The following is a 57,671-nucleotide window of genomic DNA, read 5'->3' as shown; positions in this document are numbered from 1 at the left end:
AACGGCGGTCACGGCGCGAGCGTCGGAAACGGCAATCAGTGCCGCAGTTGAGCCGAGGAGGAGGCTCCTAATGTTCATTGTTGATCTCCGTTCAAAGAGTAAAAGGAATGGACGTCAGTGATGAACTCTTGCTAAGGAAACAGTCGATAACGATGCGCATCGAGTTGAATTTGAGCAGTTTTGATGCGCTCGTCACGCCAGATATTCATCAGAAATTGAGAATATTATTGGGTGTTATTGTTACAAACATGCGATTGTTATTACAAAAATAATAATCGCCGAAACGACTCCATCCAACATTTCTGTACAAATCATCCCCGTCATCTCCGCTAGTTGTGGGCGGGCCGTCACAAAGGCTTCTACTGCAAATGACGTGCCATCCTGACGACGCAGCTGCGGCTTGAAGCTCAAGTGTGCCGGCGGACCTTGGTTCGCTCTTCCTTCCTTTTTGCCTTGCGGATCAACCCAAGCACGAACGGCAAACGTTTCGGCTACGGTTCGTCTGTTCGCTTCGCGACAGTTTCGTTCAATGGCGACAGCTTTGTTTGCTGTGAGCCCCGACGTTGAGACATCATGCGGCGGCACCGCTCGGTACGACGCCGTCATTTTGGCGAGCGCGATGATCGGTAATCACGCGCTGACGCGCAGCCTTGCCTCCACCACGGAGTCAGTAGGCGCGCCGGCCTTGGCATTGCGGCCGACCTGACGGTCGCGTCGAGCAGCCTCTCGTCCTGATAGACGGCGCGCCACAGCTAGTGCTCTTTGCCAGCAATTCACACAACGAGCTCATCGAGATGCCAGAGATCACTATGGGGCTGCGCTAGCTGGCGAGCAAAGTCCGGTCCCAACGCCGTGTTATCTCGTTGGATGCGGCAGCCGCGCTCAGCAGAATCTAGTCGACCAGGCCCAGGCTGAAGGGAAGGGATGGTGGAACCAAACGGTGCGCGTGAGGGTCGCGGCGGGAACAGCCATGGCCAGTCGCTGACCGTCCAGCCAAGACTGAACGGCCGCTATTGCTGAGAAATACAAGTTTCGAGCCCAAAGCGGAACGGACTGACATAGCGCAAAGACACAGGCGAGCGCAGCGGTAAGGTTGGCGGTTATCAGCATGGGACGGTAACTGTTGCAGACCACAAAATATCGCGAGGCCGGCCTGCCTTGGTACACTATCTATCCGACTGTGTCGGAGTTCTCTGGGGCGGTCAGCGCCGAGGCTTATGAGGAATGGCTCAGGAACCTGCCGGCTGACCATCCGGTGTCGCTCTATTTCCACGTTCCGTTCTGCCGATCAGCTTGCTGGTATTGTGGCTTCCCCACCACCATCACCCGCCATGATGCGCCGATCCTCAACTATCTGGCGGCCCTGCGTGACGAGATCCGTTTGGTCTCGGAGCGAGCGCCGCAGACGCTGCCCGTGAGCGACATGCATTTCGGCGGCGGAACGCCGTCTCTCATAGGACCAGCCGAGTTCCTGGCTCTGATGGAGTTCCTGCGACGCCGCTTCGCTCTCACGAAAACAGCTACGGTTGCCGTCGAGATTGATCCGCGCACGTTCACGGCCGAGATGGCCGAGGCCTTAGGAGCAGCCGGCGTGAACCGTGTGAGTCTCGGCGTGCAGAGCTTCGATCCCATTGTTCAAAAAGCAATCAACCGGGTTCAGAGTGAGGCGCAGACGTCGGCTGCCGTGGAAATGCTGCGCCGGCATGGAGTAAGCCGCATCAACTTCGACCTCATCTTCGGTCTCCCGCATCAAACGGTGCAGTCCTGCGTTGAGACCGCGAGGGCGGCGGTCGCAATGCGCCCCGATCGGCTTGCGGTGTTCGGCTATGCGCACATCCCGTCGCTTATAAAGAATCAGCGCCTCATCGAGGAGGCAGTTCTTCCGGGCAGCGCTGCCCGCGCCGAACAGTATGCGGCCGTGGCCGCGACGCTGATTGCCGCCGGCTACCGCGAGATCGGACTCGACCATTTCGCCTTGCCGGACGACGAGCTCGCGCTGGCACAGAAAACGGGTCGCCTGCGGCGTAACTCGCTGGGCTACTCGGCCACCACCTGCAGAACCCTGATCGGTTTCGGCGCGTCGGCTATCGGCCGCGTCGGCGAGGGGTACGTCCAAAACGAAGTTACACGGGATTCCTACATCCAGCACATCGCAGCTGGCCGTCTGGCGACGTCAAAGGGCTATCGCCTCACCGACGACGACCGCGTGCGAGCCGCAATTATCGAGCGACTAATGTGCGATCTCGAGGCCGATGTGCAGGCAATCTGTGCCGCCCACGGATCTGATCCGATCCGTCTTCTCGATTCAGCTGAACGCTTGGCGATGCTGGCCGAGGACGGGATAGTGGACTTCGAAAACGGTTTTGTCCGCGTACGGCGGGAGCATCGCTTTGTAATTCGCGCTGTCGCTGCCGCGTTCGATGCTTTTCTCGATCGGGATGGCCGTAGGCATAGCCACAGGTGAGGGCAAGCATCCAACCGGAAGCTAAACTCGACGCCCTCGGCCGAGGCCTGTCATGAAGCGCGCGTCAAGGATGCGAAAAGCAGAGCTGATCCGCCTATTTCATCTCCTCTTCAATGACATCGACCTCGTGGCTGCCACCGAGGCGTTTCCATATTGATCGTGGTAGGTGCGGGGCATCTGGGTGTTTCGCCGTCAGCGCATGAATATCCCCGCCATGTGATGGGTCAGGAAATCGCGGTGGCTGCAATCAGCCCGTCCATCGATGACAGACCGCGGCCACGCCGCTTCGCGAGGCCCGTCAGGTCGCCCAGGCCAGGACAACCAGTTTTCCACGGGCAGGACTCTCGGCTCGAAGCGCTGCGGCAGGTCCCGGGCGAGCCATCCGGCCAGTGCGTCACGTTTCCGACCTTTGTCCATGAGGGCAGCGCCGCGCCGGATCTCGGCGATCGACACAACGCTGATAAATGAGCGGTCTTCATCGAGCCCGTGATCCATTCCAGCACGCGCGCGTCAGGGCTCGGCCTCGTCACCTCGGAGAGGCCATTAGTGTCGAGCAAGAGCCTCACAATGGCAGACCATGCGGTTCATCGCGTAGCCGCTCGATGTCCAGTTCGGCGTTGCGCAGCGGCGATGCGCAGCGAGTGCCCAGAAAACAGCAGCCAGCTGCCCTTCCGGGGAATCGGAGCGGACGCCACGCAAAAAGCGCCAAATCCTTCCGCCGGCGGTCTGTGTGTTTGCGCGCTGGCGGCTTTGGTGTACTCCTGTGCCGTTTCGACGAGGCTTCCAGCCGGACCGGCAGGGGAGGAGGCTTTGGCGGCGCGGCCGGCACACGGCCCACCTCGAGGACGAGATCGACGATGTCGGGCAGATCCTCGGTCGCCTCACAAATCGGTGAGGTCGTCGGGACACCGTCTTCCACTTTTGTTGATCAGCCGCCTTCCTGGCCATGTTCCGAGACAATAAGGCGCCCGTGCGCCGCCGCCTCGATTAACCCAAGACGCGCAAGGATCTTTTGCCGGAGACAACGAGGTCACCATCCTGCGGTGCCGCGTTGCGTCACGGTCGGCATGAGATGTGCTAAGTGGACCGTCGTCAAACGTCAAACAGAGGCGTTGGTGACTGGACTGAACGACCAGAACGGGCTGCTTGCGCCCTTTCGGACTTCACAAAGTTCGAAAATGGCGTCGTTTCAGGGCATAATCGCCGCTTGTCAAAATGTTTGCGACAAGTCCGGTGAAAGCCTACCGAGTATCTTGTGCTTGGGGGGCGGTTAGTTCCGATAACCTAAGCGGCATACACATGCTAATCTATTTGATTTACGGGCCGACCTGCAGCGGCAAAACAGACGCGGCAATCCAAATTGCACGAGAGACCGGATGGCCGGTCATTGCGCTGGATCGTGTACAATGCTGTCCTCAAATCGCCACCGGCAGCGGGCGTCCCTCGGATTCCGAACTGCAATCTACCCAGCGGATCTACTTGGATTCGCGCCCGCTAACCGCGGGCATAATCGACGCCGAGACCGCCCATCGTAAGCTGATAATGCAAGTGGATGAGCGTAGTTCCCAGCCGGGGCTCATCCTCGAAGGCGGTTCGATCTCCCTTCTCAATTTAATGGCGCGAGTCAGCATTGGGATGGCGCTTTTCGGTGGCATGTAAGGCGGTTGCGGCTCGGCAACTCGGACGCCTTTCTGGAGAGAGCCAAGCGTCGGGTCACAGACATGTTTGTCACAAGAGAAGGACAACCTTCATTGCTGCAGGAACTTGCGGATCAGTGGAAGGAAGATGCAGTCCGTCCCACTTTGGAAGACGTTGACGGATATCGTTGCGCCATTCGTTTTGCGAGAGAGCACAGCTTGGCAATCAGCGAAATGCCGTGCCTTCGCAAAGAGCTCCAACAAGATCTTGTAGAGGCGATTGCGAGAGAATATCTCGAATATGCGCGTTGGCAAGAACGCGACTTTCCAGAATGGGAAACTGAGTGAGCAAGCCTCCCCGGACCTCGCCTGCGGTGCGGGCACGGTAGCTCCTGAGAATTGCGCTAAGTGGTTTGCTGAAGCAAGCTAGTGCCAGGCGACATTAGGTCCGTGTGGCAGCGGAAGGATTGCTTTCGCCACGGTGACTGCGGAGGAGGCGACATGGCTGCACTGCTCATTTCAGGCATGGGACGGAATGTACCGATGACAAAGTGCTGCGCGCTTCGTAGCGACCGCTACCGTGGCTGACTCGCGAACTACTATCCGCCAGCCCAGTCTGTGGCGTCGTCTCGGCTTTCATCGCCACCGCCTTCGCCCAGGAAACGCCCGAGGCCGCAAGCGTCGCCGTGGCAGTGCGGCACCCGGCAAGATGGGTGGTCATCGGCCTGATCGACGGGGAGCACCGTGCTTTCGTCCTGGGCGAGGTTGAGCGAGATGCCAACATGACGCTTCATCAATTGACGGCGGCACTGGCTGAACGTGGTCTCCTGCGAGCGTCGGTCGCTTCCTGCACCGCGAGGGCAAGAGCTTCAAAAAAACCGTTCTGCCGGCCGAGCAGCTCAAGCCAAAGCTGATGCGCGGGCGTGCGCAATGGATGCACTATCAGACCCGCATTGACCCTACGCGCCCGGTCTCCCTGGATGAAACATGGGTCAAGACCAACATGGCGCCGTTGCGCGGCTGGGGTGTGCGCGGCAAGCGGCTGATGGCCCACGCACCATATGGCCATTGGAAGACGATGACCTTCATCACCGCGCTGCGGCATGATCGGGTGGAGGCGCCTTGGGTCATTGACGGACCCATCAATACGCAGGCCTTTCGCGTCTATGTCGAAACCGAACTCAACAAAACACTGAAGCCGGGCGACATCGTCATTCTCGACAATCCCGGTTCTCACAAGGGCCAAGCCGTCCGCGACATCCTCAGGGCTGCTGGCGCAAGGCGGGTCAAGCCCGCGAGAGCGGCAATTTTGTTCCGGCTATCACCCTCTCGTCGAGAACGGCGTGACGGAAGCGATAAAGTTGCGCCGGCCGGCCGCCGGTTTCCGAGGTTGTCTCACCGGTCTCCTCGACCAGCTCCTGCTGCTCGATCAGCCGGCGAAAGTTCGGCTTACGCACGAGCCTGCCGGCAAGCGCCTCCACGGTGCGCTGCAGCTGCAAAAGCGTGAAGACCGGCGGCATCAGTTCGAATACGACCGGCCGGTATTTGATCTTGGAGCGCAGCCGCGCAATGCCGGTCGCCAGGATGCGACGATGATCGGCGATCATCGATCTGCCCGACACCGAGGTGGGCGCAGCGGAATGTCCGGCGCGTATTGCTTCCTCCACCAGGGCGGCTTCGTAGAGCAGCTCATAACGTTGAAGCGCGAGTTCCTCGTTCCAAGGGCGGTCGTCAAAGCCGAAGGCGATCGCCGCCCGCCGTCGTCGGTCGAGGCGTGTCGTACCGTCGTCAGTGCCATCCGCCCATTCCATCAGGCGCGGCCGCAATTCGTCCAACACGACCGCCGGTGTGCCGGAGCGGTGATCCTCCCACGGGAAATAGTCGTACCAGCTTCCCCAGTGTCGCCCGGCCGGGTCGCCAGCTTCGTCTTGGTGGGTGAGCGCCAGATAGCTGATAGAGACCACGCGGTCGTCAGCGCCAACCCTGTCGCGATCGGCGAAGGTGTAGAGCTGTTCGATATAGCCGAGCGGCTGGCCGGTCTGTTGTTCCACCCATCCCCTGAGGCCCGACTGCAGCGAACGGTGAGCAAGCTCGAACGGGCCGGAGGGCAGGGCGTTTGCCTGCGGGATGGTCAGAACGCAGGGGGCGCTGCTGTCCATGGCGACCACAACGGCGATCAAGTCCGCATTGACGTCGTTGGCCTTGCCTCCAGCTCCGCCTTTCCTAATCCCTTTTGCGCGATCGTCCATGGTCCCCGACGTCGTTGAGCAGAGCCCTGCCGCGTAGGCGGCTGAACCGATTGAATTCCGTTTTTGTCTGATAATTGTCGGCGCGTCAACACCACCCGTCGTGGCGATTTTAGCTCTTCGCAGCTGCACAAAAAGTGCCAACGCGACATCCGTGCTTGGGGAAGGAGGCCCATTGAGTGCGCCGATTCAAAGCTCGTCGATCGACATTGCGACGTTGTTCTCGTCGGCGACAGCGCGGCATGGTTCTCCACGGTTTGGCGTCGACGCTGGGCGTGACGCTGGAGATGATGATCATGCACGGTCAGGCCTGCCCCGTGGCCTGGAGCCGGCGCAAATGGTCGTCGACCCGCCGTTCGGTTCCTTTTGAAGAAACCCGGAGCAGGCTTTCCGCAATGCCTGATAAAGCCCTTCCAGTGCGCCCGCGCCAGCATCATCGCACTCTCGCTCCAACACAACCTATGCGAGTCAGTAAATCGACTCGCCGGCACTATTGTTTCAGGGGAAATGAATCTAGTTTCAAAGGGTTCGGCCGATAGGCCGGGCACAGCTGCGGTCTTCACGGCCTTTTTGACATAAACGCGTCGCCCGATTGAGATTATCTTGACGGTAGCGCAGTGCGCCATCCATGCCACTCGAGATGATCATGGGCAAATATCGAGACCATCGCGAGCCACGCCGGCATCGCTATGACGATGACCCCGTTTCCTTTTCGGAACGGACTTCCGAGCCAAGCTATTTTCAGCGCCCGCCGACCGTGACGGCAGATCCTGTCGATGCGGAGGTATTGTGGTTCACAGTCAGCAAGGGTTTTGGCTTCGTCAAACTGTCGGACGGCACGGAGGCCTATCTGCACGTGCGAGTGTTAGAGGCGGCCGGAAGCCGGGATGTTGCCGCGGGAACGCCTCTCAAGATCACGGTCGAAAAAAGTCCAAAAGGTCATCAAGTCGCGCAGGTGCTGGAGATCGGCGATCACCGCGCGAAAACTCCGTCACATACGCGCGTCGCTGGAGGGACCTTCGTTGAAACCGGTGCGCAGCTGGAGAGCGGGGGCACGGTCAAGTGGTACAAACCCGAAAAGGGCTTCGGCTTCATTGCTCCTGACAACGGTGAGAAGGACGTCTTCGTTCATGCCAGCGCCCTGACGCGCTCAGGGCTCAGCGTGCTGGTGGCGGGACAGAAGGTGTTTGTCGAATGCGGGCAAGGCAAGAAAGGCTGGGAAGTCCGGAGCATTCGCCTTGCCTAGACGGCGATGCATTGCTCGCCTCGAAGGAGATGCCGGAGAGCGTCGGGCGGTCGCCCGAGCCCGCGTAGCAGAAACCGACATTGTCGAAGCGCAGCACGCCGTCGGTGACGACGAGATCCCTGGCGCCCGCCGCGTCCTCGATGTCAAGTTCGGCGTCGAGCAACTCGAACAGCCGCGTGCCGCAGGTCGAGGCGCGCGCGAACGAGTTGACCATCAATCCGAGCTAGCGCACCGGCATCTGTAGAATGGTCATGAAGGGGAGCAACAGGGCCAGCGTGCCGACGCTGATTTGACCTGCGATCACTTTCTGGCCACCGAACCAGAGCACCAGGCCCATGGCGGTCAGGAACGAGAAATTCATGGCGCTGGTGTTGCCGACACGGATGTCAACGCGCTCATTGGCGAGATCAAGGCGCGTCCTGCTTGGGGCGGTCGAACTTTTCCAGCTCGTGCGGCTGCGCGGCGAAGGCACGCACGACACGGATGCCGCCGAGATTCTCATCCATCACCCGGATCTTTAACGATCGCTGATGCCCAGATATGGGAAGGTCAGGCTTCAATGACGGGGAAGGTGAAGGATTGACTGGTCGGGTTTCCGGGCCGAGCTTGTCGGCCGCTCAATCGAAAGCGTCATTTGAGGCGCTTTCTCTCCCGCGTGTAACTGGAAGACACGCTCGTCCAGTTCCTTGTCTACTTCCGTGAGACGATGATTGAGGCGAAGGTAGTCGGTCCAGGTCGGCGTTCGGAACGTTTCTGTCCACTGCATAGGCTTCTGAAGGTTGCGCTGGAGCGTCCAGTTCCGAGCACCGACGCGGCTGTGTACATGACGCCGCTGCCGCATGAGGTCGAGGAAGGCCTCGACATTTCTCTCGGCTATCAGATATTCGATCTTGACCACGATCGGGCCGCTTCTCGGCTTCAGATTGAGAGCGACAGCCGGGGCATCGAATTCCTCCAGAGGATCGGGCTCTGAGTCGCGGCGCTCGCGAAGAGGAAACAGAACGCCGGCTGCAGCGACGAACATCAGGGAGGCAGCGGAACCCTCCAGCGCCAGGGCCAGCGAATGGTTTTCGGCCACCGTGCCCCACACCCAGCTGCCGAGCGCGATGCCACCATCTATCAAAGCATAGTAGATCGAGATGGTGCGCCCCACGACCCAGCGCGGGCTTGCCAGCTGCACGCTCACACCGACCCCTGACCAGGCGGTGACCCAGCCCGCGCCGCCCAAAGCGAGTGCAATTGCCGCCACCCCGATCGAAGTTGTCAGTGCCAGGGAAAGTGAGCACGCCGCGCAGGCGACGCAGGAGAGCCTCATCAGCCGCTCCTGCGACAAGCTCCGTCTGAACAGGCTGTTGGAGAGGCCAGCGAAGACGGCTCCGGTCCCGAAGCCGGCCATGAGCGCACCATAGGCGAGCGGGCCTCCTCCCAGCTGGTCGCGGACAACCACCGGCAGCAGCGCGAGTATGGCGATGCTCGCCAAGCCAAAGAGGGTTCCGCGCGCGATCGCGGCCTTGATTTCCGATGACATCGCCGTGAAGCGCAGCCCGTCATAGATCGCCGTCCTCATCGACTCGCGTGGAAGAGGGGAAGAACGAACCTTCCACTTGCAGCGCCAAATAGTGGCCAAGGGTACGAAATAGGTGAGCGTGGTCACCGCGAATGCCGCCATAAGGCCAAACGAGGCAACTACAATGCCGCCGAGCGCCGGGCCCACAGTCCGGACGGTATTGAATCCAACAGAAAGCAGGGTGACGGCAGCGGGAACATCTCGTCGATCCACAATATCGCCAACCGACGCTTGCCAGGCCGGATCATTGAGAGCACCGCCGCTTGCGATCAAGAAGCTGAAGCCGAGGATCATCCACGGACTGACAAAGCCCAGCGCCACCGATGCGGTCAGCATCGCGGAGGCAGTCACCATAAGGCACCGACCGGCGAACATGACCCGGCGCCGGCTGAAATTGTCAGCGAGAGCCCCGGCGAAGACAGACAAGACGAAGGCGGGCAGGTTCGATGAAGCCTGAACCAACGCAACCATCAGATCGGAAGTCGAGATCGTTGCCATCAGCCAGCTGATGGCGACAGTCTGCATCAACCAGCCGAGGCTTGAAACCTGCGTGGCGAGCCAGATCGAGCGAAAGGTGGGCTGCAGAAGTGGCCCAAAGGTCGTTGGTGCAGCCAAATCTTCGTTTGATCCAGCCACCCTACTCATTTTGCGATCCTTTGCTTTCCGTTATTGTCGCTTCCCATGTAATCTAGGCTGAACCGTGGCGGCTGGAAGAATAGATGGACCCATTTGTCTCCGACGATGTGGCCACAGTTCCTCCTGACCAGTGGTCTGGCGGCCGGGACGCAGACATGGGCCGGCTCACTCGCCTTCGACGACATGTTGGTGAGCCGGAATTCACATGTCATTTGAGGCATCATGCTCGTTCGACGCGCTGCCGAGCGATTTTTCGCGAAACGTTACCCTGTTCTTTTGTTGGAAACTCACTCATCAGCGGCGTTCGATGCTGAGTGTGGCTTCCGAAAAGTGAGGACGCTTGCAGATCTTTGACAGGATCAATTCCCTGCTTGACGCAGACGATTGCCACGCCGCGATCGAAGACGCCCGCGCCCTGCTACTTCAATTCGAACAAAAGTCTGATGCGCTCACACATGCGATTGACGAGTTTCTGCTCGACCTGATGACATTGGCTTTCATTGTCGAATGTTACGGACGCGGCTTTGAACTCCTGGCGCGAACGCTTGCCCGTAGAAGGCTGGTGAAGATCAGACTTTTGTCGGGAGGGATTGGCCGGGCAGAAATGGTTCCAAAGTCTGATGGCTGAACCGGCGATCGCGCCGCGTTGCAATTGACGACGTGGCGACCGCCAAAAAAAAGGGCCATCGGAAAACCGAGGCCCTTTAGGTGTAAAGTCAAAACCTTCAGAGGGGAACAGCTGATACGATGGAATGGGAGGAAACCATCGCGTGCATCAGCTGTAAGCTTAATGGCTAAAAGTTGTGCAATGCGCAAACACACTTTGTGCAATGCAGCTATGCAGTAACGCAAAGCCTCAAGTTGCAAGATCGAGTTTGGAAATGTTTGCTGCTCGTACGGTGATGGGCGAGATCCTTAAGCGTATGTACGGCGGCATGATGGACGCTTGCAAGCATCCAGACAAGATTATCGCGAAGCTAAAATAAGAGGTTCGATCCAATCGGCGATGCTCAATAGCCGCGCCATTCTGGTTCAGCCGGGCGTTACATCGCCTCGCCAAGTTGAGGATGTATTGGTCGCGAGCAGCCGCGCGCCAATTTGGAACCCACGACCATATGCAACGATTGGGCACTGTCCGAAGAAGGCCGAGAACGGTTGAAAGTGCGCTAGATGGAGATATTCTGAATTGGAACGGGGGCCTGGTTCATCGCCAAAGCGAGACATGGATGAAAAGCAGATCGCGCCCAACGCCTGATCCAACCATTGCAACGGAAGTCCCCTGGTCGGAAAGCCTAACCGCATATGATGACAAGCATTTCGAGCTCTATTTGAAGCTCATGGACGCTTGCGCCGACAGTGCCAGCGAAGAGGAGATGGCGCTGGATGTACTGGGTATCGATCCGGTCAAAGAGCCCATCCGCGCCCGTAAGGCCCTTCGCAGTCATCTCAAACGGGTGCTCTGGTTTATGCATGAGGGCCATAAGGAACTGCTTCCAAGCCGGCCGCCTCAATAACTGCGGCGCCGAACAAGGTTGCACGGAACTTACCGAGACGCTTGAAGCGGGATATGAACATTGGGTCACGACTGAGCGTCCCACACAGGAAAACAACGTTGTTCCGCCCACGCCGAGACACATCCTGCTAAGGGCGATCTTCGCTCTCTAAAGCCACCACAGCTTGATCGATTGATTGCGCTAAGTGGGGATCGCCGTAGCGAAGTGTCCACTTTGGCGCGTGAACATCTAGATAAGCGCCTTGAAGCAGATCCAATGGCCGCCGGGCGCATATTTGAGGCGATAGTCGATGGTCGACTGGGTCTATCCGCTCTAGACCTACTGCTGAAACGGCCAAAATTACTAACGCCTGATCGACTTGCGCGACTTCTGACGTGGTACGACAGCCCAGTGGCGGGAAAGCGAGAAAGGGTAATCTCACTGATGAAGGAGCCCTTCCTGGGCAGAAACGACATCATTACTTGGGCACATCGTTTACGGGAGGACGAGGACTTCCATATTCGCGAGGCCGGTCATCGCCTGTTGCGTGAGCATAGAGTTTCCTAAGCCCCGGAGCGGAGCATCCAGACGGGCATCGGTCTGGTGCCAGTCAGGCGGGTGAAGATCCGGGATCGCGGCGCGAATGGCGAGGTTTGATCGGGTGCGGTTCGCCTCATCGATCCTGCCGAAATCGGCGCGTCGGGCGCGAAGTCTGGATGCGCTGCTTCCCGTTCTCTACCTGCGCGGTGTTTCGACGGGCGATTTTCAGGAAGCGCTGAGCGCGCTTGTGGGCAAGGACGCGCCGAACCTTTCACCCTCGGTGATCACGCGGCTGAGTGGAACGCCGATTACGAGCGTTGGCAAAAGCGCGATCTTTCGGCGCGCCGCTATATCTATGTGTGGGCGGACGGGGTCTACCTGCAGGCGCGGATGGAAGACCAAGCCGAATGCATGCTGGTCCTGATCGGCGCCACGCCCGAGGGCAAAAAGGAACTCGTCGGCTTCCAGACCGGCATTCGCGAGAGTGCGCAAAGCTGGCGCGAGCTGCTGGTCCACGTGAGGCGGCGTGGCCTGAAGATCGCGCCCGATATTGCCGTCGGCGATGGCGCGCTTGGCTCTGGAAGGCGCTCGACGAGGTCTTTCCCGGCACTAGGCACCAACGCTGCTGGGTGCACAAGACCGCCAACGTCCTGAACAAGGTGCCGCTCTCGGTGCAGGCCGACATGAAGACGGATTTGCGCGAGATTTACGGCGCGCCGGCACGCTCAGCAGCCGAAATGGCGATCGAAGTGTTCGCCGAGAAATACGGCGCGAAGTACAACAAGGCGGTCGACTGCCTGAAGAAGGATCGCGAGACGTTGCTGGCGTTCTACGATTCCCCCGTCGAACACTGGGATCAACTGCAAACGTCGGACCCGATCGAGAGCGTCTTTGCACCGTTCGCCGCCGAACGGTACACACGAACGGCTCCCTATCGTCGAAGACCGCCAGGCTGATGGTCTTCAAGCTCGTCATGGCCGCCGCCAAATACTGGCATCGATTGAAGGGACAAAATCAGTTGCCGAAACTGCTCGCAGTTGCGAGGTTCCAGGACGGGATCGAGGTCATCAAATGAAGCCGCAAAGCGCCGCTTGATCAACCCCGTCACCCAAAATCCGTCATAGCTCATTTTCCGGCGCCGTGCTTGTAGACGTTGACCACCAACCGGCGCGAATCGAGCGTCTTGAAGTAGTCCGTGCTTCGGACTTTCCAGCCGAAACTTTCCAGGAGGTCTGCAATCTCGGCGAAATCCGCTGACCAGACCTTCGCAGCTGCCGTATCCCCTCGATGCCAGTTTCGTAATTCGCGGACCAGCCAGTCCCGCAGCTGTTTGTCCCACTCGTGGAACATCCCTGCGGTGACACTCAACCGGGTTTGGTCGCGTATGCCGCTCAGGAGCTGTTGAACTCAATGCCGGCGTCGCGAGCAGCCTCGTAGAAATCCCCGGAATCGTCTCAAACCGGCCTTTGCTTTGCTCCAGCACTGCGGGGCCAGATCCGGCGGCCCCCGCCGCGCTGAAATGCCTCGCTCCTGCGGCCTCACACTCGCCAGGAGGCACAAGTGCGGTCTTATGTAGCAAACGCACCAAGCGCCTTTAGCGTGGGCCCTTTGCCTTCTCGACCGGGAGCACTGGAAGCTTAGCTTGTTGCACTTCGGTTTTGAGAAGCTGTCCTATGCCTCCAACACATTCGTTCGTGTAGCCAGCAGCCCATTTAACAACTCTCTTCCCGCTGAGTGCGCACATAACCGGGACTAAGCCGCTTAGGAGCGTCAGGTAAAACGAAATCCAGATCCAGTCTGTAGAAAATAAACAGTTCATCCACAGCCATTGGTTGACCGTGGTGGCCGTCCCAGCGGCGAGGACGAAAGCACAGAAACATCCTAGGGCGGATACCGCCTTTACGTCTCTGTGAAACTCGAAAACGCTCGAATAGAACTTACCCCAAAAGCCATCTGGCATTTTTTGCCGTTTCTTTGGCTCCGGAATGTCCTCATCGTTGTCGTATAGGCTACCAAGCCGCGCTACGCGCTGGAACCACAAGTTGTCGCATATGTTTGCAGCAATCTGCCCGTCCTCGCCTCGGAAGCTCTCAATTTTCTGCTTGGCGTGATCGCGTATTTTGCTTCGGTAGCGGAATCTAACAAGGGCCAGATATGCAACGTTTACCGCCAACGCAGTGCCGGCAACCGGCTCTAGCATTGGTGCGAGTGAAGTTGCTGCGGCGCACTCTGCCAACAAAGCTACGCCCCACAGTGCAAGCAGCTACTAGGCGACGGACCTAATGGCTTCTGACTGGCTAGAGGCGCCAATGGGTGTGGATGGGGCCCACAAACTTTCAAAAATATTTGCAATGTTTTTCGCCCCAGCCTTATCTCCGAAGACGGCAACGGCGACACACTCGCTCTTATCCGCCTCGAATCGATAGCTGTCCGAATCCATTACTAGAAAATGGAATTTATACAAGTCTTGATAAGCAGCGGGAACTTCGCGCACCTCAACATTCTTATAGGCAATGAACTTTTCAAAAAACGGATGGTCTTGAATGCTTGATTCAGAGCCGTCCTCGACCAGAACCCTCAGCTTGTGGTCGGGCTCAGCCAAAAATAGAGAGGCCTGCTCTATAACTTCGCTCTGCCCGTAAACGCGCGGATTAAGCTTGCCAGAAAGAATAGACACAGATTCATTTGCGTGTTCAAACATAGCTTCAACTATGGCTGACGCATGGTCCTGCGATCCATTGTAAATTGGCTTGCCGTCCCTAAGGGCGGCCGCTAGTCTAAGGCGTGCTCGGTAAGCATTCATTGTGATAACCACCCCCAACGAGGCTGAAGGTCTTTTGTTCCGCCGCGCGCTCCGCGAGAATAATTCAAACTGAGTCTTTGTCAACAGACGAGTTGTTAACTTTTCGTCAATAAATACAGAAGGTTAGACGGTCCCTGTGCGAAACGCCGCGAACGCTGTGGGAAACTTTAAAAGACCGCTTGACAGATTCTCAGGGAAATCACCAGTCGAAATGGATGGTGTCGGCTCCTATGACCGTTAGGCACTGCAACAGGAATGCGGCGGTGAAACCGCCACGGCTGATCTTGTTATTCAGGTTGCGTTCCGTTTCATGAATGCCGACCGCCGCCAGCTTTTCGGCAAGCTGTGCATAGGTGACGCCCTTCCGCTTCAACTCTGACTTCAAAAGGTTCTTGGCTTTCGTCTCGTATTCGACGGTCTGCGGGTCGTCCTTACGTGCCATAGCCTCGCCTCAAAAAATATCATCACATTCGATGATGTAAGCCCATGTATTTGGCGATACAAGCCCGCATATACGGTGACCAATATCACCAGATATGATGACAATGGCCCAACAGTTCCTCCTTTCCGCCGAAAGCCGCACCCTCTCCCTGAAGGAGATTTACAAGGGTGGCGAGGAAAAGGCTTACGACACGTTCAAGCGCCTTCGTTGGGCTTCGACGCAAGGCGAGCCTGTTTGCCCGAAATGCGGGTGCTTGGATCATTACGACATTCCGACCCGTCGCAAGTTCAAGTGCGCCGCTTGCGGTGCGCAGTTCTCGGTTACGAGCGGCACAATCTTCGCCTCGCGCAAGCTGTCGTTTGTCGATCTGCTCGCCGCGATCTGCCTGTTCGTCAACGGTGCCAAAGGCATGTCGGCGGTCCAGTTCTCTCGCGATCTGGACGTTCAATACAAGACAGCCTTCGTGCTGGCTCACAAGCTGCGCGAAGTCCTGTGGGCTGAAACCAAGAACGAAACCCTTGAAGGCGAGGTCGAGATTGATGGCGCTTATTCGGCGGCGTGGTGCGCCCTGAGAACCGCGTAGAGGACCGCAAGGACCGCCGCATGAAGGAGAACCAGTCAGACCTCCGCCGCGTTGTGATCGCCCTGCGCGAGCGCGCTGGCCGCACCTTGACGTTTGTCCGTCATCGCGAAGCCGAAGGCGTCGAAATCGCCCGCGCTCGTATGCTGGCCGGTTCCAAGCTGTTCGCGGACGAAGCCAATCATTGGGACGCGCTGGAAGCTGATTACGCTTCGACCCGCATCAATCACTCGGAAAGCTACAGCGACGGCCACGGCAAGCATACGAACATGGTGGAGAGCTATTTCAGCCGCCTTCGTCGGATGGTCGCCGGTCAGCACCACCACGTTTCGCACCGCTACCTCTACCAGTACGCCAATCATGCCGCATGGCTTGAAGATCACCGTCGCCGGTCAAATGGTGGCAATGCCTTCGCTCTGCTTGGTGGTGCGCTCAATCATTCCGTGAGTCGCGTTTGGGCTGGCTACTGGCAACGCTAGACTGGCGTCGAATCAGGTTGCACTTTGTGCAATGCACAATCTAGACGAGTCGGCCAGAATCAGGCTATACGGCGCAAAATATGCGAAGATCGCAAAACGGGCGCGGTGGGAGGAAACCAGCCAAGCCTTTGAATCTAGATAGCTTTTTTGCACCCACACTATTATGTGGCAGGGTGCATTTGCCGCTGCCTTGACTCCGGCAGGCCGCGAGACTCTTATCCATCTCGTGAGGGGAAGAATCCTTTCGCCCAATACGACAAAGCCGGGGCTTCCGACCCCGGCTCCGTATCGGTAACCGCAGTGCTTTGGACGGCTTGCGGCTAGTCGTATGTACACGCGGGACCCTACTCGCAATCGACTCGCTGTCAAGTCGTCCAAGCGTCCTAAAAGGAGTTTAGGATAATGACGACCGACAATAAACCACCATACCAGCTCACATATGATGATGCAGTCGACGTTTGGCTACGTCATTGGGCTGGGCAATATCAGCATCACATTGCCGCCGTCTATGGCGTCAATCCGGGCCGCGTGAATGACGTTCTCAAAGGGCGGAAACACGCAGGTGCCGAACAGGTCGCCGCTTCGAAAAGGAGGGCTGCCTAATGGCTAGTAGTTCCGTGAAACTTCTTTGCGGCTCTTGCAAGGTCGACCTTGAAGGACCCGCGAATGCGAAGGACCATGACGTGATTGCGTGTCCCCGGTGCGGGCGCAGTGACACACTCAAAAACGTCGTGAGGGAAGTCACGAAGCATGCCGAGGAAGCGATGGCGCGCGGTCTTCAGAAAAGCCTGAGCGGCGCGTTCCGAGGGAGCAAGAACGTCAAGTTCTCTGGCAACCCCGTCCCACATCGCACCTATCGCTTCATCAGCGATATGAAACTTTGACATAGTTTCTACTCCTGCGGTCGGCTGTCATGGCCGACCGCTTCGGCCCGCCGCCGTCGCCAGCCCTTCGCCGTCTTGATGTTATTCATGAGCGGCTTCACAAGCGCGGTATCCCATCCCTTCGCCTGAGCGATACGCGTTGCGGTTTCCCGGTTCGACGCGCTGCCTTCCGCTTCATGCCTGAGAATCAGCCGGTAAAGCTCGCCCTTGCGGAAGCGGCTTGGCGTGCGCCGTAGCGGCACGATAAGCGACGGATCGCCCTTGTAGCCAAGGATGAGCAGCACCGCGTCAATGTGCTGTAGTTGGTGAGCCAGGTCCGCACCCTTGAACCGGATCGCGCCGGATATCTCGGATCGCTTGGCTACCAGCGTATTGATAGCGTGTTGGTATCGGGTGGAACGGACGGTGGGCGCTACTCTCGGCATCCCCGGATTTTATGGGAACCGACCCTTTAAGTCGTGCGGGAAGTTGGTGCGTTTGCTACATAAGACCGCACAAGTGCATCCCCATGCCTGACTGGCAGTGCGCTTCGCCGCAGGAAGAGTCCCGTGACTTTCCCGGCCTGGCAGGGCAGCTTGTCTCGGCGCCGCTGAATTCCGATCTGCAAAGCGGCCTCATCCCGTCACGCCCTGTGAAAAAAGGGCAGGAGGGCTACGGCTTCCATTTCAGCGTCAGCCGCTGAACGCTTGAGCCGGCTCTACGGCTATTCGGCTGGGGTTTTCCGAAGCTTTTCTAACACAAAGAGCTTGCCCTGGCGCACGGCGTACTCGATTGATTGCGCCTTCGCCAGATGCGCTGCAATCGCGCTGGCCAGCATGCAGCCCGTCCCGCGCATCGATGCGGCAAGACGCGGCGTGTCAAAGCGGACTGGTTCGTGATCGGGGCGCAACAGAATATCGGTTGATTGCGGTCCCGATGCATGGCCGCCCTTGATCAGCAGAGCCCGCGCGCCGGCTGCCAGCAATTCTTGGCCTTGCCACACTACGCCGTCCTCATCCACTGCCCGCTCCGAGCCAACAAGGAGTGCCAGCTCGAAGAGATTGGGGGTGACCAGACGGCAAAATGGCATCAGATCGCATTTCAGGGCGGCGATGGCGCCGGCTTCCAGGAGCGCCCGGCCTGACGTCGACGCCAGCACCGGGTCGAGCACTGCCGGCACCTGCGGATTTTCGCGCAGCACTCCGGCAACCGCAATGACGATCTCCACCGTGGCGAGCATCCCGAGCTTGATGGCCGCCACTTTGTTGGCCTGCAACCCCGCACGCATCTGACCGGCCACCAGACCGGGTTGCATAGAGTGGATTTCCATGACCGCATGGTGCGTCTGCACCGTTAGCGCGGTGACAGCAAGGCAGGTGCGCACGCCCATGGAGGAGAGCGTCTCGATATCGCGTGCAATTCCAGCCCCACCGCTGGAGTCTGATCCGCCGACCACGAGCACATGCGGTTCTCGCCTCAGCGCCATGGCTTTGTCTTTTCGATCCATTCTCGCGTGCGCGCTTCGGGATCGGCATTCAACGTGATGTCGGTGACCACCGCCGCGGTGTCCGCACCGGCCTCGAAGACACCGTCGAGCCGGTCGGGGTTGAGGCCGCCGATGGCGACCAATGGGATCGGCGCCACCCGATGCTTCCACTCGCTGATCCGCTCGAGCCCTTGCGGCGCCCATTTCATCTGCTTCAGGATGGTGGGATAGATGGGGCCGAGCGCGATATAGTCGGGCTCGGCAGCGATGGCCGTTTCCAGTTCGAGATCATCGTGCGTGGAAAGCCCGAGCTTCAATCCGGCGTACTTAATCGCCAGCAGGTCGGCCGCAGCCAAATCCTCCTGGCCGAGATGGACGAAGTCGCAGCCTTCCTCGATTGCCGTGCGCCAATAGTCGTTGACGATCAGTTGGCAACCATGGACCGCGCAGACGCCGTTCGCGCGGCGGATTTCCGTCCGCAGCGTGGCCTCGTCCCTATCCTTGATGCGCAACTGAACCAGCTTAACGCCAAGCGGCACCAGCCGTACGATCCAGGCGGCGCTGTCGAGGATCAGGTAGAAGGGATCGAGCTTCATGAAAATACTGCCCTGCCGATGGTCGGTGTCGATGGTATGGCGACGTCGCGCGGTTCGAGCATTCCGGAGCTGAAAGCTTCACGACCGGCCTCGACCGCCTTGCCGAACGCGCGCGCCATGCCGACCGGATCGGCCGCCCTGGCGACCGCCGTGTTCAGGAGCACGGCGTCAAAGCCGAGTTCCATGACAGTCGCCGCGTGCGACGGCCGTCCGAGCCCCGCATCCACAATCAGCGGAACGCCCGGGAAATGCCCGCGCATTGAGCGCAGGGCCGGAATGTTGACCGGCCCGAGGGCGGAACCGATCGGTGCACACCAGGGCATCAAGACCTTGCAGCCCGCCGCAAGGAGCCGCTGGGCGACGACGAGGTCGTCGGTGGTGTAGGGGAATACATCAAAGCCGTCCTCGCACAGGATGCGGGCGGCTTCGACCAGGCCGAAAACATCCGGCTGCAGCGTGTCATGGTTGCCGATCACTTCGAGCTTGATCCAGTTGGTACCGAAAACTTCGCGCGCCATCTTCGCAGTCGTGACAGCTTCCTTGACGGAGTGGCAGCCAGCAGTGTTGGGCAGGATTCTGACGCCGAGCGATCGGATCAACGACCAGAATTTTTCGCCGGCCCTGCCGCCTGCCATCTCACGGCGCAACGAGACGGTCACCACCGCCGTGCCCGATGCCCTGACCGCATCGGCAAGGATGGCCGGCGAAGGATACTGAGCCGTGCCGAGAAGCAGTCGGGAGGGAAGCGTCGTTCCAAGAAGGTCGAACATGCTAGCCTCCCTGCATGGGCGAGAGGATTTCAATCCGGTCGCCGTCGTTCAACTGGAATTCCGACCGGCTGGCTTTGTGCACGAGGTCGTTGTTGACGGCGGTCGCGAGCCAATCGCCCTCATAGTCAAGCGCGGCAAGCAGCCCGGCCAGCGTGGTGGCGGCAACCTCATGCGCTTCGCCGTTGACCATCAGTTTCATGAGCAAGCTCCTTGGTTCTGTCTTGACTGAAAACCAGGTCGGCAGCCTGGCGCGCCATGGCGGGAGCCAGGAGAAAACCGTGACGATAGAGCCCGTTGATCGCGATGATTTCACCGTTCGTTTCGACGCGCGGCAAATTGTCGGGAAAGGCTGGGCGGACGCCGACACCGGTTTCAACGATCTCGGCCTCGCCAAAGGCCGGGTGGAGGGCATAGGCGGTACCCAGAAGCTCCATCATGGAGCGCGCCGTGATTGGTCCGGCGGACTGGCTTTCAATCATCGTCGCACCAACCATGAAACGGTGATCGGTGCGGGGCACGGCATAAAGCGGAAAGCGCGGATGCAGCAGCCTGACTGGGCGCGACAGCGAGACATCAGGCGTATTCAGGATTAGCATCTCGCCGCGAACACCGCGCAGCCTGTCATCGGCCGCTGCCATTCCCGTGCATTCGATCTGGCGATCGAAACCGGAAACAGCCGAAGCGTCGGCGCCGAAGTGGAACTCGACGCCCATCGCCGCCAGCCTATCATGAAGTGCCGCCATCGCCTGACGCGGGTCGAGATGGGCTTCGTCGGGGAAGAGCAGTCCGCGGCGGAAGCGGCCGGCGAGGTCGGGCTCGAGCAACACGATTTCATCTTCATCGACACGCCGATGACCCGAGGTGCGGCTGGCGAACCGGTCGAGCTCGCCCGCATCGCGCGGCGCGGCCACGACCAGGGTTCCGGCCCGTGTCACGTGACCCGGCAGTACCGCATCCCACCAGTCGGCGGCATCGCGTCCGAGATCCAGCACTGGCTGCTCCGCGCTTTCACGCTCGCACCACGGCGCCAACATGCCACCGGCGAACCACGACGCATTGCCGCTAAGGGCAGGCCTTGTCTCGGCAACGGTAACCACCGCGCCGCGTGCGGCGAACTCGAAGGCGACGGTGAGGCCGGCAACGCCGGCCCCTTTGACCAAGACCTTCATGATGGCTCACGTGGCTGAGGTATGAGCGGCGCGCCGGTCACGTCCGCCGGCACGTAGAGATCGCCGCCCTCGCGGTATTTCGCCGCCATCGCCGCCATGCCCTCTTTCTGTGCCTCGGCGCGGATGTCGTGGGAAATTCGCATCGAGCAGAATTTCGGTCCGCACATCGAGCAGAAATGCGCCAGCTTGTGCGCCTCCTTGGGCAAGGTCTGGTCGTGGAAGGACCGTGCGGTTTCGGGGTCGAGCGACAGGTTGAACTGGTCCTCCCAGCGGAACTCGAAGCGCGCGCGGGAAAGGGCGTCATCCCTGACTTTCGCCGCCGGGTGGCCCTTCGCCAGGTCGGCCGCGTGCGCTGCGATCTTGTAGGTGATCACGCCGGTCTTGACGTCATCGCGGTCGGGAAGGCCGAGATGCTCCTTGGGCGTGACGTAGCAGAGCATGGCCGTTCCGAACCAGCCGATCATCGCCGCGCCGATGCCGGAAGTGATGTGGTCGTAGCCCGGCGCGATGTCGGTCGTCAGCGGTCCAAGCGTATAGAACGGCGCCTCGCCACAGACGGCGAGCTGCTTGTCCATGTTCGCCTTGATCTTGTGCATCGGCACGTGGCCGGGCCCCTCGATCATCACCTGGCAATCTTTCGCCCAGGCGATCTGCGTCAGCTCGCCGAGCGTTTCCAGCTCGGCGAATTGCGCCGCGTCGTTGGCATCGGCGATCGAGCCGGGACGAAGGCCGTCGCCGAGCGAGAAGGAGACGTCATAAGCGCGGCAGATGTCGCAGATCTCCGCAAAGTGCTCGTAGAGGAAGCTTTCCCGGTGATGGTGCAGGCACCATTTTGCCATGATCGAGCCACCGCGCGAGACGATACCCGTGACCCGGTCAACGGTCAGCGGGATGTAATGCAGCCGCACGCCGGCGTGGATGGTGAAATAGTCAACGCCTTGCTCGGCCTGCTCGATCAACGTGTCGCGGTAGACCTCCCAGGTCAGGTCCTCGGCGATGCCACCAACCTTTTCGAGCGCCTGGTAGAGCGGCACCGTGCCGATCGGCACCGGCGAGTTGCGCACGATCCATTCGCGGATGTTGTGGATGTTGCGGCCGGTCGACAGATCCATCACCGTGTCGGCGCCCCAGCGGATCGCCCACACCATCTTTTCGACCTCTTCAGCCATCGACGATGTGACGGCGGAGTTACCGATATTGGCGTTGATCTTGACCAGGAAATTGCGGCCGATGATCATCGGTTCGCTCTCGGGATGATTGATGTTGGCGGGAATGATCGCGCGTCCGCGCGCCACCTCGTCCCGCACGAACTCCGGCGTTACGAAATCGGGGATGGCCGCGCCGAAGGCCTCGCCGTCGCGCTGCAGCTTGCCGCGCGACATCTGACGGCCGAGGTTCTCGCGGATGGCGACGAACTCCATCTCGGGGGTGATGATGCCGGCGCGCGCATAGGCAAGCTGTGTCACCGCCTTGCCGGTCTGGGCCCGGAGTGGCCGGTTGCGGACTGGAAATTCCGGTGTTAGGCGCTCGCCTGCCGCAAACCCATTGTCTTCTGGCCGGACGTGGCGGCCGTCATAGGCTTCGACATCGCCGCGCGCGGTGACCCATTCATGGCGAAGCCGTGCAAGGCCGTTTTCGATGCTGGTTTCGACAGTCGGGTCGGTATAGGGGCCGGACGGATCGTAAGCGGTCACCGGCGGCTCGCCTGCCGTCGGATGGACGGAGATTTCGCGCATCGGCACCCTGAGCTGCGGGTGGATGGTACCGGATTTGTGGATTTTGCGTGAGGCAGGCAGCGGTCCCGTCGAGACGGCGGGGGTGAGGGCATTCATCTTGAGGCTCCTTTGCTCGTTGCATTGGAGACCCAGTTCTGTGCCGGAAGGATGAAAAGACGCTTCTGTCGACCTGCCGAAACAGGACCTCGGGCGTGAACTCCCGCAGAGCGCTTGCACCGTCCCTACGCCAGTATGAACTGGATCAGGTTCAACGGGTCACTGCGCCGCGAAAGCCAGCAGTATCTCAGCCCCTTGCCGGGACTCCCCTGGTGAATGCCTCAAGTTGAACGGGCCGGCGTTGTCTTGTCAAGCGCATGTTCGTCCTGCGGCGGCGGTGGGCGGCAATCAAATTGGGCCCAAATTGGGCCGACGGCCTCGCCATGGGTCGCGGAGAAGTTCCGCGGGAGATAGGGCAGGTGTGGCCAAAGCTGCATTTGCCTCGTCAAACTTGATGTGACATTGACGTAGACGGAACTGCTGCGTTTCAAGGATCTTAAGCCGTCAACGCCTGATCGGAACAGAACTGGTGGGCCGCCCGAACGCCCCACAAACATCGTGCTCTCGATCACCTCTTATTGTCGCCGGAAAAGGGGTGATCGACCAATCGATCAAGTCGACCGCTCGCTGAAGGGCGCCCTCGGTTTCAGCACGGCTGGGCGAAGTGGCAATGACATGTCCAATCCAGTCTCGGAAATCCCCCTTCCTGACGATCGGTGTCTTGGGTTCAACATTCAATTTGACCTCGGCCACACCTGATATAGCAGCTGCCTGAGTGTCGCCACCAATCCAGTCGAGGGTGCCATCTTGATCAGGAAGCAGGAATCGCGCGGCCGCAGTATGCGAATGCTTTTTGCGCAGATCCCATTCCTCGCCAATGACAAGCTTGATGTGCTCGGTTACGAGGTCGACACCGTAAGCTAACTGGACCAGCTGAGGGTCGGGCGCGCCACTAAGACGCGGATTGATTTCAATGACAACTGGACCGCGTTTCGTGCACCGGAGTTCAATGTTAGTTGGCCCCCAGCCAAGGCCGAGAGCCCGCAAACAGCTCAGCGAAACATCGGCGATGCGCTCACGCTCCTGATCAGTCAGCAGGGCCGGATAGGTCACCTCACGAATGACGAAATGGGGGAGGGGACCAAAGTCATTGGCGCAAATCGCAACGACCTCATTCCCCATAACATTAATGCTATAGAACGGGCCCTGTGCGAATTCTTCGACGAGTATTTTCGGTGTAGACCGCCATATGTGCTTTCCGCCCAATAGATAAGTCGTATGTTCGGCTACGTCTTCGAGGCTGCGGCACAATCGGACACCGATGCTGCCGCTGCCTACTGCCGGCTTAAGAATCACGGGCAGGCCGATCTCTGCAGCCGAGCTTTCTACCTCCGCCGCATTCGTTGCCAACCGATAGGCCGGTATTGGAACGCCGGCCTGCGCGAGGAGTTGGCGTTGCTTGAATTTGTCGCAGCTTCGTTCAATCGATTCAGGGTTCGGTCCCGGTAGATCGAAATGCCGGCAAAGCTTGCCAACTGTCGCATAGATCGATTCATGGTCCCCGGCAAAGCCAGTAATGCCAGCAATGTCGTGGGTAGCACGCAGCCGCGAACATTCGCGGACCAACGCTTCGAGATTGCCAGTGTCGACACGGATTGCCTCAACGTTTTCCGCCGAAAGATAGTCGTACCGAGGTGGATCAGCCGTCAGAGTAATTGGATGAAGACCAAGACACTGAGCCGCTTGGACGTATAGCTGACCAGTACCCCTATGGCCTTCGACCAATATGAGCGCTCTTCTTCTTACCATTGCTGTTAATCCCGATGTTGCGTGCTGGCGGCGGTCCGAGGGTACCGGCGTCACTTTTATGGCCGTGCCGGACCTCAGACTCGCGGTGCCGTACCATTGTCAACGACTGACGGTTGTAAAAATCTTGTAAATTGATTTGAAGGATCTGTTGCAGCGTTGTTGATTAGGGCGGCGTCGGAGGCTTGCTCCGTTCAAACCAGGTTAGCTGGGGTTGGTGTGTGATCCCGTGGGCCTGGGCGTGACCTACCCCTCGGGTAGGGCACGCCAAGCCACATCAAACTCGCAGCACAAGAACATGCGCTCTGGTCATACCGGCTCATGGTGAGCCCTGAATCTGGAACCGGCCCGAAGTGTAAGCAGCGAGTCGTCAAACGGCCCCATTCAATCATGGAGTCACATCATTTAAGATCGCGAAAGCTGTCATTGCGGGTTACGGAACTGCTTTCCGATGACATTCGAAGATGCGATCGGGCGTCAGAACCGGATCGCGGACCGCCGCTTCCACCTCGGCGAGCCCGGCTGATATAATCAGGTCTGAGGCTGCGCGCCCTGTCGTTCCCAGCATTTACATTAGGCAGCCTTGCCAAGATTGTCCCGCTGCAGAACCTGCCTGAGCGCATCGACGAACGTCCGAATATCTGTCGTACTATGGGCAGGCGTAACCGTCACCCTGAACCGCTCGGTTCCCACCGGAACACTCGGCGCCAGAATTGGCTGAACGTATATTCCATGCTGATCTAGAAGCTGGCGGGACGCTTCCTTGCAACGGAATGGATCACCAATAAGCACAGGAATGATGTGGCTTCGGGTCGGCATGACGGGGATGCCCGCCTCTTTCAGCAATCCGACTAAAAGTTTCGTTTTCCGGTGCAGATCAATTCGTTCTGAATCTGAATCGCGAAGATGGCGCAGCGCTTCCAGCGCACCAGCCGCTAGGGCTGGCGCAAGCGCCGTGGTGAAAATGAAACCTATCGAGAAGCTTCGTATGCTGTCAACAATGGAGGCAGGTCCGGTCACATAACCCCCCATCGAGCCGAACGCCTTACGTAGCGTTCCTTCGATGATGGTTGGACGATCCATGATGCCAAGTTCCGCGGCAATGCCGGCGCCTTTCGGACCGTACATTCCCGATGCATGAACTTCATCCAGAAACGTCATTGCGCCAAATTCGTCCGCCATGTCACAGATATCTTTGATCGGTGAAATGTCACCGTCCATTGAATATACCGATTCAAAAACAATGATCTTGGGTCTTGCAGGATTTACACTGCGCAGAAGCTCCCGCAAATGCGCAACGTCGTTATGCCGGAAGACGCGCTTTTCGGCCCGGCTGTTGCGGCATCCACTAATAATTGAAGCGTGGTTGTGCTCGTCAGAAAAAATAATTGTGTCCGGCATCAAAGATGCCAATGTACTCAATGATGAATCGTTTGAGCTGAAGCCGGAAACAAAAATCAATCCTGCTTCCTTATTGTGGAAACCTGCAAGCTCCCGCTCGAGCAACACGTGATAATGGTTGGTGCCACCAATGTTGCGGGATCCTCCCGATCCTGCGCCGTTGGCATCGATGGCGCGCTTCATTGCCGATAGCACTTTGGGGTGCTGCCCCATACCGAGATAATCATTAGTGCACCAAATGGTTATCTCTTTTCGGCCGTCGGGCCTATTGAGCCAGGCCTTTGGGAAGTTGCCAGACTGACGCTCCAGATCGGCAAATTCACGATACCCGCCACGGCCTTTGAGTTGCTCGATTCTTCCGGCGAAATACTGCACATAATCCAAATCAATCTCCTGTTGGGAAGCCGTTCTTCGGCGCGCTCAGTGCTGCTTCACAGCGCACCTGCGCCGGCCCATCGCGTCGCATCCCTCGACAAGCACCAGCAAGATTGGATTTCGACTACGCGCTTGATCTTGCGGGGGTTTCGGGCGCTCCAGCTAATTCGGGTAACGCGCCCCAAAGTGCAAGTGAAGAGAATGTTAAATCCATTTGTTACTGAAATGTCTGAAATTGCATAGTGTCGCAAGGGATTTCATAATTCTGGCCAGTCGTCGTTCGATTCCTGTCGCGGCCTTGTCGGAGCTGCGCTCGGCGGGCTTTCGGGCCCAAGAGCCGCAATGCGCGAGGGCCGCGTCTTGTCGCGCAACAGCCCTTGAAGCCCTTCGGCGGCGAAACGCTCTGCCAACGCCATACGCAGCTTTTGGACTTGCTGGCCTGCCGGATCATCTCGACGGTGCCGACGTCATCGTCGGTCCAGCCGGTTCGGAGTCGCCTCAGAATCGGAATTTTCTGCCCATCAGACTGGAAATTGACATGTAAGCTTCCCGGCTCCTTCAGATGTCATCATCTCTCGCACACCATCTCATGCCACGCAGATGAGATCGCGCCTTCTTCTTTGGTCACATTCCATTATCAGGATCGGAAAAGAAGGGGTTCCTTGTTTTTTATATGGCTGAAACAATAATTTCACAAATAATTATGAAAACGGACATGTTTGCTGCAGACAATTAACGTACACGTACTTGTCTGCTGCTGAATAACAAAATATAGACAGCGATTATAACTTATAAACGTAGTGAAACGCGTCAATCGGACATTTCCGTACATCTGCAGCAGAGGCGAGGGGAGTCCCATGGGCCCTATGAAGATGCAGCCTGAGGAGATGGGCAGCCTGTCCGCGCGGATTTACAGCAAGGTGCGGGATGGCTTGATCATCGGCAATTTCGCGCCGGGCGACCGTCTCCTTATGCAGGATCTTGCCGGGCAGCTCGGAACCAGCATTACGCCGGTGCGCGAAGCCTGTCTGCGGCTCGTCAGCGAGCAGGCGCTCGAGTTGCGCTCCGGCAGGTTCGCCGCGGTGCCAGACCTCAGCCGCGCCCGCTACATTCAGATCAAGCTGATCCGCGTGGCACTTGAAGGGCTTGCGGCAGAACACGCTGCCGACCATTTTGCCCCCCCCGATCTCGAACAGCTTGAGACCTTCCGCGCCTCATTTGTAGAGAGCAATAAGGCCGGTAATATCAAGGAAGCGCGATCCTCCAATCGCGCTTTCCACTTCGGCGTCTACCGCCTGTCGCGTATGCCGATGCTGATCGGACAGATCGAAAGCATGTGGGCCTCGATGGGTCCAATCCTTAACGTTTACGATCGGGAAATTCCGCGCGGGTACACCGGCGCGGAAGAACATGACCATCTCATCGAGGCCTTGAGGGCTGGCGACAGGAAGAGGGCCCGCGAGGCGATCGAGAACGACATCCAGCGAGGCTCACATGGTTTTCTGCGCTATTTCGACGAGCGCGGCTCCGGCTGAGCTGAATTGCCCTAAGCACCATCGATTTGCGCGACGCGCGGTGTGCGCAGGCCGGCTGTTTCCCCGCCGTCTACAGTCACCACCGTGCCGTTGACATAGCTCGATTGACTCGAAAGTAACCAAGCGACGACATCAGCGATCTCTTCAGGGGCACCGAAGCGGTTGGCAGGGATCCGCAGTTCGAGCTGCTTCTTGCGCAGTGCATCGCTTATGATGTTGCCCATCATGCGTGTTTCGATCTGGCCGGGGCAGACAGCGTTGAAGCGGATCTCCTCGCCGAACTCCAGCGCGAGTGCCTGCGTCAGCCCGATGACCGCGGCCTTCGAGGCGCAGTAGGCAGCGAGCCCTTCTTCGCCCGTCTTTCCGGCGATGCTGGCCATGTTGACAACTGAACCCCTCCCATGCCGCAAGCCGTCCAGCGCATGACGGATGAAGAAAAAGACGCTGCGTGCATTAACCGCAAGGACCTCATCCCAATCGTCCTGGGTGGCGGTGGCGAAGGCAATGCGCTTCGACATGCCGGCATTGTTCACGAGCCCCGCGAGCCGGCCGTTGCCAAGTTCAAGCGCACGGTCGACGACACGGCGGCAATCGTCTTCACGGATGATGTCACCGGCAACGAACGTGACACCGTGATTGGCGCGTTCGAGCGCCGCGCCCGCTTCTGCATCTCGGCCGGTCGCCACCACTCTGGAACCGGCAGACGCAAGTTTCTCCACGCAGGCCCGCCCAATCCCGTGCGTGGCGCCTGTTACGATGATCATTCCAATTCACTCCATTACGCATTTGGCAACCGCACAGTTTGTGGGGCTCGCTTTTGGGCCAATCCCCGCCCCATCAAATCATGACGAACAACGTTGTCGTCTCCTAGGATCAGTGGATCAAGTTGTGACGCAGGTTAAAGCCGGTGGACTGGCCCAAGCGCCGGGCCGTCGGTCCAACGGCTAGATTGGCGACACTGCGCATGTGGCCATGTCTTTCCTCGCGTGATGGGGTGTTCCCTAGAAGCGGAGCGATATGCGGGTGTGACGACCGATAAGGCGGACCGGCTATTCCGATGGGGACATCCATACTGTCGCATGACCGACTCGTCATCCCCGCAAGGCCAGTAATGCCAGAAGTGCTGCACAACGCCAAGAACGCACACCCCCAATCAGTGTTTCGACTGTTCGCGGCACACGGGATCGGCCTCTCAGCTGACAAAACCATGTCGCAATGGCTGGACGTGCATCGCGATTTGCGAGCCTGGTGACGCGGGACCTTGCGCCGGCACGCTATCAAGGGAACCGGCCGCGACGGCTTGCCGGCGGAGGCTGTGCTGCCCTGCCCCTGCTCAAGCAGCACCACCCACTAAGCATCGGGAACCCGCGTTCCATTTAGAAGCCTCCACGTTGCGGGCCTTTGCCCGGCTGCCGGGAGAATGAAGTCGCAAGACAACACCCGCAATCCGGGCGCCGACCTCTAGGAAGAACTCAGGCTGGCAAGCGCCAGACGAGAGAAGTTGGAAAGCGGCACGGTCGTGCGCGGGGAACCGTCATTTCAACAATCATCCGACCGCAGCGTGTTATGGCACGCTGCCGTGCGGTTCAGCGCGGCTGTTGCAGCACGCGAATGCACTGGGCACATCTCCTCCCTAAAGACCCTATGACGATTTGGTCGATAGCGAAGTGCGGCTGCTGACCAATGGCTCTGTATTCGAAGGCCACGCTGATCGCTTTGACTTATTCGCCGGCGCTTGATGTCAGGCAACTCGATCGACAAGCCGCATACCGGTCGGTCGCGAGGAAGCCCACATCGCCGAGGCCAGTTGCATGGCTGCTGTCTCCGACCTCGTCTTTCGTCAAATGGATTGTGATCCCGGTCGAGGCAGCGAAACCGCGATTGAAGACACCTTCCCGGCTGAGCACCGGCTAATGAAAACCCTATTGACTTATAACTTATAAGTAGTACGGTAGCACTGTGAAAATGAACAACGGCGCGGATGGCCCTGAAGGCGAACTCGCCTAGACGGTACTACGATCCGCCAGCAAGCCTCTGCTCCCAAGGCAGACCGCGGAGCCGGCGAAATCGCCGGCTCCGGACCCGGGAACACACGAAAATGGGGAATCACATGACCAAGAATCACGCTTTCCGATCCATCCTCGCGGCGGCTTTCGTCACCGGCGTGGCCGTCCTGCCCAACGCCGCGCAGGCCAAGGATTGGTGGCCCTTCAAGATCAACGCGGCCAGAGGCGGCGATCTGAAAAAAGTCGAGGCACTCGACTATGTGCCGCTGGAAAAGGCCGAGAAGCCCTGGAACCTGTGCGTCTTGTTTCCGCACCTCAAGGACAGCTACTGGGTCTCGGTGGACTACGGTATCGTTGAGGAAGCAAAGCGCCTGGGTGTCAAAGTGACGGTCCTGCAGGCTGGCGGCTATGACGCGCTGCCCAAGCAGCTGTCGCAATACGACGATTGCGTCGCATCCGGTGCCCAGGGTATCCTCGTCGCCGCCATCTCGGAAGCCGGTCTGGCGGCCAAGCTGAAGGAGGGCGACGCCACAGGCCTTGTCCAGATCGCCGTCGCCAATCCCATTCTGGAAACTCCGATCACCGCGCGCATCACTCCCGATACCTACCAGAAGGGTTTTCAGGAGGGTGAGTACCTCAAGAAGTACCTCGGCGACAAAAAGACGACCGCGATCGGCCTGCCAGGTCCGCAGGGATCGGGTTGGGCGGAGAGCTATATGGCGGGCTTTCGCGACAGCATCAAAACCGGCAACATCAAGCTCGCGGCCGAGCTCTATGGTGAGCCCGGCGTTCCGCAAAGCCTGCGCCTCGTCGAGGACGCCCTGCAGACCTATCCCGATCTCAATGTCATCTGGGGCGGGGCTGCTGCGGCGGAAGCGGCCGTCAGCGCCGTCGCCGACGCTGGCCGCGACGATGTCGTGATCATGTCGTCTTACGAGAACCAGATGATGCTGAAGCTGGTCAAGGAAGGCAAGGTGCTTGGCTTTGCCGCCGAGTATCCGGTGATGATGGGCCGCATCAGCGTCGACCTCGCGGTGCGCGCCTTGGAAAAGAAGGACTATGAGAAGGTTCTGCTGGTCGCGCCGGGTATCGTGACCAAGGACAACGTCGACAAAATCGACCCGACGCAGATTTTCGCGCCCGATGGGTGGAAGCCTGAATTTTCGGTACAATAGTCGCATCTTCGATGGGCGGTAGACCTCGGCCTTGGCCTGCCGCCCTTTTAGCTTCGAGTTCGGTGGTGTCAGCGATGCTTGAACTTACGGGTATGACGAAGCGTTTCGGGGGTGTGGTGGCGCTTGACGGCGTTGATTTCACACTGCTGAGCGGTGAGGTCCACGCCCTTCTCGGCGAAAACGGCGCCGGCAAGTCGACGCTCATCAATCTGATAGCGGGAACCTATGGCTGGACCGAAGGCTCGTGCCGTATCGACGGCCAAACCGTTTCCGCGCTGACCCCGCAGAAATCCCGCGATGCGGGCGTCGCGGCTGTGTTCCAGGAATTCAGTCTCGTCCCCGACCTCACGGTCGAGGAGAACCTGTTTCTTGGACGCGAGATCAAAGGAAGGCTTTTCCTGAATCGGCGCGCGATGCGTGCCCGCGCGGAAGAACGCTTCCGCGACATTGGCTTCCACGTCGAGCTGGACAGCAAGATCGAAACGCTGACCCGGGCGCAAAAGCAGATGGTCGAGATTGCCAAAGGCATGCTTTCGGATGCCAAGATACTCATCCTCGACGAACCGACCGCGTCGCTTACCGACGGTGAAGCGGAAAAATTGTTCGCCGCCATCGCGGGCCTCAAGGCACGGGGTGTCGGGATCATCTATGTGTCGCACCGTATGGCCGAGATCCGTCGGCTCGCGGACCGTGTCACGGTCTTGCGAGGAGGGCGCAAGATCGACACCGTGGCCATCGCCGCGGCATCGGACGCGACGCTGATCGAGATGATGGTCGGCCAGCCGGTCGAACGACTTTATCCGTCAATCAGCCAGCGCCCCGCCGAAATAGTGCTGGCGACCAGGGGGATCAGTGTCTCCGGCACCCTATCCGATGCCTCCATCGTGGTCAGAGCTGGCGAAATCGTCGGCCTGGCGGGCCTGGTTGGCTGCGGTCGTAGCGAACTTTGCCGAGCCGTATTCGGCCTGGAGCGTGTGACGTCCGGTGAGATCGAACTCCATGGCGAGGTGGTCAGAGCGCCAGTGCCGCACAGCATGTTGCGTGCTGGACTTTGTTACTACCCGGCCGATCGCGGCGCCGAGGGACTGGCGCTTGGCCGGCCAGGCCGCGAGAATGTGACCATGGCGGCGCTCGACGACCCGAGACTGTCCCAGGCCGGACTGCTCAAGTCGTGGCGCGAGCGCCGGGCGATAGCCGCGCCGTTGAAGACCCTGGGTCTGCGACCGATGGCGCCCGAACGCGCGGCGTCGTCCTTTTCGGGAGGAAACCAGCAGAAACTCGTGCTGGCGCGCGGTCTGATGCGCCCGGTCTCGGTCCATATCTTCGATGAACCGACGGTTGGCATCGACGTCGGCGCCAAAAGCGAGGTCTACCGGCTTATGAAGACCCTGGTCGAGAACGGCGCGGCCATTCTGCTGTCATCGTCCGAACTGCCAGAACTCGTTCACCTGGCGAACCGCGTCTACGTCATGCGCGAAGCGCGCATTGTCGCCGAACTCAAAGACGACGGCATCACCGAGGCCGCGGTGCTGCGTCACTATTTCGACGCCGAAACCGGCGCCACGGAGGCGGCATGAGCCCTGACACGCTGCGGCGCCGTTTTCTGGAAACCGGCGGGATCGTCATCCTGCTTCTGGTCGCGGTCGCGGCCGTGGCCGCGATCGTCGAACCGCGTTTTCTGAACCGCCTGAACATCCTCAACGTCCTGCGCAATTTTTCCTTCTTGGCGATTCCGGCGATCGGCCAGATGATCGTCATGACCACCGGTGGCTTTGATCTGTCGGTCGGCGCCACCATGGCCTTGGCGTCCGTGGTCACGGCCGCGGCGATGGCCGCGATGCCCGACGCAAATGGGGTCCAACTGCTGGTCCCAGTGGCGCTGGCCTTGACCAGCGGCGCTTGTGTTGGCCTGGTAAACGGCACGCTGGTGGCGCGGCTTTCCCTCTCACCCTTCATGGTGACATTGGCATCGTTGTCGATCGTCGCAGGAATTACGCTCTATTACACGCAGGGCATCCCGATCTATGGCGTTTCCGACGCTTTCGTCGATGCCATCGGGCGAGGCCAGGTGCTTGGCCTGCCGCCGGTCTTGCTGCTGGCGATCGCGGTGATCGCCATCGCCATCATTCTGCAGCGTCGGACCGCGCTCGGGCGCCACTTCTACGCCGTCGGCGGCAACGTCGGCGCCGCCCGGCTGTCGGGCGTGCGGACTCACCGCGTGTTGATTACCGCCTATGTGGTCTCCGGTCTCCTGGCCGCGCTCACCGGCGTCCTGATCACCGCTCGCATCGGTTCTGGCCAGTCGACGATCGGCGGCACGCTGGGACTGGAGACGATCGCAGCGGCGGTGATCGGCGGCGTTTCATTGCGCGGCGGCTCAGGCCGCGCCGAGAACGTCGCCATGGCGGCGCTGTGCCTCTCAATCATCGCCAATGCGATGAACCTCACGCAGATCGACAGCAAATTCCAGACGCTGGTTCTCGGTTCGGTGCTCATCGGCGCACTGGCTTTCGACCGAATTGTTCAGGGGAGGCGGGCCAATGTCTGATCGTCCAGACATGGCGGCTCCGGTTGTTCTTGACCGCGCTCGCCCGGACATCCGCCAGTTCGCGGCGCAGGCCAAGCTGCCGGGGCTTGTATTCCTGGCCCTGCTGGTTCTCGGTCTGCTCGACCCGCGTATTGTTTCAAGCGGCAATCTCTGGAACATCGCGATCCAGACCAGTTATCTCGCACTGTTTGCCATGGCGCAGACCATGGTGCTGCTGACGCGCGGCTTCGACCTTTCGCTTGGTTTTACTGTCTCGCTCGTCAGCGTCATATCGGCGATGGTGATGACCGGAAGCGGCGATATGCCGATCCTGTGGGGAATCGTCGCCGGCCTTGGCGTCGGGCTGCTTATCGGCGGGCTGAATGGCTTCCTCATCGCCGGTGTCGGCATCAATCCACTCGTGACGACGCTTGGCATGGCCAACATTGTCATGGCACTGGCGTCAACCGTCAGCGGCGGCTTTCCCGTGCCGGGCATTCCCGAGGCCTTCACGGACGCCTTGGCGGAGGGACGGCTGATCGGCATTCCGGTGCCCATCCTGTTCGCCGCGCTGTGTTTCGCACTGCTGTTCCTGGTCCTGCGCTTCACCGTGTTCGGCCGCGGCCTGTATCTCATCGGCGCCAATCCTCGCGCGGCGAAGGCGGCGGGCGTTCGAACCGGACGTGTCGTTGCGATCGACTACGTGGTCTGCTCGCTGCTGGCCGCGATTGGCGCCATGCTGCTCACCGCGCGCACCGGATCGGGCGAGCCCAATCTCGGCGGCAACCTGACCCTGGAATCGATAGCGGCGGCGGTGGTTGGTGGCGTGCGGCTGACCGGCGGCGAGGGAGGCGTCACCGCGGCTCTGCTGGGTGCCCTGTTCATCACGGTCATTTCCAACGCCATGAACCTCATGCAGGTCGACGGGTATCTCCAGCAGGTTTTGTTGGGCCTCATCATTCTGGCCAGCCTGATACTGGGCCGCGATCACAAGAAACGCTAACAGCTTCGGACCTATAAATGGCTTATCAAGTCTGCATCGATATCGGCGGAACGTTCACCGATTGCCTGGTTTCCGAGCCCGGTGGGAAAATCTCGATCTTCAAATCGCCGACGACGCCCGGCGAATTCGAGAAGGGGTTCATCAACGTGCTGCACGTGGCGGCGGCCGGATACGGGCTCGATCCCGCGACGTTCATGACCAAGATCGACTTGATCGTACACGGCTCGACCGTCTCGACCAACGCGCTGGTCGAGCGCAAGACCGTCAAGGTCGGGTTGATCCTCAACGAAGGACATCAGGACATCCTCGTCTTGCGCGAGGGCCCGCGCAAGGGCGCCTTCCAGTGGCGGCTCGACTATCCGGAGCCTTACGTCTCGCGCCACCTGACGAAGACGGCGCGGGGCCGCGTCGATGCGCGCGGGCGGGAGCTCACGCCTCTGTCGAGATCCGATGTCGAGGCGGCGATAGCCGACTTCCGGCGCTATGGGGTCGAAGCGATAGCGGTCGGTCTGCTTTGGTCGGTCGTCAATCCCATCCATGAAACGACGGTGCGCGATATCATCGCGCAGGCATGGCCGGAGATCCCGGTGACGCTTAGCCATGAAGTCAATCCGATGTCGCGCGAGTACAAGCGCATCATCGCGGCCGCTATCGACGCGTCGATCAATCCGATCGTGCGAACCTATATCGAGGACTTGCGGCAAGCACTTTCGCAGGCTGGTTTCCAGGGCGAGCTGCTGCTGGCCAACTGCGTCGGTGGAATGATGCCTCCCGCCGAGATGCTGCGGCGGCCAATCTACAGCGTCATGTCGGGGCCGACGCTGGCGCCGATGGCGGCGCTGGCGCTGAGCGACGAAGCCAACGTCATCGTCGGTGACATGGGCGGCACCACCTTCGACGTCTCGGCTTTGCGTGACCACCAGATCATCGTCACCCCGGACAGCATGATCCACGACGACTCGCTCGGCATCGCGAAGGTGGATGTGAGATCGGTCGGCGCCGGCGGCGGGTCGATTGCCTGGGTCGATGATGGCGGCCTGCTGCGGGTCGGTCCACAGAGCGCTGGCGCGCGGCCCGGGCCGGCATGCTACGGAGCGGGCGGAACCGCGCCGACGGTCACCGATGCCAATGTCGTGCTCGGCATCATTGACCCGGATTATTTTCTTGGCGGGCGGATCAAGATCAGCCGCGAACTGGCCGAGAAAGCGGTCGCGAGCATCGCGACGCGGCTCGGCATCCCGCTGCTCGACGCGGCTTACGCCATCCAGACCACCAGCAACCACAACATGGTCGGGGCCATCGAGGAAATCACCATTCGCGAGGGCATAAACCCACGCGACAGTTTCTTTGTCTGCGGCGGCGGCGCGACCGCCATCCACATCGCCGAGATGGCCGACATATTGGGCTTGAAACGCTACATGATCCCGCGCTTCATGGCTGGGTTGAGCGCGTTCGGCGGGTTGATCTCTGATATCACGCGCGAGGAAAGCGCGGTTTTCCTGACCTCGACCCGGCGCTTCGACGCCGCTGGCGTCTCCGACATCCTGGCGCGGTTGAAGGTGTCGGGCGAGGCATTCCTCGAACAGGCTGGTGTTGAGCCAGATCTCCGGCGTTTCGAGTTCTCCTTTCTTGGTCGCTACGAGTACCAGTCCTGGGAGATCGAGGTCCATTTCGAGGCCAATGAGCCGCGCCTCGAAGCGGAAAAACTCCCAAGTCTGGTCGAAGCGTTCCATCAGATGCACGAACGCATCTATTCGATCAGATCCGATCGCGACGTCGTCGAATTCACCAACTGGAAGCTGCGCGCGGTCGGCAAGCGGGCTAATCAGGATGCCTGGAAGGACTTCAGGCTGGCCGACCAGGCGACGTCGCCGGTCGCCAAGGCCCATCGGCCAGCTTATTTGCATGAAACCCGGCGGACGAGTTCTCTGCCCGTCTACGACATGGACCAGCTGGGCGCGGGGGCGGCGCTTGACGGCCCCTGCCTGGTGGAGGCGACGACGTTCACCGCCTTCCTCAAGGACGGACACCGTGGGCGCGTCGACCCGCAAGGCAACATTGTCGTGACAGTCGATTGACTCCAACCTTCGCTAACAAGGCACCGCAAAATGAATTCACCTGTCATTCGCCTGGAGACACCAACGCGCCGCGTCGATCCGTTTCTGATGTCGGTTCTGAAAAGCCGGTTCGAGGCCGTCGTGCGGGAAATGACGCTGGTCGTGATGCGGGCCAGCCGCTCAGCGGTGATCAAGAACGCCCGCGACCTGAGCTGTGCGATCCTGACCTATGATCACCGCCTCGTTTCCACCGAGGACGCGCTGCCGATCCACGTCATGTCGATGGATCTGGCGACCCGTCCGATAACGGAGTTGTTCGACGATATCGCCGACGGCGACATCTTCCTCAACAACTGCCCATACACTGGCGGCACCCATCATGCCGACCTGATCATGGCGATGCCGATCTTTTTCGACGGCAAGCCGCTGTTCTGGGCCGTGGCGCTTTCCCATCACGCCGATACTGGCGCGCCGACACCTTCGACCTATCTGCCATTTGCCAAGAACGTTTATGAGGAAGGCATCCACTTTCCCTGCGTGCGTGTGGTCGAACAGCACCGGGAGAAGCAGGACATCCTGCGCATCGGCATGATGCGCAACCGTGTTCCAGACATCTGGCTGGGCGACGTGCGAGCCCAGATCGGCGCCTGCAGGACCGGTCGACGCCGTCTCTTGGAACTGCTTGAAAAATACGGCCGCGACACGCTGCTGGATTTTGTCGAGGACTGGTTCGACTACGGTGCACGTCGCGCCATGGCCGAAATCGCCAAATTGCCGAAGGGCAAGTTCTCCTACGAGGTCCGCCATGACCCGGTCCCCGGCGTGGCGGAGGAGGGCATCCCGGTCAGGATCACCATCGATGTCGACCCTGAAGCCGGCGAGATCACGGTCGATGTGCGTGACAACATGGACAACGTCCCTGGCGGTCTCAATCTGTCGGAAAACACCTGCACGGGCTCGTGCCGCATTGGCGTCTTCAACAATCTCGACGACGGCATCCCGCACAACGAGGGCGCCAAGAGCCGGATCAAGGTGTTGATGCGGGAGGGAAGCGTGGTTGGCAAACCCCGCTACCCCGTAGGCACCTCGGTGGCGACCACCAATGTCAACGACCGGTTGATCATCGCCGGCAATTGCGTGTTCTCGACGATGGGAGAACCCTATGGCCAGGCCGAGAGCGGCTCGCACCTGCCGGCGGGGATCGGGGTGATTTCAGGCAAGGATCCGTTCAAGGACGGGCAGCCCTACGTCAACCAGGTCTTCATTGGCTACGCCGGCGGCGGGGCGCGTCACGGCTATGACGGCTGGTTGACATATTGCGGGCCGGCGAATGGCGGCCTGATCGCGCTGGATTCCGTGGAGGTGGACGAATCCATGTATCCCATCATCATTGAATCGCGCGGCGTGGTGGCGGATACCCAAGGCATTGGCGAGTTCGAGGGTGCTCCCGCGGTGGGGGGTGTCTTCTATCCCGTCGACCACGAGATGACACTGGTCTACTCGGCCGATGGCACAACCTTTCCGCCGCGCGGCGTGCTCGGCGGCGGTGACGCCAAGGCCAGTCGCAGCGCCAAGCGCGGCACGGACGGCAAGCTGGTGGAATTGCCTGCGTTCCATGAGGAGGCGTGTCGCGCCGGCGAGCGCATCGAGTTCGTTGCCTGTGGCGGCGGTGGCTATGGCGACCCGACCAAGCGCGATGTCCGCCGTGTCGCGGCCAGCGTTGACCGCGGCTGGCTGACGAGCGAAGCGGCTCGCCAATCCTACAAGGTGGCCCTGGTGCTGGACGCCGAACAGGGCGTCTGGGTCGTCGACCAGGATGCCACCGCGCGCCTTCGGGCGGCCTGAGCCAGCGCGAAGAGAGGTCGCCAGCAAATGACCGGCGGCTTCGATCACGCCCGCTTGGCGGCCGCGTCCTGCTCGTCGAAGTACCGCAACAGGTTCATGCCACCGCGCACGATGTCGCGTTCGATCGCCTTACGCGCCACCTTCTTGTTGCGGGTCCGGAACGCTTCGATCAGCGTCTCGTGCTCCTCCGCGCCGATGTAATCGTTCTCGGCCTGCAGATAATACACGTTGAGGATAGGGCCCATCGAGACCCACAGGCTTTCGATCTGGGCGATCAGCATATCCATCTTGGACAGGCGGTAGACGCCGAAGTGGAATTCACGATTGGCGCGACGGGCGCGGTCAGCGTCGCCGGACGTTTCGCCGGCCACGAAATCGCGATGGATCTCGACCAGTTTTGCAATGTCCTTCTCCGAAACATGCTCGACGGCGAGTTCGGCCGCTAGTCCCTCGAGCGCGATGCGAATGAGCCGGACCTGCCAATAACGCGACCGGGTCAGCTCTGGAACGGTGATGAACCGCCCCGACCGCAGTTCCAGCGCCTGCTCGCTGACGAGCCTGAAACAGGCCTCGCGCACAGGCGTGACGCTGGTGCCCAGCCGTTGCGCCAGATCCTGCATCAACAGTCTTTCGCCGGGCCGGAAATTGCCGGCGATCAGGGCTTCGCGCAGCGAGATATAAGTTCTCGCCGACAGACTGCCTTGCTCGATTGGCTGCATCGTGCTCATGGTCCACCGCTGCAATCTTGGCCGCACCGAATCGACAACGGATAGTGCGAGACGCTCTTATATCCTATAAGTCCGTTGCGAAACATGGCTAGGAGCTGGCGGGTTTCCCAGCGGAGAGCTTGCGCAGGATTGTCTCGATGATATCCAGCGATTTCTCGACTGTCGCCCGGTCATGGCTCCCTGACAGGTAGAGACGCTTGAGCGGAAGCGGCTGGCCGATCAGCCGGTTCGCCACCATCTCTCTGCGGAATGCAAGATCGAAGACATCGTCGTTGCCCAGCAAGTCCTGGTAGTCGCGGTAAGGACCGCTGAGGAAATAGATCAGCCAGACCGAGCCAAACCCGGCGCTCTGCGCGGGCAGGCCGAGGCGATCGATAATGCCATCCAGCTGCGTGCGCATGAAAGCGCCGAGGGCAAACAGGCGGTCGTAGAAGCCTGGTTTCGACAGCTCCTCGATCGTCGCCTGCATGGCGGCGAGCGTCGACGGCGTGCCGTTGAAAGTACCGCCCATGAACACGGATCCTTCCCCGGTCCGGCCGACGAGCGCCATGAGATCGCGACGACCGGCCACCACGCCAACGGGATAGCCTGAGGAGGCCGCCTTGCCGAAGGTCGCGAGATCAGGCGTGACGTCGGCGATCGACTGATAGCCGCCGAGCGCGTGGCGAAAGCCGGTGATGACCTCGTCGAAGATCAGCACGACACCATGATCGCTGGTCAGGCGACGCAGCTCGCGCAGGAAAACATCCGTCGCGATCACCGACCCCATATTGTGAGCGATTGGCTCGATGATGATCGCCGCGACCTCGCCCGGATTGGCCTTGAGATAATCCTCGACGGCGCCGGCATCGTTGTAAGGCAGCACGATGGTGTGACGGGCGGCATCCTCGAGGATGCCGGCGCTGATGGGATCGTACTTGCCGATCGCCTGCGCGTGCGACTGTACGTTCATGGCGACATAGTCGTGCCAGCCATGATATCCGCCTTGGAACTTGATGATGCGCTTGCGACCGGTGGCGGCGCGGGCAAGGCGCAGGGCGTGATAGGTCGCCTCTGATCCGGAATTGCAGAAGGCGACGAGATCCGCGCAAGGGATGCAGTCGACCAGCGCCTCCGCCACCTCGATCTCCAGCCGCATCGTTCCCGCGCCGACAAGATCGATGTCCTGGGAGACCGCAGCGATGCGTTCACGCACCGCCGGATGACAGTGGCCAAGCACGTTGGCGCCGAAGCCGCAGTGGAAGTCGGTGTACTGGTGTCCCTCGACGTCGTAGAGAAACGCACCCTGCGCCCGGGCAAATACATGCGGCGCGCCGAGCCTGCGGCTCGGGCTGAGCAATCCGCCCGGCATCACCGCACCGGCGCGCTCGATGAGTCGGGCCGTGTTATTCTGATCGGTCATCGGAATGTCCGTGTCCGTGCATGGCTATGGTTGTCCGCCGGCTCAGCCGAGGGCTTCAAGAACGGTGGCCTCGATTCCCGCCGCGTCCAGCCGGTAGTGCTTGTAGAGATGCGTTGGCGGCGCAATCAGGCTGTATTCGTCGCGGATGCCATGGCGTATCAACCGTGCCGGGCTGCCCGCCTCCGCCAGGATTTCCGCCACGGCGCCGCCCAGACCGCCCAGGATATTGTGTTCCTCGATGGTTAGAATGAAGCGGGAGTGAGCCGCGGCCGAGAGCACTGCCTTCGTATCCAGTGGCTTCACCGTATGCATGTCGATCAGTCCGACGGATTTGCCCGCCGCACGCAGCGCGCGGTAAGCCTCCCTTGAGGGATGGACCATCGAGCCACAGGCGATGATGGTCAGGTCCGATCCTTCGCCGTGAACGATCGCCTTGCCGAACTGGAAGTCGACGCCGTCGTCTTCATAGACCAGCGGTTCCTGGCCGCGGCCAATGCGGAAGTAGATTGGCTGGGCATGATTGACAGACGCCTTGACGGCGGCCGCCAGTTGCGGGCCGTCAGCCGGCGCGACGACCGTGAGGTCGGCGATGCTTCGCATGATGGCAAGATCTTCCGTCGCATGGTGGGAGGTGCCGTAGAAGCCGAGTGAAATACCGGCATGATGACCGATCAGCCGCACCGGCAGCGCCGAATAGGCGACGTCGGTTCTGATCTGTTCGCAGCACAGCAGCGCCAGGAAAGAAGCGAATGTAGCGACGAACGGCATGGCGCCGGTGCTGGCCATGCCGGCAGCAGCCGAAACCATGTTCTGCTCGGAAATGCCAAATTGCGTGAAGCGTTCGGGAAAGCGTTGCGCGAACCGCACCAGCCCGTTGGAATATTGAAGGTCGGCCGTACCGGCCACGACCGGATAACCGTCTTCGACCAGATCGATGAGCGCATTGGCCAGGTAACTCAGGCCAGGCGCGCGCGCGTTGATCTGGCGGTACTGCCAGGAGTTGGTATCGATCGGGCCGTTCATTGTGTTTTGCCTCCACGCTTGATCTCTTCGGCGGCCAGGGCCTCGTCCGATGGCGCGAGATAGCCCAGATGCCAGCCGGGTTCGGTTTCCATGTAACCAACGCCCTTGCCTTTGGAGGTCTTGGCAATGATGCAGACGGGCCGGGTGCGGTCTGCCTCGGCCTTCAACTGTCGCAGCAGCGTCGCGAGAGCGACGACGTCGTGCCCATCGACCTCGTGCACCTGCCAGCCGAACGCCGCCCATTTGTCGGCCAACGGTTCGATGCCGATGATGTCGTCGACCTGCCCGTCGAGCTGGTATCCGTTACGATCGACGATGGCGATCAGATTGCCGGCCTTATGGTGGGCGGCAGACAGCGCCGCTTCCCAGACCTGGCCCTCCTGCATCTCGCCGTCACCGAGCAGGACATAGACATCGAAGCGCCGGTCAGCCGCACGGCCGCCAAGCACCATACCGAGGCCGCCGGACAAAGCATGGCCGATCGAGCCGGAGCTGAAATCGACGCCGGGCACCTTGCGCATGTCGGGATGATCGCCAAGCGGATTGCCGAGCCGGGTATAGCCATCGAGAACGTCCTTGGAGAAGAAGCCCCAGTCGACCAGCAGCGGATAAAGGCCGACCGCGGCGTGCCCTTTGCCCATAAGGAAGCGGTCGCGGTCCGGCCATTGCGGCTCGCCGCGCCTCAGCCGCATCGCATCGTAGTAGAGCGTGGCGAATATTTCCGCGCAGGAGAACACCGACGAATAGTGGCCCACCTTGGCGATCTGGATGAGACGCAGCGTCTCGAGGCGGACGAACTCTGCCCTGTCGCGCAACAGGGCGATCCGCTCCGCGTCGGGTGGCAGGGTGTTGTTTGAAGGAGTGGGTGCGTTGGCCATTGGACGTCACTCTCGGGATCATTTTTTCTCGACAACTTATAAGTTATAAGATATTTGTCGCTGAAGCAACCGCCTATCTGGTCGCAAGGAGAATTTTGATGAACAACGAATCGCGCGTGCTGGACATGGCCAGGCACTTTCATTCCCAAACCGATCCACGCCTGCATGAGGATCATGGTCCGTTGACGATCGTGGCCGGCGAAGGCGCGACCGTCACGGATGACGCGGGCAACCGCTATATCGAGGGCATGGGCGGACTCTGGTGCGCCTCGCTTGGCTTCAGCGACAGCCGGCTGGCTGTCGCTGCTGACCGCCAGATGCGCAAGCTCGCCGTCTACCACACCTTCAACCACCGCTCGAACGAGCCCACCGTCGAACTCGTCGAGCAGCTTACCGCGTTGGCGCCGTTCGACAACGCGCGCGTTTTTCTGGTCGGCTCCGGTTCCGAAGCCAATGATACGATGGTCAAGCTCGCCTGGTACTACCAAGCCGCGCGGGGGCGCCCGGAGAAACGCAAGATCATCAGCAGGTTTGGCGCCTTCCACGGCAGTACGATCATGGGCGCGGCGCTGAGTGGCCTGCCGCATATGCACAAGTCCTTCAACCTGCCGCCGCTTCCCGTCATATTCGCGGCGCGGCCATTTCACTATCTCGACGGTCTGCCGGCCGAGGCGGAGCATGACTACGCCACGCGCCTGGCCCAGGAACTCGAGGCCCTGATCCTGGCGGAGGGGCCAGAGACGATCGCCGCGATGATCGCCGAGCCAGTCATGGGCGCCGGCGGCGTGCTGGTACCGCCGGAGGGTTATTTTCCAAAGGTTCAGGCGGTGCTGCGCAAATACGACATCCTGATGCTGTCCGACGAGGTGGTCTGCGGCTTCGGACGCACCGGAAATTGGTTCGGCAGCCAGACTTTTGGCATGGAACCGGACATGCTGTCGGTCGCCAAGGGGCTTTCATCCGGTCATCTGCCCATTGGCGGCGTCATTATCTCCGACAAGGTCTACCAGTGCGTCGCCGATGAGGCCCACAAGGTCGGCGTGTTCGGCCACGGTTTCACCTATTCCGGCCATCCGGTGACAGCCGCCGTCGCCGCCGAGGCGATCAGGATCTACCGCGAGATCGATCTCGTGAGCCAGGCGCGCCGTCTCGGCGATTATCTGCATGCAGCGCTCGCGGACGCGCTCAACGACCATACACTGGTCGGCGAGGTCCGCGGCCGCGGTTTTATAGCGGGGATCCAGATCGTCGAGGATCGCGCCACCCGTCGCGCCTTTGCGCCGGAGCTGCGAATTGGCACCGATGTCGAGCGGCGGTGCCGCGAGCACGGAGTCATGATCCGCAACATGGGCGACGTGCTGGCAATCTGCCCGCCCTACGTCATCGCCCCTAAAGAGATCGATTACATGATTGATGGCATTCGCGCGGCTCTTGATGAGACCGCGGCGGCCCATGCGCGGACTGACCAGTCGGCATGAACCCGCCCGGCGAGGCGGCGAGACATCGCTGGAGGGGCCGGCCGCGCGAAAGGCGCTTGGGCAAGCGCGAGCCGCAGCCAGCATACAGGATCCTGATTGTCTTATCCGAACGGAGGCCAGACCATGCTTCAGAAAACCAGCCATTTCATGCGCCAGGCCAATCTCATCAACGGCGAGTGGGTGCAGGCCGACAGCGGACTGACGGTCGACGTCAACAACCCGGCCACCGGTCTCAAGATCGGCACCGTGCCGAAGTCGGGCAAGGCCGAGACCCGCCGCGCCATCGAAGCCGCTGCAGAAGCTTTCAAGACCTGGCGCAAGACGACCGCGCTCGAGCGCTCGAAGCTGCTGCGCAAGCTGCATGACGCGATGATGGACAATCAGGACGTGTTGGCCGAACTGCTGACCATCGAGCAGGGCAAGTCGCTGTTCGAATCGAAGGGCGAGATCGGCTCGGCCGCGGCCTATATCCTCTGGTTCGCCGAGGAAGGCCGCCGCACCTATGGCGGCGTGGTGCCGTCACCCTGGGCGGATCGCCGCATTCTGGTGACCAAGGAGCCGGTCGGCGTCATCGCCGCTATCACGCCGTGGAATTTTCCGTCCTCGATGCTGGCCCGCAAGCTCGGCCCGGCGCTCGCCGCCGGCTGCACCGCGGTCGTAAAGCCCGCCTCGCAGACGCCGTACTCGGGTCTTGCCTGGGGCGCGCTCGCCGAGGAGGTCGGTTTCCCGAAGGGTGTCATCAATGTCCTGACCGGCTCGGCCAGCGAGATCGGCGATGAGATCTGCGCAAATCCGCTGGTGTCGAAGATCACCTTCACCGGCTCGACCGAGGTCGGAAAACTTCTCATTCAGAAGTCGTCCGTCACCGTCAAGAAGGTGTCGATGGAGCTCGGCGGCAACGCGCCGTTCATCGTCTTCGATGACGCCGACATCGAGCGTGCCGTCGCCGGTGCGATCACCGCCAAGTATCGCAATTCCGGTCAGACCTGCGTTTGCACCAACCGCTTCCTGGTCCAGGCTGGCGTCTACGAAAAATTCGTCGAGAAGCTCGCCGCCGCCAGCAACGGGCTGAAGGTCGGTTCCGGCCTCGAGGACGGCGTGCAGCAGGGACCGCTGATCGACGAGAAGGCGGTCGAGAAGGTCGAGGAACTGATCGCGGACGCGACTTCCAAGGGCGGTAAGATCGTTGCCGGCGGCAAGCGCCATGCGCTCGGCGGTTCGTTCTTCCAGCCGACGGTCATCGCCAACGCGACACCCAAGATGCGCTTCATGAAGGAAGAGATCTTTGGCCCGGTCGCACCGGTGTTCAAGTTCGAGACCGAAGAGGAAGCCGTCGCGCTTGCCAACGACACCGAATTTGGCCTCGCCTGCTATTTCTACACCGGCGATCTCGGCCGCGCCTTCCGCGTCATGGAAGGGCTGAAATATGGCATGGTCGGTGTCAATGAAGGCCTCATCACCACGCCGGAGGCACCGTTCGGCGGCGTCAAGGAATCGGGCCTCGGCAAGGAAGGCGGACATCAGGGCATCGAGGATTACCTCGACACCAAATATGTCTGCATCGGCGGCCTCGGCTCTAGTGCGCCGGCTTTTCCCGCGTCTCAGAACGCGGAATGACGAACCCGCGGGTGATCCGGTGAAAATCTTTCTGGTTCCGAGGAGAAGTGACCTAAGATCGTGTGCGCCCTATGCTCTTACGTTTCCGGAAAAAGCTTCGGAAACAGCGCGTCCAGAGCGTCCGCCGGAAAGCGTAGGGACACTGGGCCCTTTGGCGTTTCCGACGCCAATAGTCCGAGCGCGATTACGTCATTGAACACTCGACGCGCCGTACGTTCGGGTAGTCCGCTAATACGGGATGCCTCGCCGCGGTCAAACTCACCGCGCGTGAGCGCTTCCTCCACGAGGCGGCCGGCTTCGGGCTTCAGACCACTGCGCTCCACATGCCGATACAGCCGCTTGGCCAACGTGTCGAGATCGAACAGTCCGGTCATGAAGCTCACCTGATCGATACACGCCTGCAGGAACCATAAGGTAAAATCGCCGAGTGCGCGTTCGGAGAGGTTGCCACGTCCGTCGAGATCACCCTGGCGGGGCATATCGGCATGATCCATCATGCTCTTGTAATCCGTTCGGCTTTTCACGCCACGTGCCAAGCCTCGTGAGATCGACCACAGCCCGTGCGCGGCGATCCCGGCCTGATGGGCCATGGCGTGGCTCATCAATCGGCTGACGCGTCCGTTGCCGTCCGGAAACGGGTGAATGTAGTTGAAGCGGTGATGCGCGGCAGGAATGGTCAGGATGCGTCCGGCCTTGCCCAGCTTAACGAAGCGATAACGCATGGCAAAGTATTGCATGAAATCGTTGACGCGATCGCTCGAAGGCGGTTCATGCCGGCCGATGGCGACATCATGCTCTGGCTTCGATCGCCACTCACCTGGCGCCGTGACGAACTCACGGCCGGCACCCTTGATGGTCAGCATGGGCGCTTCGGCATCGCGATAGAATTCCGCGTGCAGCCATCGAAGAAAACCTACCGATGCCGGTTCCGGCAACTGCCCATCGGCAGCCAGGCGGTCGATCTCGGCTTGCAGGCGAACGTGCGCGGCCGCCTCGAGCTGCAGATTGCGGCGGTTCTCGTCTCGATCGAAATTTCCGACCAGCGCCCGTTCGATGTCGCGCGGGCGCGTATCGTGGCCTTCGATCAGGTTGCTGTAGTAGGTGTTCATGATGCGCACGAGATGGGCGAGGTTGGCTGCGGTACGCGAGTGCAGGCTTTTGCCCAAAACAGCCGACGTCGCCGACAGCTCTACCAGCGCATCCGAGATAGTTTCGGATAGATCGGGTAGGCGTGCCGGTTCGATGCGCTGTACGCTCTCTTCCATATTGGCCGATCTTGGGTTCCGCCAAATGCATGATTATTAACCTAAATTTTCAGTTGACCAGATTGTTTGGCCGATCTTCTGGCCGATCGTCGGCATGCGGACTTGCGGGCCTCGGCACTGCCACCGCTGCCAGGCTTGGACACAAATCGATGCTGCCGATGATGATCATGGCCGATGTTCGGCAGGCCTATCGCACTGACAACTATGCACAAACCGTAATTGAGGGAGCCATCTGGCCGATGCTTTGGCCGATCCATGACGATCGGCCGGACTCAGACAGGTTCGAGGTGGAAAACAGGCAGCTTTAAACATGGTTCTGCCTCGGCCAGCGCAACATTCGCCTGGAGCTTCGCTTATGCTGTGTGAGCTTGTTCTCTCGCGCCCGAATTCCCCATGGATGGCCCAAAAGCAGGCGATCCATTTGTCATTTTTAAGTGCCCGGACTGCCAGTTGATCGCGTTCTGACCCGACTGGGAGTTCAAGTTTGACCTGAAACTGACCGGGTGCTGGATGGCAGGCTTCATCCCCACCGGTCTGATATGAAACAACGTCCGGCCCCGAGGCTAGGCTGCAATCTCGTATGGCTTCTATGCGCCGTTCTCTTGGAGCGTGTTGCGGGCTTGGTCTGCTCAACCTCGGAGCTCAACGCTTCACGGCGTTAGGATGAGCGTTCGAGGCGCAGGATTACTGCCGACACTGCTCTTCTTGTTCGCATTGGGCAGTTCCCGTTGGAGCCTTCCATCTTGCCGACTGCTGAGTTTGGAGTGGCCGTAGCTGTGAAATCGAAAAGAAGCCCATAGGCAACGTTTGCCGCGACGCTACTGAGAGCTGGTCACCGGGAGAGCCGAAGGTAGAACGAAGTTGTCTCGTTGAGCTTGTATGTGGCGCCAGCATAGAAGGCCCAGTTCCCACCCCAAGGCTTATACAAACCGCCACCGTTAGCGCCGATCGCGTTCATGGCCTCGTCCTTTTGGCAGAGATCACCACGGTCGCTAGCTGGCGAGCAAAGTCCGTCCCAGCGCTGCATTATCTCGTCGGATCCGGCAAGCTGGCAGAATTTCCCAGGCGGAGCTGACGGGGAGGGATGGTGGGAATAAAACGGTGCGCGTGAGGTCTCGGCGGGAACAGCCAAGACATCTAAGCGGAACGGACTGGCATAACGCAAAGACACAGGCGAGCTCAGCGGCAAGCTGGTTTGTTATCACCATGGGACGCCTGCCGCGTCAAACGGTGGTGTCGTGGGTCGAGACGGCGAGGGCAGCGGTCGCCATGCGCCCCGACCGGCTTGCCTTGTTCGGCTACTCGCATATCCCATCCCAAATAAAGAACCAGCGCCTCATCGAGGCGGAATTTCTTCCCCACAGCGCTGCCCGCGCTGAACAGCATGCGGCTGTCGCCGTGACGCTGGTTGCCGCCGGCTACCGGGAGATCGGGCTCGACCATTTCGCCTTGCCGCACGACGAGCTCGCGCTGGCACAGGAAACAGGTCGCCTGCGACGTAACTCGTTGGGCTACTCTGCCGATACCTGCAGAACCCTGATCGGTTTCGGCGCGTCGGCTATCGGCCGCATCGGCCAGGGGTACGTTCAAAACGAAGTTACACGGGATTTCTACATCCGGCACATCGCAGCTGGCCGACTGGCGACATCGAAGGGCCATCGCCTCACAGACGACGACCGCGTGCGAGCCGCAATCATCGAGCGATTAATGTGCGATTTCGAGGCTGACGTGCCGGCAATCTGTGTCGCCCACGGATCTGATCCGATCCGTCTTCGCGGTTCAGATGAGCGCTTGGCGATGCTGGCCAAGGACGGAATAGTGGACTTCGAAAACGGTTTTGTCCGCGTACGGCGGGAGCATCGCTTTGGGATTCGCGCTGTCGCTGCCGCATTCGATGCTTTTAGCGATGGCCTTACGTATCCCGCAGGTGAGGGCAAGCACACACACGGAAGCTAACACAGGGAGTATCTTTTGCCGGAGAGAACGAGCTGCCATCGTGCGGTGCCCGGTTAGTAGTGAAGCGCCGTAAAATGTCGACATAGGCGTTGGTGAACTGGACCGAACGACGAGAACAGCCTATCCAGTGTGTTGTCGGCAGTTAGTTCGAAAGTCCTGCTACACCCGATCCGATGCCTCTCAACGCCGAGGCCGCACCTCCGTGCCGAAGCCGGCCTTCCCAATGGTGGGTCGAGCCGTCGCTTACCCCGTGCTTGCCTCACAGATCCGCGACCGAGAACCCAGCCTCATGCTCCCGCCCTGCCGGGCCTAGGTCCATCTAGCATGAAAGGAACACGTCGGAACCTGGGATATCGCTTGCCCGGCCGGGCGGCGATAGCCTTGTCGGGGCAGCGAGGAGCCGTAGCCGATGATGAACGCACAGGAGAAGTCTGGCGTGAATGGGGCGATGATTGTCAAGCTTTGCTCTCGAGTCATTTCGTCAACCATCTTGCGTGACCGATTGGCGACCATCTCCTCGTCCCGACCTTATATTACCCGTCGCCTGTCGCCGCCAGCGCGCAGTGACTTGTCAAGGATGGAGGCCCGCAGACCCCATCGCGCGGCGACTTGTCCTTGACGGTAACGAGCACGGCGGCAGGTTTGCCGTGGTCGGGGAGCCCTTCCTTGGGCGGAAGCCGACGACAGTGTTCGAGGGGAACTCGCCATGAGCCGGGTGCGCAGAGATCGTCCGACGCTCTTGTATTTGCTGGATCCCAGCCGGCTCCGCCTCCGACTGCCTCGGTAGCTCGGTATCCTGAGCGCGTCGGCGGCATCATGCCATTATCATCCTACGAATTGCATGCTCCATCGTCCTGGACGAGACCGGTTTGGCTAGCCAAAGGACGAAGGTCTGATTACCAGATGTGATCGGCATGGGGTCGCTTCCACCAACGACGATGATGGGCACCGTCATCAGGGTGGTACGTACGGCTTCGGGCTGTCCTGGCCCGAGGAAAGTCGCTTTATCGAAAATTAGGAGGTCGGCTGCCTTCCCGCTCTCGATCCAGTCGCAAAGACTCTCGAAGGTCGCGAAGCCGACCGGCTTATAACCCAGCGCGGCGATCTTATCCTTGTAGATCTCCAACGCTGCTGGATCGGGGTCAACGACTGCAATGATTTCTCCGTTGCCAAGTGATCCATCGCATGGGCCGAAAGCGCTATCAGCTCTGACCTGCTCCTCAGCGCAGGCCGGTAAGTAGAGATCGAAGCGTGTACCTCGGCCAACAGCCGAGGTGACGTCAAGGCATCCTGCGAGCGCGCTCACATGGCGGTCCACTGCAGCAAGACCCAGTCCGGTCCCGCCGACGCGAGAGCGCGTGGTAAAAAAGGGCTCAAAGATATGCGGAAGCACCGAACTTGCGATTCCTTGGCCATCGTCGCTGATGGAGAGGAGAACGTAATCTCCCGGTTTCAAGGTGCCCTTAGCCACGGGCTTCGTTTGACAGACGTGAGCGCGAGAAACGCTAATCTCGACACGGCCCTCATTCAAGAGAGCCTCCGACGCGTTCTTGCATAGATTCATAAGGATCTGCTGTATCTCGGTCGGGCTGCCCTCGATCACCGTTTGCCACTCGTTGATCTTGAAGTTCAACTGAACATCCACACGAAGTGCAACCCGCAGCAATGGCGCGAGATCCATTACACTCTCCGAGACGTCGAAAGGCATCGTCACGCGCTTCCGATTTCGGCTTAGTGACAAAATTTGATCAATAATCAGTTTGGCTCGGTTGCTGGCCAAGATAATTTGGCCGATGTGGCCCCGAATTCTCGAGGGGCGACGCACAAGACCTTTAGCCATCTCTGCGTAGCCGACTATTGCTCCTAGAACATTATTGAATTCATGTGTAACGCCGCTTGCGATTGTGCCGACAGCCGTCAGCCTTTCCGCATGCTCCCATCGACTCTCAAAAAGGTTACGTTCCGTGTGTACACGTTGCATTTCAAGATGGTTGCCTAAACGCACAGTAGCGCTCGCCAGAACCAGGAGGTCGTCTGTGGAGGGTGGTGAGCGATCTCCTTCAAAAACAAGGATACAAACCGCAGCCTGCTGATCGGAGGCCCTGCAACCAACAATTTGACAAACACCGGTAGTGCCTACGGCAGTCCGAACCACTTCCGACGCGGGAACGACGCGAAACACTGGCTGTTCCGGGTGTACAAGTGAGACGACTTCATTGATTAGCGTGGCGTTCCAGACGCGCATGCGCTTGTTCGCGACAAAGTACTCGGTATTCCTGCTGATACTCGGATCCACCAGAGCAAGCGCGCATTGATCCGCATCGAAAACGCATTGAATGAGTCTAAGCGCTGCTTCGGTGGAGAAGCGCCGCGAAGCCTTCGTTGCTTGACTGTCGATGAAACAAGCTTCGATCTCACTCATCGCCGCTTCAAGCTCTAACCGCCTTTCCAACCGGTTCGTCCGCACATGCAGCGTGGAGGCTCGAATGGTCGCAAACAAGCAGAGGCATATGGACACCAAGCCAAAGAAAAGTCGTGTACGCTGCGCTTGCGCGCTGGCGAAGCTGTAGGCTTTCAGATGTTCTCGCTCCAATTCGGCAGCCTTGGCGAACGTGTCGAAGGATGGGATCCGATTGACAGCGCGGTCCAACCTCAACATTGAGGACAGGATAGCGCGGCCCTCGCGGGCAACATCCTCCGTGACTTGGTCCTGGCTAGGAGGAAGTCGGCGGAGAGACTGATCGATTTGTAATGCGAGGCTGAATCCCGGTCTGGCCGAAAATTGAAGGATCAGATTGGAAAATTCAGGCCTGTTCGACACTCCCCCCCGAAGGCGATTAGCCGAGCGAGCAAAGCGTACGAGAGAGCTTTGCAGAAGCTCATTTTGCGCGGCCGAGGCCGAGATGGCAGCTTCTGTGTTTTCGAGGGAATTTTTGAGCTGTGCAACCAACCTGGAGTGCACCCCGGAGCTCTCATTGGGCGAAATCTCAACAAGGCGTTGGTAGTTTTGGAGGTTCCTTTTTAATGCTTGCCCGGTAGAAGCAACGGAACGGAAGTCCAATACCATGTCGGCGCGGGCGACGTCTCGCTGGAGCAATGCGTAGTTGATCTGAATCGTCCGCAGTTCGCTTAGGACCGCCTCGTTGATCTGGGGGTCTTGCCACTGTATCGCGACCAAGAGCGCAACCGAGGCCACTAGGGCCATTACAGAAGCTTTGTCGGTACTGAGCCATTTTTCCCAAACGAACGGCGTTTGATCCGCGGTGCGTGCCTTGCGAAGGTCCGATTTGAATTCTAGCTCCCCATCGCGTCGGTGTGCGGCCGGATGCTGCTGGAACAGGAAAGCCAAGTGTACCTCTCCCCTCAAATAGGCGGTGTAGACGCCGTTGCACTCTGCCCCGATGGCCCGCTGACCTTCCATTGATTCGCGGGCGTTTCGACCTCGACGGCGAGGCGGCAGCACAAGGCGGGCAACTGATCGCAGTTTTCGGAACTGGTCTTCCGAGAGATCATCGAAGGGGCATACAAGCGCACGCCTGCAGCAGCCGAGGATGATACCGGTCGGTCAAACGCAACTGGCGAGGGCCGGATCTGCTGTTGGCTGGCAGCTAACACTGGCGGGGCGGCGGCCTCAACTCCGGCGTGCCTAGAGCCGGCTGCTGCGAAAGCGTCCGACACGCTTCCCTTGGGGTCATCCCGTCCAGCGGGCATCCTTGGATCGCTGAAAAAAGACGAGGCGGCTTGATGATCCTGCCCTCGCTGAAGCACCTCGCGAAACCCCTTTTCCAGTCGCAGAAGCTCCTCTGGACCGGTAGGCGGCTCGTCAGCTCGACCATCGAACAGCGGCCGGAGCGCCTCGGACACGTGCTGCTCAAAGCCCACTCGCCGGGCCTGGACCGCTTGCCCGTCTTCCAAGCCGGCGTCCTGCACCTGCGACAAAGCTGTTACACGGGATGGATTACTATTTCGCGGGTTCATACTAGCCTCACATCAAACTGTATCGTCAAAGTCCTGCGCCAATTCACACAGCGGGTCATCGAGTTGAGATTCTGCGGAGAGCGCCTCCTCTGCTCCCGTCAAGGGCGCCGGCTCCGGGAGGGCGCCTGTCTGGCGTTCAAAGATGCGTTTCAGAATGCGATCCGAAAAATATCGCACCTTCCTCAATTTTAATGGTGGCAGACCTTTGATGAGAACAATCTCGTAGTCGTCATCGAGCAGCCGAACCTGTTCGGGACGCAATAGCGGTGCACCTTGATGTGAATTCTGAATGTTCCAATCGAACGTTCGCGCCTGGCTGTAGGAAATCGATTGGGCTTGAAATGTGAATCCACCGATAGCTTTGGAAATGTAGTTCGGAGTCTCGTCATCTACCTCGATGTTCCTAGAAGCGCGCCGGCAGCCCGGGCGGGGGGCTTGGGGTTAGACTGCCAGCGCACGCCACTCATAAAGAGCGGCCTCTTTTCGCGGTTCGGACACCCATAGTCAACCCGGCAACGTCTGGATGCCCGCTGTGCTTTTTGCAGAGCGGCGATGCCGGGCATATCGGCCGATCCTGTCTAGGATGGTGTGGCCACTCTCGTCGGCCGAGTTGATGCTCCAGCCAGTATCGCCTTGCCGACCAGCATGAGTTCGCCGTTAGCAATCCATCGTTGCGAGCCGAGACCGAGGTAAAAAGCGCGTGTTATCGACTATGTAGCTGACGCTCCCGCTGACGCAGGGTTCCCGCCATTGCCTCGAGGACTACCTCGAAATGAAATACCTCTGCACGGGCGGCATCTGAAGCATGGGCTTGCAGGGCTCGCAGACCGGTAAACCAGCGAGCCATCTCCAAATATGTGAATTGTGGATTGCTCCTCGACGGGAGCTGAGGGGCGGCTCCGCAAGCCTTACGACGCTCTTTGCGAGCCGTAGCTGCCGAGCTGGCAAAAGGCCGGGCTACGTCGCGCCAGCGCAATCGGCGCGCAGAAAATTAGGCCTACCCGCTCCGGGACCGCGGACCTCGTCAGCTTCTCGTAAGTATGCCCGAGTAGGTTGCTCAGCTGATCTGTGGACGTGAGGCTAGCGTGAACCGGCACAAATTTGACCTATCCAATGTAACAGGTTGGCGGCAGGTGCAGCCCCCGGCATCTCAAGAGCAAGCGGCACAGGCCGGGCAAGAGGGCTTTGAGCAGCGCTCGGGCGAGGCGCGCCAAGCCGCTGCCCAAATTCCCGCCCCCGGCGTTCCGGCTCTGCCAGACCCGTTCCATCCTCATCCGTCTCAGGGAGACCTGAGCCTCATCGAAGGCGCGGCCCCATGGGAAGCGCAGCCCATGATGCAAGGGAGCGGACAAGAACACGCCGCGGCGCCGTACGCCGGAGGCAGTGGGTCGATGCTAGGTGCCTCGGTGCTGCAGCCGGGTCACTCAACGGCGCGCCATCATCATGCGCCGGATTCGTCAGTGGGTGATCTGAATCCTTCCGCACCGTTCGAGTTGCGTGACCATGCTCGTTCCGCCGTGCCGGCGGCGGTGCAGCCAGATCCTCCAATAGTGGTCTCCGACGGTCGCGGCTGCAAGCGTCCTCTTTATTCCAACGATGCGACCGTTGTCGAAGGGCTGAGGTCACTCTACGCGGGTAAGGCCAAGGAGGACACGGTCAAGCGCCATGTAAATTCTCTTTACGGCTTTGGTCGTTGGCTCTTTAAAAATAACAAGCCGGGATTTGCTGCTCGGCTTCACGAGGAGTCGCTGGATGAAGATCTCAAGGAGTACGAGAGCAGTGGTGGCTCCTCGACTGTGGCTGTGGCACTGCGTCGTCTCAGAGAGTCGGCGGGCGGAGTGCCAATGGTGGGCCGCGCTGTCCTGAATCCCGACCCTGCCGACGCCGTGCTCATCAAAGAGTACAAAGCGGCTCTCATCAAAGAGTACAAGGGAGCGCCTGCGACCGGGCCGAATCGCCAAACCATTCACGACTATGGAGCTACTCTTAGACGTTTCAGTGAATACCTGGTTGAAAACAACAAGCCGGGGATTGCGGCTCGGCTTCACGAGGAGTCGCTGGATGAAGATGCCAAGCGCTATAAGGACTCCAGTGGTGACCGGAGGATCATTGCACTAGCTCATCTCCGGAAGTTCCTGCCGTCCGCCGCACTCGGGCGCGAAATTGCCCTTGCTGCTCGTCCGGAAGACGCAGTCGGCATGGAGGCTCGTGCCATTGGGGACGCCGCTGCGCAGCACAGCGGGCCGCAGAAGGCATTGGGTCGGCCAGAGAAGCTCCCTGGGGAAGCTAATGAAGACGCCGCTGTTCTGCCATCGTCTTTCGTACCAACTGGGCACCATCACCAAGCCTCGGATCCCGCAGAGTCCTTTCGTCCCCTGATCTGGCGCGACGGCGACCAGCGCGCGCCGGACGAGCGGATCGCTGCACAGGACAGGAGCAACCTGCTACCAAGCGAGGAGGTGCCACTGAGGCCACCGGAATTCGCTCCGCCCAGCTTGCGGGCGGGGAATTCCGCCTCGCCAGAGCTCTTTCCTGAGGGGATGTCCCCCGCGGTCGAAGGGTTTTTTGGTGTTTTCGGCGACCCCAGCGGGCGGGTGCTCGGCGCATTGCAATTGCTAGGCGACGAACATATCCAGAGGGATTACCAGCTCCTGGAGCAGGAGTTGCAGGGGAACAATCCAGAACTCGCCGCCCGGACGCGGTTCGTGGATCCCCTCGTAGCCAATTATCATCTGCGCTTGGGCTCCGAGAGCGACAAGCTAAGCGCATTCCAGCGCATCGTCCATAATCAGAACGGTAACGACACAGCCGACTTCCTGTTCGTGCCAGTGAGCGATGGCGGTAAGACTCTTGCGGAGCGCGGCAAACATTGGTCGCTGCTGTTCGTTGATCGCAGCGACCGGGAACGGCCGGTTGCCTATCATTATGACTCCGTCAGCGGATGGCATGACAAGCTTGCAAAACACCTCGCAGAAAGGCTGGGCGCCAGCCTGGAGACCCGCGTGGACTTACCCCGCATCGCCCAGCAGAGCAACGAGTGGGATTGCGGAGTCTACGTGGTGGACGGCACGCGGGCGCTGGTTGGGCGATTGCAAAGATGGCAGCCAGACCAGCCAGACCTGAACCTCAACAACCTCGTCGTCAATCGGCAGGCACTACAAACCCGACTCATGGGTGACGATACATCTGGAACGGCAAATTATCTCACGAACTTTGAACTCATGGACCGACAGGCGCGAGACGCGGTTAAGGAAAGCCCCGTTGGGACGTTTCACCAGCGGATCAAGCGGCTCGGCCAGTCAGCGCGAGCGTTGCACGACAGAGCCCTGGCTCCAGTCGCGCCGGACCAAGGCAACCCAGACTCGGTGTTCGTACGGGACGTTGTTCCCGGGGAAACACGCCATCATCATGCGCCGGATTCGTCAGTGGTTGATCTGAATCCCCCCGCACCGTTCGAGTTGCGTGACCATGCTCGTTCTATGCCGGCGGCGGTGCAGCCAGATCCTCCAGTAGTGGTCTCCGGTCGCGACAAGCGTCCTCTTTATTCCAACGATGCGACCGTTGTCGAAGGGCTGCGGTCAGCACTCTATGCCGGTAAGGTCGGGGAGCGCACGGTCACGGACCATGTAAATTCTCTTCTCGGCTTTGGTCGTTGGCTCTTTGATAATAACAAGCCGGGATTTGCTGCTCGGCTTGACGATCCGTTGCTGGATCAGGATCTCAAAGAGTACCAGCGCGAGAGTGGCTCCTCGAACGTGGCTAGAGCACTGGGTCGTCTCAAAGAGTCGGCGGGCGGAGCGCCAATGGTGGGCCGCGCTGCCCTGAATCCCGACCCTGTCGACGCCGAGCTCATCAGAGATTACAAAGCGGCTCTCATCAAAAAGTACGAGGCAGAGCCTGCGACCGGGCCGAATCCCAAAACCACTCAGGACTATGCGGCTACTCTTAGACGTTTCAGTCAATACCTGCATGAAAACAACAGGCCGGGGATTGCGGCTCGGCTTTACGAGGAGTCGCTGGATGAAGATGCCAGGCGTTATTTGGACTCCAGTGGTAACCGGTGGATCAGTGCACTAGCTCATCTCCGGAAGTTCCCGCCGTACGCCGCACTCGGGCGCGAAATTGCCCTTGCTGCTCGTCCGGAAGACGCAGTCGGCATGGAGGCTCGTGCCATTGGGGACGCCGCTGCGCAGCACAGCGGGCCGCAGAAGGCATTGGGTCGGCCAGAGAAGCTCCCTGGGAAAGCTAAGCAGCTGAGCGAGATCGGCAATTCAGGCGCTCGCGTGCTGATGCAGGCCCCCACCCATCAAGTGGGTGCATTGCCATGGGAGGCGCAGCCCATGATGCTGGGGGACGAGCACCTGGCACCGCATACCGGAGGCAGTGGGTCGATGCTGGGTGCCTCGGTGCTGCAGCCGGGTCACTCAACGGCGCGCCATCATGATGCGCCGGATTCGTCAGTGGTTGATCTGAATCCCCTCGCACCGTCCGATTTGCGTGACCATGCTCGTTCTGTGCCGGCGGCGCCTGCCGGGCCAGCGTTCGCCAGGGCTGAGGAGACGCCCTCCGCGGTTGGCGAGGCCGCGGTGGCCGAAAGGTGGGCTCGGTTGCAAAAGCAAATGGACGAACCAGTGCATGATCCCGGCCCTCGGGTGGATACATCGCCATGGGAGGCGCAACTCATGGTGCAAGGGAGCGGACAAGAACACGCCGCGGCGCCCTACGCCGGAGGCAGTGGGTCGATGCTGGGTGCCTCGGTGCTGCAGCCGGGTCACTCAACGGCGCGCCATCATCATGCGCCGGATTCGTCAGTGGTTGATCTGAATC

44 protein-coding genes, 11 pseudogenes and 1 riboswitch (1 of these 56 running past the window's edge) are annotated in these 57,671 nt (G+C 60.2%); of the genes and pseudogenes, 26 read left to right on the top strand and 29 right to left on the bottom strand.

What is annotated here, in order from left to right:
* Window positions 1–78, bottom strand: partial view of a porin gene (locus NKI54_RS29170; protein WP_352693095.1) — the 5' portion only. The gene continues 1,083 nt to the left of window position 1, outside the view; the window shows 78 of its 1,161 coding nt (coding positions 1–78); the start codon lies at window positions 76–78; the stop codon falls past the left edge of the window.
* A 162-nt stretch (window positions 79–240) separates the two neighbouring features.
* Window positions 241–606, bottom strand: coding sequence for a hypothetical protein (locus NKI54_RS29165; protein WP_352693093.1), 366 nt, complete (start codon window positions 604–606; stop codon window positions 241–243).
* 517 nt (window positions 607–1,123) lie between these two features.
* Between NKI54_RS29165 and hemN the strand changes: the two genes are divergently transcribed.
* Window positions 1,124–2,464: an oxygen-independent coproporphyrinogen III oxidase gene (hemN, locus tag NKI54_RS29160; RefSeq protein ID WP_352693091.1), complete on the top strand. Its 1,341-nt coding sequence runs from the start codon at window positions 1,124–1,126 to the stop codon at window positions 2,462–2,464.
* Window positions 2,465–2,691: 227 nt separating this feature from the next.
* Here the strand turns inward: hemN and NKI54_RS29155 are convergent.
* A pseudogene (locus NKI54_RS29155) lies at window positions 2,692–3,030 on the bottom strand (PIN domain-containing protein); the annotation flags it as partial.
* Window positions 3,031–3,679: 649 nt separating this feature from the next.
* On the opposite strand from NKI54_RS29155, the pseudogene NKI54_RS29150 reads away from it, so the two are divergent.
* Together NKI54_RS29150 and NKI54_RS29145 are read left to right on the top strand one after the other, a co-directional pair.
* Window positions 3,680–4,449, top strand: a pseudogene (locus NKI54_RS29150) (isopentenyl transferase family protein).
* Window positions 4,450–5,014: 565 nt separating this feature from the next.
* Window positions 5,015–5,314 (top strand): annotated as a pseudogene (locus NKI54_RS29145) (transposase); the annotation flags it as partial.
* A gap of 73 nt (window positions 5,315–5,387) precedes the next feature.
* Here NKI54_RS29145 and NKI54_RS29140 read toward each other — a convergent pair.
* Window positions 5,388–6,350: an NUDIX hydrolase gene (locus NKI54_RS29140; protein WP_352693089.1), complete on the bottom strand. Its 963-nt coding sequence runs from the start codon at window positions 6,348–6,350 to the stop codon at window positions 5,388–5,390.
* 147 nt (window positions 6,351–6,497) lie between these two features.
* Here NKI54_RS29140 and NKI54_RS29135 point away from each other — a divergent pair.
* Window positions 6,498–6,714, top strand: a pseudogene (locus NKI54_RS29135) (3-methyl-2-oxobutanoate hydroxymethyltransferase); the annotation flags it as partial.
* A gap of 261 nt (window positions 6,715–6,975) precedes the next feature.
* Complete coding sequence (locus tag NKI54_RS29130; RefSeq protein ID WP_352693087.1) at window positions 6,976–7,593, top strand: cold-shock protein; 618 nt, start codon at window positions 6,976–6,978, stop codon at window positions 7,591–7,593.
* Here NKI54_RS29130 and NKI54_RS29125 read toward each other — a convergent pair.
* A pseudogene (locus NKI54_RS29125) lies at window positions 7,568–8,117 on the bottom strand (ABC transporter transmembrane domain-containing protein); the annotation flags it as partial. The gene NKI54_RS29130 and the pseudogene NKI54_RS29125 sit on opposite strands and share 26 nt — an antisense overlap.
* 32 nt (window positions 8,118–8,149) lie before the next feature.
* Window positions 8,150–9,805 (bottom strand): MFS transporter, encoded by a 1,656-nt coding sequence (locus NKI54_RS29120; RefSeq protein WP_352693085.1) that lies wholly within the window; start codon window positions 9,803–9,805, stop codon window positions 8,150–8,152.
* A gap of 331 nt (window positions 9,806–10,136) precedes the next feature.
* On the opposite strand from NKI54_RS29120, the gene NKI54_RS29115 reads away from it, so the two are divergent.
* From NKI54_RS29115 to NKI54_RS36550, 4 genes and pseudogenes are all read left to right on the top strand, one after another.
* A complete protein-coding gene (locus tag NKI54_RS29115) occupies window positions 10,137–10,424 on the top strand; it encodes a hypothetical protein (RefSeq protein ID WP_352567760.1) in 288 nt (95 codons plus the stop codon).
* 598 nt (window positions 10,425–11,022) lie between these two features.
* On the top strand, window positions 11,023–11,310 hold the full coding sequence (locus tag NKI54_RS29110) for a hypothetical protein (RefSeq protein ID WP_081726247.1): 288 nt from the start codon (window positions 11,023–11,025) through the stop codon (window positions 11,308–11,310).
* Window positions 11,311–11,932: 622 nt separating this feature from the next.
* Complete coding sequence (locus NKI54_RS36555; protein WP_502898265.1) at window positions 11,933–12,253, top strand: transposase; 321 nt, start codon at window positions 11,933–11,935, stop codon at window positions 12,251–12,253.
* Window positions 12,187–12,785 (top strand): annotated as a pseudogene (locus NKI54_RS36550) (IS256 family transposase). The gene NKI54_RS36555 and the pseudogene NKI54_RS36550 overlap by 67 nt, the downstream one beginning before the upstream one ends.
* Here the strand turns inward: NKI54_RS36550 and NKI54_RS36545 are convergent.
* The 5 genes from NKI54_RS36545 to NKI54_RS29085 form a co-directional block, all read right to left on the bottom strand.
* Window positions 12,761–12,958, bottom strand: a complete 198-nt coding sequence (locus NKI54_RS36545; protein WP_502898264.1) for a hypothetical protein — start codon at window positions 12,956–12,958, stop codon at window positions 12,761–12,763. The pseudogene NKI54_RS36550 and the gene NKI54_RS36545 sit on opposite strands and share 25 nt — an antisense overlap.
* Window positions 12,955–13,197, bottom strand: coding sequence for a hypothetical protein (locus tag NKI54_RS29100; protein WP_352693083.1), 243 nt, complete (start codon window positions 13,195–13,197; stop codon window positions 12,955–12,957). Before NKI54_RS29100 ends, NKI54_RS36545 begins: the two co-directional genes overlap by 4 nt.
* A gap of 226 nt (window positions 13,198–13,423) precedes the next feature.
* Window positions 13,424–14,065 carry a hypothetical protein gene (locus NKI54_RS29095; protein WP_352693082.1) on the bottom strand — a complete coding sequence of 214 codons (642 nt, stop codon included), beginning with the start codon at window positions 14,063–14,065 and terminating at the stop codon, window positions 13,424–13,426.
* A 30-nt stretch (window positions 14,066–14,095) separates the two neighbouring features.
* On the bottom strand, window positions 14,096–14,632 hold the full coding sequence (locus NKI54_RS29090; RefSeq protein WP_352693080.1) for a DUF7931 domain-containing protein: 537 nt from the start codon (window positions 14,630–14,632) through the stop codon (window positions 14,096–14,098).
* A 199-nt stretch (window positions 14,633–14,831) separates the two neighbouring features.
* Window positions 14,832–15,074, bottom strand: a complete 243-nt coding sequence (locus tag NKI54_RS29085) for a DUF6471 domain-containing protein (RefSeq protein WP_352693078.1) — start codon at window positions 15,072–15,074, stop codon at window positions 14,832–14,834.
* Between the two features lie 103 nt (window positions 15,075–15,177).
* Between NKI54_RS29085 and NKI54_RS29080 the strand changes: the two are divergent.
* The 3 genes and pseudogenes from NKI54_RS29080 (at window position 15,178) to NKI54_RS29070 (ending at window position 17,017) form a co-directional block, all read left to right on the top strand.
* Window positions 15,178–16,133, top strand: a pseudogene (locus tag NKI54_RS29080) (IS1595 family transposase).
* A gap of 402 nt (window positions 16,134–16,535) precedes the next feature.
* Window positions 16,536–16,736: a hypothetical protein gene (locus NKI54_RS29075; RefSeq protein ID WP_128290069.1), complete on the top strand. Its 201-nt coding sequence runs from the start codon at window positions 16,536–16,538 to the stop codon at window positions 16,734–16,736.
* Window positions 16,736–17,017 carry a hypothetical protein gene (locus NKI54_RS29070; RefSeq protein WP_352693076.1) on the top strand — a complete coding sequence of 94 codons (282 nt, stop codon included), beginning with the start codon at window positions 16,736–16,738 and terminating at the stop codon, window positions 17,015–17,017. Before NKI54_RS29075 ends, NKI54_RS29070 begins: the two co-directional genes overlap by 1 nt.
* Window positions 17,018–17,025: 8 nt before the next feature.
* Here NKI54_RS29070 and NKI54_RS29065 read toward each other — a convergent pair whose 3' ends face one another.
* Entirely contained in the window at window positions 17,026–17,301 is a 276-nt protein-coding gene (locus NKI54_RS29065) for a hypothetical protein (protein ID WP_352693075.1), read from the bottom strand.
* A gap of 224 nt (window positions 17,302–17,525) precedes the next feature.
* Here NKI54_RS29065 and NKI54_RS29060 point away from each other — a divergent pair, with 224 nt between their 5' ends.
* Window positions 17,526–17,699, top strand: coding sequence for a hypothetical protein (locus NKI54_RS29060; RefSeq protein WP_352693073.1), 174 nt, complete (start codon window positions 17,526–17,528; stop codon window positions 17,697–17,699).
* Between the two features lie 21 nt (window positions 17,700–17,720).
* Here NKI54_RS29060 and NKI54_RS29055 read toward each other — a convergent pair whose 3' ends face one another.
* From NKI54_RS29055 to NKI54_RS29015, 9 genes and pseudogenes are all read right to left on the bottom strand, one after another.
* Window positions 17,721–18,482, bottom strand: coding sequence for a hydroxymethylpyrimidine/phosphomethylpyrimidine kinase (locus tag NKI54_RS29055; RefSeq protein WP_352693128.1), 762 nt, complete (start codon window positions 18,480–18,482; stop codon window positions 17,721–17,723).
* Complete coding sequence (locus tag NKI54_RS29050; protein WP_352693071.1) at window positions 18,473–19,078, bottom strand: thiamine phosphate synthase; 606 nt, start codon at window positions 19,076–19,078, stop codon at window positions 18,473–18,475. Before NKI54_RS29050 ends, NKI54_RS29055 begins: the two co-directional genes overlap by 10 nt.
* Window positions 19,075–19,848 carry a thiazole synthase gene (locus NKI54_RS29045; RefSeq protein WP_352693069.1) on the bottom strand — a complete coding sequence of 258 codons (774 nt, stop codon included), beginning with the start codon at window positions 19,846–19,848 and terminating at the stop codon, window positions 19,075–19,077. The genes NKI54_RS29050 and NKI54_RS29045 overlap by 4 nt, the downstream gene beginning before the upstream one ends.
* Window position 19,849: 1 nt before the next feature.
* Window positions 19,850–20,047, bottom strand: coding sequence for a sulfur carrier protein ThiS (thiS, locus tag NKI54_RS29040; protein ID WP_352693067.1), 198 nt, complete (start codon window positions 20,045–20,047; stop codon window positions 19,850–19,852).
* Window positions 20,016–21,017 carry a glycine oxidase ThiO gene (thiO, locus tag NKI54_RS29035; protein ID WP_352693064.1) on the bottom strand — a complete coding sequence of 334 codons (1,002 nt, stop codon included), beginning with the start codon at window positions 21,015–21,017 and terminating at the stop codon, window positions 20,016–20,018. The genes thiS and thiO overlap by 32 nt, the downstream gene beginning before the upstream one ends.
* Complete coding sequence (thiC, locus tag NKI54_RS29030) at window positions 21,014–22,849, bottom strand: phosphomethylpyrimidine synthase ThiC (RefSeq protein ID WP_352693062.1); 1,836 nt, start codon at window positions 22,847–22,849, stop codon at window positions 21,014–21,016. The genes thiO and thiC overlap by 4 nt, the downstream gene beginning before the upstream one ends.
* A gap of 104 nt (window positions 22,850–22,953) precedes the next feature.
* A riboswitch (TPP riboswitch) is annotated at window positions 22,954–23,070 on the bottom strand.
* Window positions 23,071–23,293: 223 nt separating this feature from the next.
* Complete coding sequence (locus NKI54_RS29025) at window positions 23,294–24,598, bottom strand: ATP-grasp domain-containing protein (protein WP_352693060.1); 1,305 nt, start codon at window positions 24,596–24,598, stop codon at window positions 23,294–23,296.
* Window positions 24,599–25,168: 570 nt separating this feature from the next.
* Window positions 25,169–26,380: a 5-aminolevulinate synthase gene (gene hemA / locus NKI54_RS29020; protein WP_352693058.1), complete on the bottom strand. Its 1,212-nt coding sequence runs from the start codon at window positions 26,378–26,380 to the stop codon at window positions 25,169–25,171.
* 314 nt (window positions 26,381–26,694) lie between these two features.
* A pseudogene (locus NKI54_RS29015) lies at window positions 26,695–26,843 on the bottom strand (IS630 family transposase); the annotation flags it as partial.
* Between the two features lie 385 nt (window positions 26,844–27,228).
* Here NKI54_RS29015 and NKI54_RS29010 point away from each other — a divergent pair.
* Window positions 27,229–27,906, top strand: a complete 678-nt coding sequence (locus tag NKI54_RS29010; protein ID WP_352693056.1) for a GntR family transcriptional regulator — start codon at window positions 27,229–27,231, stop codon at window positions 27,904–27,906.
* Window positions 27,907–27,917: 11 nt separating this feature from the next.
* Here NKI54_RS29010 and NKI54_RS29005 read toward each other — a convergent pair whose 3' ends face one another.
* Window positions 27,918–28,670 (bottom strand): SDR family NAD(P)-dependent oxidoreductase, encoded by a 753-nt coding sequence (locus tag NKI54_RS29005; RefSeq protein ID WP_352693054.1) that lies wholly within the window; start codon window positions 28,668–28,670, stop codon window positions 27,918–27,920.
* 367 nt (window positions 28,671–29,037) lie between these two features.
* Here NKI54_RS29005 and NKI54_RS29000 point away from each other — a divergent pair.
* The 7 genes and pseudogenes from NKI54_RS29000 to NKI54_RS28970 all read left to right on the top strand — a co-directional run.
* A pseudogene (locus NKI54_RS29000) lies at window positions 29,038–29,540 on the top strand (ISNCY family transposase); the annotation flags it as partial.
* 476 nt (window positions 29,541–30,016) lie between these two features.
* Entirely contained in the window at window positions 30,017–31,087 is a 1,071-nt protein-coding gene (gene torT / locus NKI54_RS28995; protein ID WP_352693052.1) for a TMAO reductase system periplasmic protein TorT, read from the top strand.
* 74 nt (window positions 31,088–31,161) lie between these two features.
* Window positions 31,162–32,664 carry a sugar ABC transporter ATP-binding protein gene (locus tag NKI54_RS28990; protein WP_352693050.1) on the top strand — a complete coding sequence of 501 codons (1,503 nt, stop codon included), beginning with the start codon at window positions 31,162–31,164 and terminating at the stop codon, window positions 32,662–32,664.
* The gene (locus NKI54_RS28985) at window positions 32,661–33,635 is read left to right on the top strand and encodes an ABC transporter permease (protein ID WP_352693048.1); all 975 of its coding nucleotides are present in this window, start codon (window positions 32,661–32,663) and stop codon (window positions 33,633–33,635) included. The genes NKI54_RS28990 and NKI54_RS28985 overlap by 4 nt, the downstream gene beginning before the upstream one ends.
* On the top strand, window positions 33,628–34,617 hold the full coding sequence (locus tag NKI54_RS28980) for an ABC transporter permease (RefSeq protein WP_352693046.1): 990 nt from the start codon (window positions 33,628–33,630) through the stop codon (window positions 34,615–34,617). Before NKI54_RS28985 ends, NKI54_RS28980 begins: the two co-directional genes overlap by 8 nt.
* A gap of 17 nt (window positions 34,618–34,634) precedes the next feature.
* The gene (locus NKI54_RS28975; RefSeq protein ID WP_352693044.1) at window positions 34,635–36,695 is read left to right on the top strand and encodes a hydantoinase/oxoprolinase family protein; all 2,061 of its coding nucleotides are present in this window, start codon (window positions 34,635–34,637) and stop codon (window positions 36,693–36,695) included.
* Window positions 36,696–36,725: 30 nt separating this feature from the next.
* Window positions 36,726–38,519 carry a hydantoinase B/oxoprolinase family protein gene (locus NKI54_RS28970; RefSeq protein WP_352487241.1) on the top strand — a complete coding sequence of 598 codons (1,794 nt, stop codon included), beginning with the start codon at window positions 36,726–36,728 and terminating at the stop codon, window positions 38,517–38,519.
* Window positions 38,520–38,563: 44 nt separating this feature from the next.
* Here the strand turns inward: NKI54_RS28970 and NKI54_RS28965 are convergent, their stop codons facing one another.
* From NKI54_RS28965 to NKI54_RS28950, 4 genes are all read right to left on the bottom strand, one after another.
* Complete coding sequence (locus tag NKI54_RS28965) at window positions 38,564–39,247, bottom strand: GntR family transcriptional regulator (protein WP_023737066.1); 684 nt, start codon at window positions 39,245–39,247, stop codon at window positions 38,564–38,566.
* A gap of 88 nt (window positions 39,248–39,335) precedes the next feature.
* On the bottom strand, window positions 39,336–40,649 hold the full coding sequence (locus tag NKI54_RS28960; protein ID WP_352693042.1) for an aspartate aminotransferase family protein: 1,314 nt from the start codon (window positions 40,647–40,649) through the stop codon (window positions 39,336–39,338).
* A gap of 42 nt (window positions 40,650–40,691) precedes the next feature.
* A complete protein-coding gene (locus tag NKI54_RS28955; protein ID WP_352693040.1) occupies window positions 40,692–41,672 on the bottom strand; it encodes a transketolase family protein in 981 nt (326 codons plus the stop codon).
* Window positions 41,669–42,550: a transketolase gene (locus NKI54_RS28950; RefSeq protein WP_352693038.1), complete on the bottom strand. Its 882-nt coding sequence runs from the start codon at window positions 42,548–42,550 to the stop codon at window positions 41,669–41,671. The genes NKI54_RS28955 and NKI54_RS28950 overlap by 4 nt, the downstream gene beginning before the upstream one ends.
* A gap of 98 nt (window positions 42,551–42,648) precedes the next feature.
* On the opposite strand from NKI54_RS28950, the gene NKI54_RS28945 reads away from it, so the two are divergent.
* Both NKI54_RS28945 and NKI54_RS28940 read left to right on the top strand, forming a co-directional pair.
* On the top strand, window positions 42,649–44,028 hold the full coding sequence (locus tag NKI54_RS28945) for an aminotransferase (protein WP_352693036.1): 1,380 nt from the start codon (window positions 42,649–42,651) through the stop codon (window positions 44,026–44,028).
* Between the two features lie 123 nt (window positions 44,029–44,151).
* Window positions 44,152–45,645 carry an NAD-dependent succinate-semialdehyde dehydrogenase gene (locus NKI54_RS28940; protein ID WP_352693034.1) on the top strand — a complete coding sequence of 498 codons (1,494 nt, stop codon included), beginning with the start codon at window positions 44,152–44,154 and terminating at the stop codon, window positions 45,643–45,645.
* Window positions 45,646–45,722: 77 nt separating this feature from the next.
* On the opposite strand, the gene NKI54_RS28935 is transcribed toward NKI54_RS28940, so the two are convergent.
* Window positions 45,723–46,910 carry a Fic family protein gene (locus tag NKI54_RS28935; protein ID WP_352693032.1) on the bottom strand — a complete coding sequence of 396 codons (1,188 nt, stop codon included), beginning with the start codon at window positions 46,908–46,910 and terminating at the stop codon, window positions 45,723–45,725.
* Window positions 46,911–47,059: 149 nt separating this feature from the next.
* Here NKI54_RS28935 and NKI54_RS28930 point away from each other — a divergent pair, with 149 nt between their 5' ends.
* Entirely contained in the window at window positions 47,060–47,218 is a 159-nt protein-coding gene (locus tag NKI54_RS28930) for a hypothetical protein (RefSeq protein WP_352480533.1), read from the top strand.
* Between the two features lie 907 nt (window positions 47,219–48,125).
* Window positions 48,126–48,866: pseudogene (locus NKI54_RS28925) on the top strand (oxygen-independent coproporphyrinogen III oxidase); the annotation flags it as partial.
* A gap of 814 nt (window positions 48,867–49,680) precedes the next feature.
* On the opposite strand, the gene NKI54_RS28920 reads toward NKI54_RS28925, so the two are convergent.
* Window positions 49,681–52,215 carry a two-component system VirA-like sensor kinase gene (locus NKI54_RS28920; RefSeq protein WP_352693030.1) on the bottom strand — a complete coding sequence of 845 codons (2,535 nt, stop codon included), beginning with the start codon at window positions 52,213–52,215 and terminating at the stop codon, window positions 49,681–49,683.
* 641 nt (window positions 52,216–52,856) lie between these two features.
* A pseudogene (locus NKI54_RS28915) lies at window positions 52,857–53,234 on the bottom strand (type IV secretory system conjugative DNA transfer family protein); the annotation flags it as partial.
* Window positions 53,235–53,929: 695 nt separating this feature from the next.
* Here NKI54_RS28915 and NKI54_RS28910 point away from each other — a divergent pair.
* Window positions 53,930–57,671: Ulp1 family isopeptidase (locus tag NKI54_RS28910; protein ID WP_352693028.1), on the top strand; the 3,742-nt coding region annotated here is incomplete at its 3' end.

The sequence above is a fragment of the Mesorhizobium sp. M0663 genome, assembly GCF_040320585.1.
GTDB lineage: Bacteria > Pseudomonadota > Alphaproteobacteria > Rhizobiales > Rhizobiaceae > Mesorhizobium.
Note: the sequence above shows the minus strand (reverse complement) of the source record. Positions and strands in the feature narration are given on the sequence as shown.

Excerpts from the sequence above, each read along its gene's own strand:
- NKI54_RS29165 (WP_352693093.1), bottom strand. The coding sequence starts at position 606 with ATGACGGCGTCGTACCGAGCGGTGCCGCCGCATGATGTCTCAACGTCG.
- NKI54_RS29140 (WP_352693089.1), bottom strand. The coding sequence starts at position 6,350 with ATGGACGATCGCGCAAAAGGGATTAGGAAAGGCGGAGCTGGAGGCAAG.
- NKI54_RS29130 (WP_352693087.1), top strand. The coding sequence starts at position 6,976 with ATGCCACTCGAGATGATCATGGGCAAATATCGAGACCATCGCGAGCCA.
- NKI54_RS29120 (WP_352693085.1), bottom strand. The coding sequence starts at position 9,805 with ATGAGTAGGGTGGCTGGATCAAACGAAGATTTGGCTGCACCAACGACC.
- NKI54_RS29110 (WP_081726247.1), top strand. The coding sequence starts at position 11,023 with ATGAAAAGCAGATCGCGCCCAACGCCTGATCCAACCATTGCAACGGAA.
- NKI54_RS36555 (WP_502898265.1), top strand. The coding sequence starts at position 11,933 with ATGGCGAGGTTTGATCGGGTGCGGTTCGCCTCATCGATCCTGCCGAAA.
- NKI54_RS36545 (WP_502898264.1), bottom strand. The coding sequence starts at position 12,958 with ATGAGCTATGACGGATTTTGGGTGACGGGGTTGATCAAGCGGCGCTTT.
- NKI54_RS29090 (WP_352693080.1), bottom strand. The coding sequence starts at position 14,632 with ATGAATGCTTACCGAGCACGCCTTAGACTAGCGGCCGCCCTTAGGGAC.
- NKI54_RS29085 (WP_352693078.1), bottom strand. The coding sequence starts at position 15,074 with ATGGCACGTAAGGACGACCCGCAGACCGTCGAATACGAGACGAAAGCC.
- NKI54_RS29075 (WP_128290069.1), top strand. The coding sequence starts at position 16,536 with ATGACGACCGACAATAAACCACCATACCAGCTCACATATGATGATGCA.
- NKI54_RS29070 (WP_352693076.1), top strand. The coding sequence starts at position 16,736 with ATGGCTAGTAGTTCCGTGAAACTTCTTTGCGGCTCTTGCAAGGTCGAC.
- NKI54_RS29060 (WP_352693073.1), top strand. The coding sequence starts at position 17,526 with ATGCCTGACTGGCAGTGCGCTTCGCCGCAGGAAGAGTCCCGTGACTTT.
- NKI54_RS29055 (WP_352693128.1), bottom strand. The coding sequence starts at position 18,482 with ATGGCGCTGAGGCGAGAACCGCATGTGCTCGTGGTCGGCGGATCAGAC.
- NKI54_RS29050 (WP_352693071.1), bottom strand. The coding sequence starts at position 19,078 with ATGAAGCTCGATCCCTTCTACCTGATCCTCGACAGCGCCGCCTGGATC.
- NKI54_RS29045 (WP_352693069.1), bottom strand. The coding sequence starts at position 19,848 with ATGTTCGACCTTCTTGGAACGACGCTTCCCTCCCGACTGCTTCTCGGC.
- thiS (WP_352693067.1), bottom strand. The coding sequence starts at position 20,047 with ATGAAACTGATGGTCAACGGCGAAGCGCATGAGGTTGCCGCCACCACG.
- thiO (WP_352693064.1), bottom strand. The coding sequence starts at position 21,017 with ATGAAGGTCTTGGTCAAAGGGGCCGGCGTTGCCGGCCTCACCGTCGCC.
- thiC (WP_352693062.1), bottom strand. The coding sequence starts at position 22,849 with ATGAATGCCCTCACCCCCGCCGTCTCGACGGGACCGCTGCCTGCCTCA.
- NKI54_RS29025 (WP_352693060.1), bottom strand. The coding sequence starts at position 24,598 with ATGGTAAGAAGAAGAGCGCTCATATTGGTCGAAGGCCATAGGGGTACT.
- NKI54_RS29010 (WP_352693056.1), top strand. The coding sequence starts at position 27,229 with ATGGGCCCTATGAAGATGCAGCCTGAGGAGATGGGCAGCCTGTCCGCG.
- NKI54_RS29005 (WP_352693054.1), bottom strand. The coding sequence starts at position 28,670 with ATGATCATCGTAACAGGCGCCACGCACGGGATTGGGCGGGCCTGCGTG.
- torT (WP_352693052.1), top strand. The coding sequence starts at position 30,017 with ATGACCAAGAATCACGCTTTCCGATCCATCCTCGCGGCGGCTTTCGTC.
- NKI54_RS28990 (WP_352693050.1), top strand. The coding sequence starts at position 31,162 with ATGCTTGAACTTACGGGTATGACGAAGCGTTTCGGGGGTGTGGTGGCG.
- NKI54_RS28985 (WP_352693048.1), top strand. The coding sequence starts at position 32,661 with ATGAGCCCTGACACGCTGCGGCGCCGTTTTCTGGAAACCGGCGGGATC.
- NKI54_RS28980 (WP_352693046.1), top strand. The coding sequence starts at position 33,628 with ATGTCTGATCGTCCAGACATGGCGGCTCCGGTTGTTCTTGACCGCGCT.
- NKI54_RS28975 (WP_352693044.1), top strand. The coding sequence starts at position 34,635 with ATGGCTTATCAAGTCTGCATCGATATCGGCGGAACGTTCACCGATTGC.
- NKI54_RS28970 (WP_352487241.1), top strand. The coding sequence starts at position 36,726 with ATGAATTCACCTGTCATTCGCCTGGAGACACCAACGCGCCGCGTCGAT.
- NKI54_RS28965 (WP_023737066.1), bottom strand. The coding sequence starts at position 39,247 with ATGAGCACGATGCAGCCAATCGAGCAAGGCAGTCTGTCGGCGAGAACT.
- NKI54_RS28960 (WP_352693042.1), bottom strand. The coding sequence starts at position 40,649 with ATGACCGATCAGAATAACACGGCCCGACTCATCGAGCGCGCCGGTGCG.
- NKI54_RS28955 (WP_352693040.1), bottom strand. The coding sequence starts at position 41,672 with ATGAACGGCCCGATCGATACCAACTCCTGGCAGTACCGCCAGATCAAC.
- NKI54_RS28950 (WP_352693038.1), bottom strand. The coding sequence starts at position 42,550 with ATGGCCAACGCACCCACTCCTTCAAACAACACCCTGCCACCCGACGCG.
- NKI54_RS28945 (WP_352693036.1), top strand. The coding sequence starts at position 42,649 with ATGAACAACGAATCGCGCGTGCTGGACATGGCCAGGCACTTTCATTCC.
- NKI54_RS28940 (WP_352693034.1), top strand. The coding sequence starts at position 44,152 with ATGCTTCAGAAAACCAGCCATTTCATGCGCCAGGCCAATCTCATCAAC.
- NKI54_RS28935 (WP_352693032.1), bottom strand. The coding sequence starts at position 46,910 with ATGGAAGAGAGCGTACAGCGCATCGAACCGGCACGCCTACCCGATCTA.
- NKI54_RS28930 (WP_352480533.1), top strand. The coding sequence starts at position 47,060 with ATGCTGCCGATGATGATCATGGCCGATGTTCGGCAGGCCTATCGCACT.